Raw genomic sequence first — 47769 nt, forward strand, 5'->3', positions numbered from 1 at the left:
CACCGAGGAGCTCCGTGAGGATGTCAACCACGGTTTTATTGTGAAAAATCCGCTGGTTGCGACGGAGCGAGGCGAGCCAGAACCAGGGCTTGAGGGTCAGCCGATAACGATGGCCGTTTTCGCCCGCGCCCATCCAGCGCGCTTCGGAAATGATGCCATCGAAAGGCTTGTCCGAGCCGTCATGGGTGCGCAGCGTGACGGTGGCGTGAGTGCCCAAAAGCGCATCAAAATCAATATCATCGGCGGAGGCGAGACAGTCGACGTGGTAGGTGAAAAGCCCGTTGACCCGCTCCTCGCCTTCAAAGCGCATCAGAACCAAAACGTCCTCGCCAAGTGCGGTGGTCAGGCGACCCATGCGGGAGGTTTGAGAAAAGAATGACATGTGGGAATACCGGAATAATATGAATGAATTAGGGTGATCCTAGTTTTTAGAAGACTGAACTCAAGGGGAAAATGGAGAGAGTGGTGCCATGAGCGAGAGAACGTACTTGGTGTGAGCGGGCATATCCGCAAACCGGACATTCGTGCGCCGAGCAACGAATGTCCGTTATCCGCCCTATCTCCCTAAAGCCGCCATCACCTGCACCCGTACCTCCTTCGGATCGCCACGTTCCATTGTTGCCATGACGAAGACCGCCTTACCTGCTGACGCTTTAGCCCATTGCTGGCCGATCAGCTCTTTCTCGCGGCTGTCGCGACTTTCCTCGGGGGACAACTGCTTGCCCTTGTATTCGACCACCAAGAGACGGCCATCCTCCATGACGGCCACGAAATCCGGGTAGAACTTGTCGGTTGAGGTCGGCAGGGAGAATGAATTCGGGTGCCTGCTGACATTCCGGGTCCAGTATTTCAGGCCCGGCAAGGCATCCAGCGCCAGGGCGCATTTGACCTCTTCGCCGCCGTCCTTGCTATCGAAGGTCGGCACCTCGTCCGGCCCCGTGAAGTGGTGCTTGAACTTGTACATGCCGCGATACTTCTGCACGTCGAAATACATCTCATCGAAGAACCGGATGCCGTCATCGAAAGACACCTCGACTCGCGCCTCGGGGCCGAACAGGTTCATCTGGTAAACCTTGTCGCGCTCCATCTGGCGGAAGCCCCGGATCTTCTCGTTCAGCTTGCGTGCCAGGACGAACTTGCAGCGCATCAGCTGCGACAGAGGGATGCCCCGGTCGCGGGTGAGATGGGTGACCACATCACTCAGCCAGGCCAGAAGCTCCGCCTGTCCGATCCATGGGTCGCGCACCTTACCGTCCAGCCAGCGCACCAGCGAGTTCGGCGTCCAGTCGTCTACGTCGATGTCCAGGGAAAGCTGCTCGGAACTGTCCGCCGCCGAGATTGACAGGTGGTTGCCGTCTAGATCGATCTCGAAGGTGTTGGTCGTCTCGACAATATCGAACTCTGCCTTGGTCAGTCGCGCCGGGTAATTGGCCAGCGACCAATCGTGATATTCCATCAGGATATCGGTATCGCCAAAGACCAGCTCACCCTGCACATGCGCCATCAGGCGCGGCACGGTGAATTCTTCACCAAGATGGGCGGGAGCCAGATCGTCGGCGTGCTGCGCCTTGAACGCATCCAGTTTCTCACGCAGCACGCCATGCAGGCGCTCAGGGGCCGTCTTGAACAGTCGCTCTTCATCCTTGGGCTTGGGCACGCCGGTGAACTCGATCCGGGTCTTGCCGTCATCTCCCGCCGACACCGTGATCTTGCCTGGCGCGACACCTCCGATCTCCTTGCGCTCCGCCTCGGAGGCGTCCAGCTCCACCGTCATTGTCGGGCGCGGCCGGGTTTGCCGCCCGAACAGCCCGTCATCAAGCCCCGGCTGCTCTGCCTCGATATTGTCTTCCGCCTCGCCCTCTTCGAACCCCATATCGACCAGCTTGTCGCGCAGACTGACAGCGGCCTCAGAGAAATGCTTCGACACCAGCTTGGCGTAGGACTTGTTTAGCGTCGGTTCCTTCCGCTTCTTGGCATAGGGCATCCGTAGCACGCGGCCCAGAAGCTGCTCGGCGTCCGTGCTGCTGCGAATATTGGCCAGCGAGCAGAACACATAGGCAAAGGAACAATCCCAGCCTTCTTTCAGGGCCTCGATGGTGATGACATATTCAATCGGGCAGTCGGGCTTGAACAGGTCGATCCCGTCCAGATCACGTTGCGCGCCAGTCGCCACGGCGATCTTGGCCGGGTCAATATTCTCATTGTCGATCAGGTGCTGTTTCAGCACATCGACCGTGACCTCTTCGCCCTTCTTCTGGGCCTGAAACAACACGATGGGCCGGATATAGCCCTCCCGGTCCAGATCGGCGTACTCCTGCAACTCGGCGCGTTTCAGGATGGCGGAGTTCACCGCGCCCTGCCACGTCTCCGCCTCGTCCAGCACCACCGGCATCTTGATCATCTCTTCATCCTTCAACTCCTGCGCTGTCACGGAATGAAGAATGTTGTTGAAGCCCTTGGGCGTGGCAGTGAATTCGATGCACGCGCTCGGGTTGATCCGCTCATAGACCTCCTGGCTCAGGCTCGAGCCCGCCTTATGCGCCTCGTCCATGATCACAAGCGGGCGATGAAGATGCATCAGATTAGCAAAGCTGAACCGGATGCCTCCGGCCTCGGTCCGCTCCAGTCCCGGCGTGTTGGGCGGCACGGTGCTGAAATGCCCCTCCAGCATCTCGTGATGAGCGTAAACCTTGCGCCCATCGGTATTGCTGACGCGCAGCGTCTGGATCGTGCCGACCACGACACAGAGGTTCGAGCGCAGGTCATGCGGCGTGATCTGTGTGAAATCACCAATGTCGAACACCCGCACGCGACCTTCGAACGCCTCGTCCAGCACTTGCCGGTAAGGGTGGCGCGGGTTCTTCAGCGCCTCGGCGGTCTGGATGCGGATGGTGTTCGTTGGCACCAGCCACAGCACCAGCGGGAAATCCTTTTCGACCCAGGCATCCTTGGCCACGGTGATGGAATGCGCAGCCAAGATCGTCTTGCCGCCGCCCGTGGGCAGGCGCAGACAGACATAGGGCACCTCTGGCAGCGCCTTGATCGGCTTGTAGCCCGCCGCGTACCCCTTGAGCCGTTTCGCCAGCTCCGGTTCTGCCGTCAACGCCTCATAGGCCGGTTTGGGGCCGGTGATGCGGGCCTCTTCAAAGAACCGGCGCAGCGTTTTCAGGGACTCCTTTTGATACTGCTTGAGCTTCATCTGCGGGCCTTCACGTCATAAGGGGTTTGTTTGAATTCGATCTGCTCGGCCTTCAAGGTCGCCTCGGACAGCGCCGTGCGCTCGCCATAGACGGTCAGCGGGCCGGTAAAATCGCCCTGTGCCGCGCGGATCACGGCCAGCGTCTTGCGGGTCAGGACGTTGCCGCCCGAAACCGATTTGTCGCCAAGAATGCCGTTGTACAAAAGCGCATAGCCTCGGCCCTCCTGCGCGCCAAGGAAGGGCGTGAGAGGATGCGGTTCCGACCACGGACTGCCGGTTTCCGCGAACCAGATATGGGCGGCCAGTACGGGAAAGCGGATATCGGGCTGGATCTGCCCATCTTCGGTAAAGACCGGCGGGCCGAGACGGTAAAAGCGGAACCCGCCGCCGCCTTCCCAATTCTGAGCTTCGGAAATCCCGCCCTGTTCGCCGTCGATCACCTTTTGCAGACGCGGCGCGCAATGTGTAGCAGCATGGTCGCCCATTTCGACGCCGATATAGCGCCGCCCCATCTTTTGTGCCACGGCGGCAGTGGTGCCGGAGCCAAGGAAGCTGTCGAGCACGAGGTCGCCGGGGTTGGTGGCGATCTGGCAAACCCTTTGAATTAAGAGCTCAGGCTTTGGAGTTGCAAAGACCTCAGAGCCAAAAATCGCGACTGTCTCTTTCTTTGCATCTTGCGTGTGCCCAACCTCTTCATAGGGCCAGAAAGTTTGGGGAACCCGCCCTTGCTTTACTTCTGACAAGAAACGCTTCAACGAAGGAACTCCATTGCCATCTTTACCCCACCAAATGCGGTTGTCTGCATCGAGTGCTTCGAGTTTGTCTTTGCTAATTGCCCAGTATCGCCCGGCTGGCGGCCCCTCAATCAACCGACCACCGGGGGTCGTCACTGGGTAAATGCCAAGGCTATATGGATTTCGCGCAGACAGATTGTCGGGACGCCAGCGACCTCTCGGGTCATCGTCCATGTTCTTGTAGACCTTGTCTTGTTCGGCCGTTCTGGGCATTGGGTTGGGAACGAAGCTTTCACGTTTCTTCGCATAGACGTGGATATGGTCATGGTCTTCGGAAAAGTACTTCGCCGACGACTTGGGGGCGTAGTTCTTTCTCCAAATCACGTTTGTGATGAAGTTTTTTCTCCCGAACACCTCATCCATGATGACCTTTAGGTAATGCCCCTCCCGGTCATCAATGCTCACCCAGATTGAGCCATCCTCGGCCAGCAACTCGCGCAGCAATTCCAGCCTTGGCCACATCATCGCCAGCCATTGCGAATGCTCCAAATTGTCGTCGTAATGCTCAAACGCCGATCCGGTGTTATAGGGCGGGTCGATATAGATGCATTTCACCTGACCCGCGTAATAGGGCAGCAAGGCCTTCAACGCCTCTAGGTTATCGCCCTGAATGAGCATATTGCCCGCATCCCGGTCGCCATAGCCCAGCTCAGGGGCCTCCTCCAACAGGCGGTAAGGCACCTTCTCAGCGGCGCGCACATCGTCGTCTCGGGTCAACCAGCGTAGGGTGGGCATGAGGTCTGCTCTTTCAGTCTTGGGCGCGGCTGCGCCGGGTCGTTATCGGCTGTGGATCAGATAGGCAAATTGCGCCAGCGACAGCAGGGCTACAAGCCCGCTGACGGACGCGACGGGGGCTGTCAGTGGATTGGGGGCATGACCGCTCAAGCTGGCCAGTGCGGCGAGGACGAAGGCGTAGCCCATAATGGCACCTGCCGCGCTGGCCTGCGCCATGGGCCAATACAACGCGTTGCGGAATGCCGACCGCGCCTTGGCCCGTGCATTTTCCAACTCTGGCTTGGGCGCAATGTTCACAAGGCGCTGATCACTGGCCGACATCGTTGCAAGCACCTGTGTGCGCTGCCGTTCAAGAGCCTCGCGCATGACCTGTCTTATTTCTTCCGGTGTGGACATAAGCCTCTCTTCAAATTGCCAATCTGATAATTTCTTCACATTCCGCCGGGTTCAGCTTGCCCGTCTCGGACATCTTGCGAACCAGGTATCGGACAATCTTCGCCTCTTTTTCCGGCGGCACGTCCAACCCGTGTTCGGTCAGGAATTCACGCGTCACCACAACGGCACTTTCGATGATCTCGTCCGTCATCTTGGTCGTCATGCCCGCCCGCCCAAGCAGCAGCCATTCCGCCGACAGGTCGTAGTCCTGGCACAGTTTGACCGCGAGGCTGATCGGCAGTTCGGTCGCCTCGCGTTCATAGTTTTTGTACGCCGATTGCGAGACGCCGAGTTCCTCCGCAAAGGGGATCTGTGTTTTGCCAAGGCTTTTTCGGAAATGGGCGAGTCGCTTCGCAATTGTCATTAGACTTGCATCCAGTATCGAATTGTGTACCTTAAATTCGAGGCGATACATTTCCAATTGGATTCGTCTCGATTTCTGCAAATAGTCTACGATTTTTCGAGGATTCGCCATGCAAAATAATCTGGAGACCCCAAAGGAGCTGGCGCAACGCCTCGGCTGGCCTGAACGCCGTGTCCGGTCGCTGATCTCAACGAGGCAACTTCGTCATGTGAAGATTGGTGGACTGTACTTCGTGCCAGACGGGGCGATGGATGAGTTTCTGAACGCCCGCATGGTCGAGCCGCAGCAACGAAAGCCTGTCCTCGACAAGTCCGCTGCCAAAACCGAGTGAGGTCAGTTATGGTCAAACTCAACAGGCTCGCCGTAGAGGCGAAAGGCGCGGCGCGGATGTTGTCGATGACCGTTAGGGAGTTCCTGTTTCTCGTCGAACAAGGCGCACTCCCACCGCCGATCCAGCTAGGAAAGCACACCCTCTGGGTGGTGGCCGAGATCGAGGCGGTCCTGACGGGCAGCAAAATTGAGCCGGAGGCGTTTGTGGTATGAAGCGCCCCAATCTTCCTTATCTCGAATTCAAGACCGTCAAAGGCAGAACCTACATCTATTTTCGTAAAGGCAGGTTTCGGGAGCGGTTGCCTGACGACCCTGATACCGAGGAATTCGCCCTGAAATACTGGGCTATTCGTAACGGGAAGAGCAAGCGGATCGTCAAAACTACGTGGGAAGCGCTGATCGTCAGTTACTATTCCAGTGCCGAGTTTAAGGAATTGGGCGATGACACAAAGAAGAACTATCGCCGTCATTGCGAAGATATCCGTGAGAAAAATGGTTCAAAGGATGTGCGGCACTTCAAGCGAGCCGATGCGCTGCGTGTGCGAGATGAGCTTAAAGACACTTGGTCAAAGGCTAACGAGCGGATCGCTGTGCTGTCGATCCTCATGCAGCGGGCAATGGATCTTGAATGGGTTGACCGCAATCCAGTGGCAAACATCCGCAAGCTGAAGGGGGGCTCTTATCAGGCGTGGCCTGTGGCCAAACTGGAAGCCTATGAGCGCCACTGTGAAGATCATGGTCTGTCGGTCGCTCGGACAATCTATGAGCTTGCGATCGGCACGGGCCAGCGGCTCGGGGATTGCGTGGCGATGAAGTGGGATAATTTCGACGGTGAATATATGTCGGTCGTTCAGCAAAAGACGGGCGCTAAGATCGACGTTTACTGCCCGGCGCGGTTGCAGGCCTATCTTGCTGGGCTTCCCCGGCGCGGAAAGCACATCCTTGCCAAGACCGCGACCGAGCCGCTTGGCAAGCGGCAGGTGCAGAAGGCCGTAGAGAACGTGCGCGAAGCGATTGGCGTCAAGGAAGGGGAGGACAGGCTGGTGCCCCACGGATGGCGCTACACGGCGGCCAAGGAGATGGCTGATGCTGGTGTCGATATCCGCGACATCCAAGCCGTCACAGGGCACAAGACCCTAGAGATGGCTCAGAAATATGCCTCGGGCGCGGATCAGAAAAAGGCGTCGAAGCGGGCTCAGCAGAAGCGGGAACGAAACAGCGACAAACCGGGAAAGTGCGAAACAAATTGCGAAACTTTGCCTGGGTCGCAGGATCAGACAGAGGAGGAACCCAAGAATGATCAATAATTTCAATATGGTGCGGGTGGAGGGACTTGAACCCCCACGCCTTGCGGCGCCAGAACCTAAATCTGGTGCGTCTACCAATTTCGCCACACCCGCATGAGCGTGCTGATAGCAAAAGCGCAACACTAGGAAAAGAGCCAATCGCCCGCGAGGCGGCGAGCCAAGAAAATCCTGTGCGTTAACACAAAATTACCATATTCTCGGGACCATATGAGGCAGAGACATTCAGAGGCCCTGACATGACCTATAAAGGCAGCGGGCACGATCATGAGCAGGACGGCGGGCGAAATCCGTCGAGACCGCTCCACGTGCGTGACATTTTACCCAATCACGACAAGGGCTTGCCCCTTGGCACCAAGGTGATGACCGCCGATGGCATCCTGCCGGTCGAGTTTCTCGAACCCGGAGATCGTGTGATCACACGGGCCGGCATGCGGACTCTTTTGGGCATAGACACACCCGCACCGAAGAGGTTCAAGCTGACCTTCGAGCGTGAAGAAATCATCTATGCCGACGGGCTGATGGTGATGAGCGAGACGGGAGTACCCTTCGCCGCCTGATTTTTACGCAGTCTGAGCGATGTAATAAAAAGCCGCCCTTTCGAGGCGGCTTTTGTTTTGAGTATTTGTGGCAGCAAAGGAAACCGAAAGTCAGAGCCCCAGCGCCCGGAAGACCTTTGGCAATTCTTCGGGCAGGTCCTCAGCGATCAGACCGGGGCCAAAGCTGCGGGCCGCTTCGACATGGAGCCAGGCGGCGGTTTCCGCAGCATGATGTGGGGCAAGCCCGCGCGCCAGGAGACCGGTGATCAGCCCCGCAAGGACATCGCCGGAGCCAGCGGTCGCGAGCCACGGCGCGGCGCGATCATAGACGGCGGCATTGATCGAGCATCGTTCGTCAGGGCTGGCGATCACGGTATCGGGGCCTTTGAACAGCACGGTGCAGCCCGCACGTTTGGCAGCCTCGCGCGTGGCGTCGACTTTGCTGTAGGCGGGACCTTTGGTGGGTGGTTCCGCGAGTTTGGCGGCGATGTCGGGGAAGAGGCGTTTGAACTCGCCTGCGTGGGGCGTGAGGACACAGGTTTCGTGCAGGTCGGCAAATCCGGTTTCGCTTTGCGCAAGCGCCGTGAGCGCATCGGCATCAAGCACGGTGGCGCGTTTTGCGGCGAGCGCATAGGGCAGGAACTCCAGCGCCCGTTCGACGCCGAAACCGGGGCCAATGCAGAGCGCGTTGAGGCGTTTGTCGGTCAGTACACGCGACAGGATTTCCGGCGTGTCGATTTCGGTGAGCATGATAGCGGTGATCTGGGCGGCGACTTCTGTGACGGCCTCGTGCGGGGTGCCGAGAGTGACGAGCCCCGCGCCGACACGTAGAACGGCGCGGGCGGCGAGACGGGCGGCACCGGTTTTGCCGGAGAGACCGGAGAGGATCAGGGCGTGGCCGTGGGTGTATTTGTGATTTTGGTTCGACCGAATTGAAAATGTGTCTTTTCTGAGATGATAAGGCTCTGGTCGTCCGACCAGTCGCACACGCAAAATCTCATCGGTTTTTGACTTTGAGAATTGTGCCTGTGCCTCCTCTGATGTCAGAGGTTTTTGGGCATTTATAGCGGCAATTATATCCTCGACAGACTTAAACTTCGGCACCGGCAAGCCAATATCGCAAACGGTAATTTTTCCGCAAACAAACGGTCCCCGTCCTAAGAAATGGCCAATTTTTTGTTTGTGAAAGGTTACGGTCAAGTCTGCTTTCGCGCAAACCCCGCCCAGAGAGGTACCGCTATCAGCACAAAGGCCCGAGGGTATATCAACAGAAACTGCACGGAAGTGAGGATTATGCTTATGGAGATAGCTAAGCGTATACGAGATACTTTTTGAAATAGACCGTGTCAGTCCGGTACCAAAAAGCGCGTCGATATAAAGATTGCAGCTAGGCAACCAAAATCCCTCTGGGGCAGGTGACACCTCCCCCAACTCCCCCCACCGCTCATAATTCACCTTCGCATCCGGCGGGAGTTTCTCAGGATCGCCATAGAGGAACACCTCCACCTCCCAGCCGCGTTGCTTCAACAGGCGCGCGATGACGAATCCGTCGCCGCCGTTGTTGCCAGGCCCGCAGAGGACAACGGCTTTATACAAAGAGAGCGCCAGTTCCGGCCATTCCTCGAAAACCGCCGCGACGACGCCCGCGCCCGCGCGCTCCATCAGCTCCAGCCCGGTGACCTCCCCGCTGTCGATGGCCGCCTTCTCAACGGCGCGCATTTGTGCACTGGTCAGCAATTCTGCCATGTTTTGCCTCAAAAGTTTTCAAAATGCCCTTTTTAAACTCGCTTGGCACAAATATTGTGCATGCATATGCGAATCCTGTGGGCGTTTTACGCCCCCTCAGGTTAGTCGATTGTGACCGCATAAGAGAAATGGTCTGACAGTCAGCGAACGAAGTTTAGGGAGTCGAAGGTCCATGAAAAAGATCGAAGCTGTGATCAAGCCCTTCAAGCTCGACGAAGTGAAAGAGGCGCTGCAAGAGATCGGCGTGCAAGGTCTTTCCGTGGTCGAGGTCAAAGGGTTCGGGCGCCAGAAAGGCCACACGGAGCTGTACCGCGGCGCGGAATATGTCGTGGACTTCCTGCCGAAAGTGAAAATCGAGGTCGTCCTCTCCGACGATCAGGTCGACGGCGCCATCGAGGCGATCGTGACCGCGGCCAAGACCGACAAGATCGGCGACGGCAAGATTTTCGTCTCGCCTGTCGAACAGGCGATCCGTATCCGCACTGGCGAGTCTGGCGAAGACGCGCTGTAAGGGAGGCGCCGGGCGTGTTGCAGGGGACCCTGGCCACACGCCTCTCGCCACAAACGCAATAACTCAACCAAAGGGATAAGGTCGAATTATGAGCATCCAAGACGTTCTCAAGACCATGAAAGACGAAGACGTCCAGTACGTCGACGTCCGTTTTACCGACCCGCGCGGTAAGCTGCAGCACGTGACGCTGCGCCACACCGAAGTGGACGAAGACTTCTTCGAAGAAGGCTTCATGTTCGATGGCTCCTCCATCGCCGGCTGGAAGTCGATCGACCAGTCCGACATGAAACTGATCCCGGACCCTGCGTCTGTTTACATCGACCCGTTCTACGCCGAGAAAACCCTCTGCGTGCACTGCACCGTGGTCGAGCCGGACACCGGCGAATCCTACGACCGCGACCCCCGCGGCTGTGCGCAGCGCGCCGAGGCCTACCTGAAATCCTCCGGCATCGGCGACACGTTCTACTGCGGTCCTGAAGCCGAATTCTTCCTGTTCGACGACGTGCGTTACGCCGTGACCCCGAACAAGGTGGCCTATGAAATCGACGCCGACGGCGCCGCCTGGAACACCGACGCCGAATTCGAAATGGGCAACCTCGGTCACCGTCCGGGCTACAAGGGTGGCTATTTCCCGGTGAACCCGTCCGACGACGGCCAGGACATCCGTGGCGAAATGCTGACCACCATGGCCAACATGGGCATGAAGGTCGACAAACACCACCACGAGGTGGCAACGTCGCAGCACGAACTCGGCATGATCTTCGGCACGCTCACCGAACAGGCCGACAACCTTCAGAAATACAAATACGTGATCCACAACGTGGCTCTGGCCTATGGCCGTTCCGCGACCTTCATGCCGAAACCGATCAAAGGCGACAACGGCTCGGGCATGCACGTGAACATGTCGATCTGGAAAGACGGCAAGCCGCTCTTCGCTGGCGACAAATATGCCGATCTCTCCGACGAAGCCCTGTGGTTCATCGGCGGCATCCTGAAGCACGCGAAAGCGCTCAACGCCTTCACCAACCCGTCCACCAACTCCTACAAGCGTCTGATCCCGGGCTTCGAAGCTCCGGTTCTGCGTGCGTATTCCGCCCGTAACCGCTCTGGCTGCGTGCGTATTCCGTGGGCGGAATCCCCGAAAGCGAAACGTGTGGAAGCCCGCTTCCCCGACCCGTCCTCGAACCCGTATCTTTGCTTCGCCGCCCTGCTGATGGCTGGCCTCGACGGCATCAAGAACAAGATTGATCCGGGCCCCTCGTCGGACAAAGACCTCTACGATTTGCCGCCGGAAGAACTGGCCGAGATCCCGACCGTCTGCGGTTCGCTGCGTGAAGCGCTCGAAGAGCTGGAAAAAGACATGGACTTCCTGCTCGCCGGCGACGTGTTCACCAAGAGCCAGGTCGAAGGTTACATCGACCTCAAGTGGGAAGAGGTCTACGCCTTCGAACACACCCCGCACCCGGTCGAGTACGAAATGTACTACTCCTGCTAAGCGGGCATCGGTCTTCAGACTTGGAAAGGGCTCCCTCTCGGGGCCCTTTTCTTTTGCTCTTCTCTCGGGCTATCTCTCCCCATGATCCACCTGCGCCCGCATCATCTCCTCTGTCTGCTCACCTATGTCGGCAAAGGGTACTCCCCCGCCTTCGTCGCAGGCTACGACCGGATCGTCGCGCGGTTGAACGCAGGCGAAGAGATCGAAATCGTGGAGGGCCCGGACGATATTTGCGCCCCCATTGCCTGTAATATGAGCGAACATTGCCACGGCAGTTCGGTGATCTCACGGGATGCATTGGCGGCGCGGGAAGTGGGCCGGGTTCTGGAGCAGGGCATCTCTCCGGGCGCCAAACTGGTGCTTGGCCCCGAGAGACTCGCGACGCTGAGGGCCGCCTTTGCCCAAGGCGATGTCCGAACCGCCTGCCGGGGCTGCGAATGGTCCGATCTGTGCACGCAAGTTGCCCGGTCCGGGTTTTCGAATGTCCGTCTCTTGAGCTGATCACCCGCCTCTGACCGGCGAGCACGCGCTTCCGTCCGGTGAATCGTTTACCTTTTGTTAACCTTTGTTAAGATCGGACGTCATTTTAACGGACCCATTGCCATGAAACCCCTTCTCCTGGCCCTTTGCCTGCTCGCTCCTGTCGCAGCTTTCGCTGACAGCACTCCAAGATCCACGACGCCCGACCACCAGTCAGAACTCCGGCCCGATCTCTTGCAAAACCTGTTGTCACCTGAGGCGCAGAACGGGGCAACGCTCTACCTCGCCGCCTGCTGCAAAGTGTGCCGCAAGGGCAAAGCCTGCGGCAACAGTTGCATCAGTCGCGACAAGGCCTGTCATCAGCCTCCGGGCTGCGCCTGCGACGGCTGAATTGCGAGACACTTACGTAGTCCTTGCGCGGGCCCTTGACCCGCCACTCTGCCGTCCAGAGCGGCCAGCCGGAGAAATCGTAGCGCACAGCATAGGCATCCGGGGCACAATCGTGATCGGCCCGTGGGATTGCTGCGTTCGGATCGAAGCGGTGAAAGAACCGGCCATCGTCGAAAAAGACCGCGATCCCCGCCGGATCGCTGCGCCAGAGATAGCGCCGTTCCGCCGAGAGGCTCGCCTGCCCCGGCACCGTCAAAGTCCCGCCTTCGGTACAGAGCAGCCCCTCGCCATCGCGGTCAAACCGGCAATAGCCCTCAAGCCGCGCCGTGCCCCCCGCCAGAGCATCCTCAATGTGTCGGGACAGCCGCCACATGCCCGCGAAATCGTCCAGTGTGATCATGCTGCCTTATAGCCCGCCGTGTCGCGCCTTGGCGAGGCATTCGAGCGCACGGGCACTGTCACGCACGAATTGCACCTCTTCATGGCTCCAGTGACGGCGGTGGCTGTCGACTGCGGAAATTCCGCCGAACACCTGCCCCCGGAACCGACAGGGCACTCCGATATAAGCCATGATCCCCATCACGGAGACAGCCCCCGTGTCCTTGATCAGCGGATGCACCAGAGTGTCGTCGCTGACAATCTCACGGGCAAGGTCGACCACCAGATGACCGATGGTGTTCTCCGGCATCAGCACGCGTTCAAGCTGCCGCCCCACCGGATGGTCGGTGTTAGCAAGCACCTCAAGCTGCGTGCCCGAAGCTGTCGGCAAGGCGCGAAAGGCCAGCACACCGGAGGGTGCGATCTGCGCATGAAGAGAAAATGCGATCTCCCTCACCTGAGGGTCGCCGGAATCGAACATGGGAAATATGGCCTCATCCCTAAAGCCGAAAAGCACTTCGCAACGGGTCTGAGCCATAGCCATCACATCGGGCCGGTTGCGAAAGGCTTTCATCTTGCGGCAATCTAGCATGATCGGGCCCTGTCCCAAAGTGTTTTGCACGGTACGGCGGCTTGCGCGCGAAGCCCCTTCGCCGTAAGAGACCCGCAACGCGTTCTGTATAGGAAAGGCCTGCCGATGATCCCCCGTTATGCCCGCAAAGAGATGGTCGACATCTGGGAACCCGCCACCAAGTTCAAGATCTGGTACGAGATCGAGGCCCACGCCTGTGACGCTCAGGCCAAGCTTGGCGTGATCCCGCAGGAAAACGCGGATGCGGTGTGGAAAGCCAAGGATGTCGAATTCGACGTCGACCGCATCGACGAGATCGAAGCTGTCACCAAGCATGACGTCATCGCCTTTCTGACCCACCTCGCCGAACATGTCGGTTCTGAGGAGGCCCGTTTCGTCCATCAGGGCATGACCTCGTCCGACGTGCTCGACACCTGTCTCAACGTCCAGCTCGTGCGCGCCGCCGACCTCCTTCTGGCCGGCGTCGACAAGGTTCTGGCCGCGCTCAAGACCCGCGCGCTGGAGCACAAATATACCGTGCGCGTCGGTCGCTCTCACGGCATCCACGCCGAGCCGACCACCATGGGCCTGACCTTCGCGCGTTTCTACGCCGAGATGGATCGCAACAAGAATCGTCTCGAAAAAGCCAAATGGGAGATTGCCACCGGCGCAATTTCCGGCGCGGTCGGCACATTCGCCAATATCGACCCGGCGGTCGAAGAGCATGTCTGCGAGAAAATGGGCCTGCGCCCGGAGCCGATTTCGACCCAGGTCATCCCGCGTGACCGTCACGCCATGTTCTTTGCCACTTTGGGCGTGATTGCGTCGTCGATCGAAAACATCGCCATCGAGATCCGCCACATGCAGCGCACCGAAGTGCTCGAAGGCGCGGAATTCTTCTCCATGGGCCAAAAAGGCTCCTCGGCGATGCCGCACAAGAAAAACCCGGTTCTGACCGAAAATCTCACCGGTCTGGCGCGTCTGGTGCGCATGACCGTGGTGCCCGCGATGGAGAACGTCGCACTTTGGCACGAGCGCGATATTTCGCACTCCTCCGTCGAACGCGGCATCGGCCCGGATGCGACCGTGACCTTGGACTTCGCGCTCAACCGTCTCGCCGGTGTGGTCGAGAAGATGCTGATCTTCCCGGACAACATGCTGACCAATATGAACAAATTCCCGGGTCTGGTGATGTCGCAGCGCGTGTTGCTGGCGCTCACCCAAGCCGGTGTGTCGCGCGAAGACGCCTATACGATGGTGCAGCGCAACGCCTTGAAAGTCTGGGAAGATCGCGTCGATTTCCGCGAACAGCTTCTGGCCGACAAGGACGTGGTCGCAGCCCTTGGCGTCGACGGGATCAATTCGAAATTCGACATGGACTACCACACCAAACACGTCGACACGATCTTCAAGCGGGTTTTTGGCGAGTAAACTCGCCGGGCTGGGTGTTCGGCGACTAAGCCCGACACAGCGCCAAGTGCAAAAACCTGAGAAAATCACCGATTCTGTGATACGATCTCCCGAAGGCCACCACGCTTTCGGGAGATTTTCATGTTGAAATACACGCTTCTCGCCCTCGCCCTGCTCATGCCCCTTTCCAACCCGCTCGCCGCGCAGGATTTCACCTGCCCGCATGAACAAAAGCTCGCTTCCTGCGCTGAGGGTTACACTTGGGACAAGGAAACCGGCACCTGCGTCGAGCAGATCGTCGGCTAACTCACAATTTTCGGCAAATTTCCGTCCACCGGTCACCTCCCGTTAAGCCTCATCAACGATACTGGGCAGAACCAAGGACTGAATCGCGAGTGAGGCGCGTGTGGACGGATTGCCGCAAATGAATGACATGGGAAACCTGCCCGATCTCGGCGATTTCGGCGGCATGATGGATTTCGACATGCCCTCGCCCGCGTCCCACATGCCCGCACGGCTGTCGAAAAAGGCCAAGGCCGCGATCATCGTCAAATTGTTGGCCGCGCAGGAGGTCAAACTGCCGCTCGCCAATTTCCCCGAAGAGCTGCAGGTCGAGCTGGCGCATCAACTGACCGAGCTGCGCTATATCGACAAGCACACGCTCACCTCCGTCGTCGAGGAATTCCTCGAAGAGATCGAGGCCATCGGCCTCTCCTTCCCCGGTGGCCTCGAAGGCGCCCTGAAGGTGCTCGATGGCACGATCTCCCCCACCACCGCCTCGAAACTGCGCTCGAACGCCGGGTTCTCCCTGACCGGCGATCCTTGGCAACGCATTTCCGACGTGGAAATCCCCCGGCTTTTGCCGATCCTGCAAGAGGAAAGCGTCGAGGTGGGTGCGGTGCTCTTGTCGAAACTCAAGGTCTCGAAAGCCGCCCAGCTCATGTCCATGCTGCCCGGCGAGCGCGCCCGCCGTGTCGCCTATGCGATCTCGCTGACCTCCGGCGTCTCCCCCGAGGTGGTGCAGCGCATCGGCATTTCGCTTGCCGCCCAACTCGACGCCCAACCCTCCGCAGCCTTCCCCGAGGAGCCGCCGGAACGGGTCGGCGCGATCCTCAACTTCTCGTCCTCCACCACCCGGGACGGTGTGCTCGAAGGGCTCGATGAAACCGACAAGAATTTCGCAGACGAGGTGCGCAAGAACATCTTCACCTATGCCAATATCGCCACCCGCATCGACCCGCGCGATGTCGCCAAGGTGGTGCGCGCCGTGGAACAGGATATTCTGATCAAGGCGCTGGCAGGCGCCATCGGCGAGGCGGCGGCCTCCACCGAATTCATCCTCACGAACATGTCGAAACGCATGGCCGAAAGTCTGCGCGAAGAGATGGACAATCTCGGCAAGGTCAAGGACAGCGATGCCGAAGAGGCGATGAACGCCGTGGTTGCGGGTATCCGCGATCTCGAAGCGACCGGGGAGATTTTCCTTCTGACCGGGGACGACTGACCCCACGCCCCCCCGACGGCACAGTTCGGCGGCGATTTGATCGTATGGACAAACCCGCCGCGCGCCCCTAGCGTCGCCCGATGATCTGGTTTTCCCGCCTGCCCGCGCAATCGCGTGGCATTCTCTACATGCTGATTTCCGTCACCGTCTTCTCCTCGATGGACATGACCGCCAAGCTTCTGGGCCAGCGGGTGGATCTTTCGCAGGTGCTCTGGGCACGCTACGGTGGTCAGCTTCTGGTGCTGGTGCTGATCTTTGCGCCCCGACTGACACGGGCGCTCAGGACCGAACACCCCTGGCTGCAACTGGCCCGCGGGCTGATGCAACTGGGCGCCGCCGCCTGTTTCTTCAGCGCGCTGCGCACGCAGGGTCTGGCGGAGACCACCGCCATCGCCGATCTGGCCCCCGTGTTCATCACCCTCGGCGCGGCGCTTTTTCTGGGCGAAACCGTCGGACCGCACCGCATGACAGGGATCGTCGCAGCGCTGATCGGTGCGCTGATCATCATCCGCCCGGGTGCTGCGGTATTCGCCCCCGCCTCGCTCTGGCCTCTGGGCACCGCTGCCTGTCTCGCGGGCTACGCTCTGGCCACCCGCTACATCGGATTGAAGGAAAGCCCGCTCACCGGGCTCCTCTATTCCGGGCTGATCTGCACCGGGGTCATGAGCCTGATTGTACCGTTCCGCTGGATCGCCCCGGACAGCACGGCCCTGATGCTCATGCTGCTGATCGGTTGTCTCGGCACGGTCGGGCAATTGATGATGATCCGCGCCTATGCGGTCGCGGAAGCCTCGGCCATCGCGCCGTTTTCCTATGCCGGGCTTCTGGCCGCTGCTGGCTGGGGGCTTCTCGTCTTCGGCACGGTGCCGGACCGCTGGACCGTCCTCGGTGCTCTTGTGATCGTGACCGCCGGGCTCTATGTCTGGCACCGGGAACGCAGGAACGGCACGGCAGACCCCGTGCCCGAGGAAATGGGGCAGCCATGAAGGTTAAACGCGGAGAGATCGAGGGCACATTGGGGCAGTACCTTGGCAATCTCGCCACGCGCGGGCTTTTGTCCATGGCACTTGCCCTGCCCTATCGCAGCCGCGTGCGTGCCATGGGCTGGTTCATGGCACATGTCTTTGCGCCACTCGCGGGCTACAACACACGGGTGCGCGCCAACCTGCGCCATGTGTTGCCGCAGATGCCGGAGGCGGAGGTCAAACGCCTGATGCGCGCGGTGCCGGACAATGCCGGGCGCACCCTGATCGAGATCTATTCCGGTCCCGAATTCATCGCCCGGATGAAGGACATCCGCTTTGAGGGGCCCGGCGCCGAGATCCTGCGCGAGGCGCGTGACAATCGCCGCCCCGTGATCCTGCACACCGGGCATTTCGGCAATTACGACGTACCACGCGCCGCCCTAATCGCCCATGGCTATGACGTCGGGTCGCTCTACAACCCGATGAAGAACAAGTTTTTCAACGAACATTACGTCAAGGCGATCGGCACCATCGGCCAGCCGCTGTTCCCGCGCGGACGCCGGGGCTATGCGCAATTGCTCAAACATCTGAAATCCGGCGGGATGATCGGGTTTCTCTCGGATGTCTATGTCAACCAAGGCGCGCTCCTGACGTTTTTCGGCCAACCGGCACCCACCGCCCTGTCGGCCGCGGAACTCGCCTTGAAATACGACGCGCTTCTGGTGCCGATCTATGGCGTGCGGCTCGAGGACGGGTTGAATTTCCGGGTACAGGTCGAGGCCCCCGTCCCTCATTCCACCCCCGAGGAGATGGCGCAGGCACTCAACGACAGTCTCGAAGCGATCACGCGCCAGCACATGGAACAATGGTTCTGGATTCACCGCCGCTGGAAGCCTGAGAAACAGGCGCGCAGACAGGCGAAACTCGAAGCCGAAAAACGCCGCGCCGCGGAAGATCGGGGAGAAGAGTAAGGCAAGCTGCCGAAGCGGGAGCCTCAGTCGAGACGGCTCGCCGCCAGGATCGGACCAGGTCCCGTCGGGGTTGCCGCCTGCAGGATCACCGCAACGCTTTCCGGCCCGCGCGCATCGACCGTCACGGCCAGCGGCGCAAGCCCGTTCCATTCCGCCAACGGTCGCCATTCGGTGACGATATTGCTGTAATCCACCACTTGCCCGGCGTTTTCGCCGCGTTCGATGGTGACCCGCTCATGCGGATCGAAGCGCACGACCTGAAGTCGCATCGCGGGTGGCAGAGGCCCCTCGGGCACCGCCGTGATCGACAGGCGCTCGCCCTCGCGGGTCACGGTGAGATCGACCGGCGCCGGCGGCGCGCTCATCTGATGCATGACCATATCGGCGAGGTGCATCGGCTTGGCTCCGACGAGAAAATCCGCCCCCTGCACGATGATCTGCGGCGTGTAGATCGTGCGTTTGCCGATGGCATGGGCGTAGGATTTCTGGCGAATGGTGAATTGCGGCTGGGCGAAATGATCGCGCCAGCCGATATAATCCCAGTAATCGACATGCAGTGACAGCGGCAGAATGCCCTCACGCGTCGCCAGCTCGCGCATCATTTCGTCGGCGGGCGGACAGGAGGAACATCCCTGCGAAGTGAAGAGCTCGACCACCACGAGATTGTCGTCCGGGTCGGCCAGCGCGGGCATGGCGGTGAGCGATGCCAGCATGCCAAAGGCCAAAAGGCTCCCACGGGATCGGGGGAGGAAATCGGTCATGGCTGCCAGAATCTGTCGCATAGAGGCTCCGTCGGTTGCCTTACAGGTCTAAGCCGGGATGGGCGCCGAGGCCAATCAAGGATTTGCGAGAAGCTGTTACAGAGCCGCGAAACTGTCCCAAAATACAGGAAAAGGGCGGCATTTCTGCCGCCCTTCATAGATTTTGCGCTCTGCTATCCGATCAGAAATGCGCGGATTTTGCCGTGCTCGGCACCTGAAGCGGCGGTGCGAATTTGGTCAGGTCGATGCCCTCGACCGCCTTCTTGTACTCGTCGAGCGTCGGCGTGCGGCCCAGAATGGCGGACAGAACCACGACCGGGGTCGACGCGAGAAGGCTTTCGCCTTTCTTCTCGGCGCTGTCTTCCACGACGCGGCCCTGGAACAGGCGGGTCGAGGTCGCGAGCACGGTGTCGCCCTTCTCGGCTTTCTCCTGGTTGCCCATGCAGAGGTTACAGCCCGGACGTTCGAGGTAGAGCGTGTTCTCGTACTCGGTGCGCGCCTGCGCTTTCGGGAAGAGATCGTCGAACTCGAAGCCGGAGTATTTCTGCAGCACTTCCCAGTCACCTTCGGCTTTCAGCTCGTCGATGATGTTGTAGGTCGGTGCGGCGACCACGAGCGGCGCTTTGAATTCGACCTTGCCGGTCTCTTTCTCCAAGTTCTTGAGCATCTGAGCGACGATTTTCATGTCGCCCTTGTGCACCATGCAGGACCCCACAAAGCCCAGATCCACCTTCTTCTCGGCGCCATAATAGGAAACCGGACGAATGGTGTCGTGGGTGTAGCGCTTGGAGACGTCGGCGTTGTTCACGTCCGGGTCGGCAATCATCGGCTCGTCGATCAGGTCGAGATCCACGACAACCTCGGCGAAGTATTTCGCACCCTCGTCCGGGGTCAGTGCCGGTTTCTCGCCGGATTTGATCTCGGCAATGCGCTTGTCGGCTTTGTCGATCAGGCCCTGAAGCGTTTTCGCCTCGTTGTCCATGCCCTTATCGATCATCACCTGAATGCGGGATTTCGCCAGTTCCAGCGAGCCGATCAGCGTGTCGTCATTGGAGATACAGATCGAGGCCTTCGCCTTCATCTCCGCAGTCCAGTCGGTGAAGGTAAAGGCTTGGTCCGCCAGAAGCGTACCGATGTGCACTTCGATCACGCGGCCCTGGAAGACGTTGTCGCCGCATTGCTTGAGCATCTGCGCTTGGGTGGCGTGCACCACGTCGCGGAAGTCCATGTAATCTTTCATCTGACCTTTAAAGGTCACTTTGACAGACTCGGGGATCGGCATAGTCGCCTCACCGGTCGCCAGCGCCAGAGCCACGGTGCCGGAGTCGGCGCCGAAGGCCACACCTTTGGACATCCGGGTGTGGCTGTCGCCGCCCACAATGATGTCCCAGTCGCTCACGGTGATGTCGTTCAAGACCTTGTGGATCACGTCGGTCATGGCGTGATAATGGCTCTCCGGATCCCGCGCGGTGATCAGGCCGAATTTGTTCATGAAAGCCATGAGTTTGGGAATGTTGGCCTGAGCCTTTTTGTCCCAAACGGAAGCGGTGTGACAGCCGGACTGATAGGCGCCATCGACGGAGGGCGAAATCACGGTTGCGGCCATGGCTTCGAGCTCTTGGCTGGTCATCAGACCCGTGGTGTCCTGAGAGCCAACGATGTTCACTTTGACGCGCACGTCGGAGCCAGCCAGAAGCGGCTCTTTCGCACTGACGCCCACAGCGTTCTTGTTGAAGATTTTCTCAACGGCGGTCAGGCCCTGACCCGGGTTGGTGATCTCTTTCGACGGCGCGAAGACCAGCGGCGCTTCGACGCCCAGCGTCTCGGCAGCGATGGTCTGAAGTTTCTTGCCGAAGACGACGGCGTAGGAACCACCGGCCTTCATGAACTCGACCTTTTGCGGCGTGAAGGCGGAGGAGACGTCGGCCAGCTCGGTGCCGTCGGCATCGTAGAGTTTCTTCTCTTTGGTGTTGATGGTCAGCACCTTGCCGGTCTCGACAGAGTATTTCTGCTCAAGGATCGGATCGCCATTCTCATCGAGAACCGGCTTGCCGTTCTCGTCGAGTTTCTTGACCCAGTTCTTGAGATCGAGGCCAATGCCGCCAGTCACGCCCACGGTGGTGAGGAAGATCGGCGAAATGCCGTTGGTCCCGGCCACGACCGGGGCGATGTTGACGAATGGCACATAGGGGGAGGCCTGTTTGCCGGTCCAGAGTGCGACGTTGTTCACACCGGACATCCGGGACGAGCCCACACCCATGGTGCCTTTTTCCGCGATCAGCATGACGCGGGCCTCGGGGTGTTTCTTTTGCAGTTCCTGGATTTCCGCCTGCGCTTCCGGCGTGATCATGCATTTGCCGTGCAGCTCACGGTCGGAACGCGAGTGCGCCTGATTGCCCGGGGACAGAAGGTCGGTGGAAATGTCACCCTCGGCGGCGATGTAGGTGACGACTTTGATCTCTTCTTCGACATCCGGCAGTTTGGTGAAGAATTCGGCCTTGGCGTAGCTTTCCAGAATGTCTTTTGCGACCGCGTTGCCGGCCTCATAAGCGGCTTTCAGACGGTTCGTGTCGGCCTCGTAGAGGAAGACCTGGGTCTTGAGCACATCGGCGGCCTTGGCGGCCAGAGCGGCATCATCCCCCAGCGCGATGTCGAGCAGCACTTCGATGGACGGCCCGCCCTTCATGTGGGACAGCAGTTCAAACGCGAAATCCGGGGTGATTTCGGCGACAGTGACCTCGCCCAGAATGATTTTCTTGAGGAAAGCCGCCTTCACGCCCGCCGCCGAGGTGGTGCCCGGCAGGGTGTTGTAGATGAAGAAGTTCAGCGCGTCCTTGCGGTATTCGCTGCCCGTGTCTTCGATCAGGGAAATCAGCTCGGCAACCAGCGCGCCATCGTCGATGGGCTTCGGGTGCAGCCCCTCGCCTTTGCGCGTTTCGATCTCGGTTAGGTAGTCGGTGTACAAGCTCATGACGGTCCCTGACAATTGGTGACAGAAGGTGGTGACGGAAAGAGGGAAAGCCGGGACCGCCAGCATGGCGCGAAACCCGACTCTCCGATTTGTATGCAAAAGTATACCATGCGAATTCCGGTTGCAAGACGTTCAGCAACGGCAAGGCACATTCTGCGCGATATTTTCCAACTTTCTCTGCACGAAGACACAGCTCCCGCGCAAGCACTCAGTGCACTGTGCGGGAAAGCTCAGCATCATGGACAAACCCTGCAAAAGGACTAAGTTTCCCCCAGCACCACGCAGGCGGAATCACACGGGTTCCGCCACGCAGTTTCACATATCCGGAGGTCCCCATGACAGTTGTTGTCGGTCAAGATACCGCAAAAACCCGCCGCGAACTTGAGGTGAACGGACAGAAAATCGCCTATTACTCGATCCCCGCCGCACAGGAGGCCGGTTTTGGCGATTTCTCCAAGCTCCCCGCTTCGCTGAAAGTCGTGCTGGAGAACATCCTGCGGTTCGAGGATGGCGGCTTTTCCGTCTCCACGGATGACATCAAGGCCTTTTCTGAGTGGGCCGAGAAAGGTGGGCAGAACCCGCGCGAGATCGCCTATCGCCCGGCCCGCGTGTTGATGCAGGATTTCACCGGCGTGCCCGCAGTCGTGGACCTTGCCGCCATGCGCGACGGCATTCTGGGCCTCGGTGGCGACGCCAAGAAAATCAACCCGCTCGTCCCCGTCGATCTGGTGATCGACCACTCGGTGATGATCGACGAATTCGGCAACCCGCGCGCCTTCCAGATGAACGTCGACCGTGAATATGAACGCAACATGGAACGCTACCAGTTCCTCAAATGGGGCCAGACCGCGTTCGAGAACTTCCGCGTCGTGCCGCCGGGAACCGGGATTTGTCACCAGGTGAACGTCGAGTACCTCGCGCAGACCGTCTGGACCGACAAGGATCAGAACGGCGTGGACGTCGCCTATCCCGACACGCTCGTGGGCACCGACAGCCACACCACCATGGTCAACGGGCTTGCCGTTCTGGGCTGGGGCGTTGGCGGGATCGAGGCCGAAGCCGCCATGCTCGGCCAGCCGATCTCCATGCTGATCCCCGAAGTTGTGGGCTTTAAACTCACCGGCGAGATGGTCGAGGGCACCACCGGAACGGACTTGGTGCTCAAGGTCGTGGAAATGCTGCGCAAACACGGCGTTGTCGGCAAATTCGTTGAATTCTACGGCGACGGTCTCGACAAGCTGCCGCTCGCGCAACGCGCCACCATTGCCAACATGGCGCCAGAATACGGCGCGACCTGTGGCTTCTTCCCGATTGACGCGGAAACCCTGCGCTACCTGCGCCAGACCGGTCGCGACGAAGACCGCATCGCTTTGGTCGAAGCCTATGCCAAGGAAAACGGATTCTGGCGCGGGGCGGATTACGACCCGATCTACACCTCAACGCTGCACCTCGACATGGGCACCATCGTTCCGGCGATCTCCGGCCCGAAACGTCCGCAGGATTATGTTGCGCTGACGGACGCGGCTTCGTCTTTCGCGAAAGTGGTCGCGGATTATCGCGGCATCGACGTCTCAGACGCCGCCAAGGATATGCTGGACGAAGGCCCCGCGGCAACGAAATCTGTCGACATCCGCAAATCGCACCCCGTGAAGGGCAAGGAGTTCGACCTGCATGACGGCTCGGTCGTGATCGCCTCGATCACGTCCTGCACCAACACCTCGAACCCCTATGTGATGATCGGCGCCGGTCTCGTTGCCCGCAAAGCACGCGCGCTTGGTCTGAACCGCAAACCTTGGGTGAAAACCTCCCTCGCGCCCGGCTCTCAGGTCGTGACCGAATATCTTGAGGCCGCTGGCCTGCAAGAAGACCTCGACGCCATCGGGTTCAACCTTGTCGGTTACGGTTGTACCACCTGCATCGGCAACTCCGGCCCCATCGCGCCCGAGTTTTCGGAAGCCATCGCCGAGGGCGATCTCATCGCCACCTCCGTGCTCTCGGGCAACCGCAACTTCGAAGGCCGGATTTCCCCGGACGTGCGCGCCAACTACCTCGCCTCCCCGCCCCTCGTTGTGGCCTATGCCATCGCGGGCGACATGAACATCGACCTGTCCTCCGAGCCGATCGGTCAGGACAAGGACGGCAATGACGTCTTCCTGAAAGACATCTGGCCGACCAACGAGGAAATCTCGGAGCTCGTGGACAAAACCGTGACCCGTGAAGCCTTCCTCAGGAAATACGCCGATGTGTTCAAAGGCGACGAGAAATGGCAGGGCGTCGAAGTCTCCGGCGGCGAAACCTACGACTGGCCGCCAGAGTCGACCTACATCCAGAACCCGCCGTATTTCCAAGGCATGTCCCCGGAAAAAGGCACAATCGCGAACATCGAGGGCGCGAAAGTGCTTTTGATCTTGGGCGACATGGTCACCACCGACCACATCTCGCCGGCCGGCTCGTTCAAGGAAAGCACCCCGGCGGGTAAATTCCTCACCGAGCACGGTGTTCCGGTGCGGGAATTCAACTCCTACGGCTCGCGCCGCGGCAACCACGAGATCATGATGCGCGGCACCTTCGCCAACATCCGGATCAAGAACGAGATGCTCGACGGGGTTGAAGGCGGCTACACCAAAGGCCCGGACGGCGAACAGACCTCGGTCTTCGAGGCGTCCATGGCCTATCAGGCCCAAGGCACGCCGCTCGTGGTCTTCGGTGGCGAACAATATGGCGCGGGCTCAAGCCGCGACTGGGCCGCGAAAGGCACAGCCCTTTTGGGCGTCAAAGCCGTAATCGCCGAGAGCTTTGAGCGCATCCACCGCTCGAACCTGGTGGGTATGGGGGTTGTGCCCTTTGAGTTCACCGGTGGCGACACCCGCAAAACGCTGGGCCTCAAGGGCGATGAGACCATCACCATTCTGGGCCTCGACACGGTCAAACCGCTTGAGACCCTCGATTGCGCGATCACCTATGGCGACGGCTCGACCAAAACGATCAAGGTCAAGTGCCGCATCGATACCCAGCCGGAGATCGAATATATCGAGAACGGCGGCGTGCTGCATTATGTGCTGCGGAATTTGGCGAAGTCGTAAGCAAAGCGCGCCTCAGAGATGTGAAAGCCCCGCGGAAACGCGGGGCTTTTGTTTTGAGTATTTGTGCAACAAAGGAAACGGGTTAGGTTTTCCGAAAAGGAGAACGCGATGCGGATTGGAACGATCTTGGCGGGCGGGCTGATGCTTTGCGCGCAGGGGGCTTTTGCAGACTATGACACCTGTGTCGGTCTCAATGCCAATGCGCGTCCAGTCGAGGTGATCGACGCCTGCACGGTCGCGCTGGCGACAAAACTGTCGGATTATGAACGCGCAGAGGCTTTGGCCGCGCGCGGAGTGGCGTGGCGGCAACTTGGCGAAAATGGAAAATCTCTCAGGGACTTGCGACAGGCCAAACATCTTGAGCCCTCGCACAATACGCAGCGGATGCTGGCGTGGACCTGGCATGAGCTGGGCTATGACAAGACCTCGGAATGGCTTTACACGCGGGTGCTGAAAGAGGCGCCGACGATGCAGGGGTATCTGTCGCGCTGTGTGGTGCGGCTTGATCTCGGCAAGGATGAGCTGGCGGTTCAGGATTGCGGCGAGGCGATGGATCTCGACAGTGAAAGCGAGGACGTGACCTATTTCTACGCCCGCGCGCTGAATGTCACGGAGCGCCCGCAAGACGCGCTTGAGGTGGCGGAGCGGGGGCTGGAGTTTCATGCCAAGACCAGCGCCCGGCTTTATGTGCAAAAGGCGATTGCGCTGGTCGGTCTTGAGCGGGCGGATGAGGCGATTGCAACCGCCAGGGCCGCACAGAAGCGGTTTCCGCAGGACGAAAGCCTCGCCAAGTTCCTGGCGCTTGCCGAAGACTGGTAATCCGTCGGGATTGATCAGTCCGCCAGCCGGATCGGGCGTTCGTCCAAGGCGGCGGCCTGTTCCGGGCTCAGCGCCTCGGGCAGCACCACTTGGGTGTGGATGGTGAACACCACCGCGCGGGTCTCCGGCAGGCGCACGAGGCTTTGCCGCTCAACCCGGATGTATTTCGACGTGTTCGTGCCATGGCGCAGCTCGCCCTCCGAGCGCGGATCGCAGAGATGCGCATCGGAGCGTGAGGCGGTGCCGCGCATCAGTCCCCTGCCCACCTGCACCCCGTTCATCATCCGCTGCACACGGGTGGCGAGATCGGGCGTGTAGACCTCAATCGGTTTGTGAATGCGGAGCATGGGCTTCATGAATTTCTGCGGCAGACGCCACCCGGAGGGAAAACACAGCGCCGCGCCGGTCAACACGCTCTCATCGGTCGCACCGCTCGGATCGGGCTGCATCAGGCAAATGTCGCATTGCAGCAGACGCCCCATAGTGTGCATCGGTGCCTCTCGGTCCAGGGCCACGGCGGCACCATCGGGGCGGACCACCTCTGCCTCCGACACCTCGAACCCAAGCCTCGGCAAAAGGCCAAGAAGCATGTCGAAAAGTTCCAAGGCCGCGGGTCTCGCGCTCTCATCAAGGCCGACAACCTCCTGCGGCACCGTGGCGATCAGGTGATCGCGGAGCGCCATTTGTTCACCGTAAGCCGTATCGACTTCGAGCCAGTCGCTCAACTCGAACGGGATCACCCCCGGCAACCGCGCCGTGCGCGGGTCTGCCCAAGGGGCAAAGCTCAGTTTTGTCTGTAGAATCGGCTCCATGACCGAATGCTGCGCCGGAATTCCACGCATCGGAAGGGGCCAGAGAGGCGTATCCCTGAGGCCAGCTCCTCAGCTCTTGAAAACCGCCTCCAAATCCGGCGCGGTGAGCACGAACTGATCGTCGGAGCCTACGTAATTGTCACCATGCAGGCGCGCGATGGGCCGGTAGACCTCCGGGTTCACATAATGCCCCTCGGCATCGAGACAGTCACGCCGCACATGCATCTGCACCACCCCGCCGATCACCAGAACCCGGTTCGGCCAGTCGAGCAGACGTTCGGTGCGGCATTCGAACACACAGGCGGCGCCCTTGATTTTCGGCGCGGAAATCATTGTACAAGGCTCAGTCTCGACGGCTGCCAAAGCCAGTTCATCGACGCCCGAAGGGACCGGCAGCCCGGCGATCAGCATGGCCTCGGACAGCGCCATATCCACCATGTGAATGGCGAATTCGCCGGTGCGGCGGATGTTGGCAGCGGTGTCCTTTTCCTGTTCGGGTTTGGACGCGATGCCAAGCACCAGAAGCGGCGGCTCAGACGACATCACGTTGAAAAAACTCATGGGGGCCGCGTTATACGAACCGTCCGCGTTCACCGTCGTGACCAAGGCGATCGGTCGCGGCCCGACGAAATTCGTGAGCAACCGGTAGCGGTCGCGGGCGGGAAGCGTGGTAAAATCGAACTGCATCTCATGTCTCTCTGACCGGGGTACGGCCAGAGAAACAGAGAGCCACGCGAATGTCCATCAGGCCGGGGCAAGCCCCATCTCTTCTGCGGACCTGGCATCGAATTCCATGGACCGCGCGATGCAAGGCTGAGCCGCACAGCGCGCCACCCAGTCGCGGATTGCGGGCACATCGGGCGTGGCCTCGGGGAACCATAGAAACGGCGAAGCGATCAGCAGGTCGGCGACACTGTAGCGGTCGCCCAAAAGGAACGCCCGCCCATCGAGGCCGGCCGCCAGATAGGCAACGGCCTCCGGCATGCCCCGGAATGATGCGCTCAGAACCGGATGGGAGAGCCCGGCGAGCCGATGCATATAGACCGGCTCCAGAACATTGCCGTACCAGAACAGCCAGCTCAGATAAGCCCCCCGCCCCGGCGCACCGACCTCGGGGGCAAGATCGGAGGGAAACCGGTCGGTGAGATAGAGCAGGATCGCATTGCTTTCCCGGATCATCTCGCCCTCCTCCGTGACCAGAAGCGGCACCTTGCCCTCGGGATGCGGATTGTTCGGATCGCGCGCGCCAGAGCCATCCTGACGCGGGATGTCGGTGAGCCGGATGTCGACCCGGTCGAGCGCGTCGAGCGCCATGAGCAGGGTGACGATCCGCGAACTGCGGCTGTTCGGAGCGTGGTACAGGGTCAACATGGGAGATCCTTTCAAGACTATGCAACTGCGGCGGATCATGGCAGGCTCCTGCTGTCAGAAACCGTCAGCAGGGCTCTGGCATCTTTGGCTGTGAAAGGAGGGCCACATGGCCAAGTCGGATCGTCTGTTTCGCCTGATGCATCTCATGCGCAGCCTGCGCCCGCCGGTGACGGCTGGCGATCTGGCGCGGGAACTGGGCGTGTCGCAACGCACGCTCTATCGCGACATCGGCGCGCTTCGGGCCTCGGGTGCGCGGATCGAGGGCGAGGCGGGTTTCGGCTATACGCTGACAGAAGATTATGCCCTGCCGCCGCAGAGCCTGAGCCAGATCGAGATCGAAGCGCTGGTGCTTGGCCTCTCGGAGGTGCGGCTGCGCGGCGACCCCGCTCTGTCAGAGGCGGCGCGCAATGCTTTGGCGAAAATTACGGCGAGTTTGCCCGAGGAAAAGCGTGCACAAATCGAACATTGTGTGGGGTTGGTCCACCGGTATTTGCCACAAAAACAGTACGAAGCCGACCTTTCCCTGATCCGACAAGCCTGCTGGCAGGAACGTGCGCTCCGGCTGGGCTATCGGGATCGGCAGGGCCGGGAAACCCTGCGGGAGATCTGGCCGCTGGCCATTGTCTATCTCGACAAGGAGCTGATGCTGCTGGCCCATTGTCGGTTACGCGACGCGTTTCGGCAATTTCTTGTCGGTTCGATCCTGTCGCTCGACTGGGGGCAGACATCCTTTCGCCCGCGGCGGGTGCCGATGCTGCGCGACTATCTTGCAGAGCTTCGCTCCCGCCATGTGATCTCGCCCTATTGCGAAGAAGGCCGCCAGATGATGGCCGAGAAAGAGATTACAGCACCGCCTTGACGGCCTCCGGCGGGCGACCGAGCGCCACGCCCTTGTCGCTTTCCACCACCGGACGCTCCATCAGCCGGGGATGCGCCGCAATCGCGTCCAGAATCGCCTCCGGATCGGAGGATGCGGTAATCCCGAGTTCCTTGGCCTCCGCCTCTTTCGCCCGCAGAAAGGCGCTGACCGGCAGGCCGGAATGTGCCACCAGTTCCGCAAGTTTCTCCCGCGACACCGGTGTCTCCAGATAAAGCACCACTTCGGGGCTGATCCCCGCCGCCTCGATCAGTTTCAGCGTTTCGCGCGATTTCGAACAGCGGGGATTATGATAGATGCGTGTCATTTCGACCTCTTTTCCGGGGCGGTCCTCCCGTCCCAAGCCCTTTGGAACAAAGAGGAAACAGAATGTTTCCGGTCTGCCCCCGATTCAAATGATGTTCGATTAACCTTTAGCGCCTATTTCTACTGGCATGAAACAGATCTTTGCCGACATTCCTCTTCCCGCGACGGAACTCCTGCTGCTCCTGTGCTTCTTCATCGTGATGATGATCGTCTGATGCGTCGCGCGAAATGCGCCGCGAACCATGTGGCACGCCCCGTGCCAGTCACATCCCCGCCTCATAATCTTCCTGAACAGTCTGACGGTTGAAACCCTCCCACCCCGGGCGTAATGTCGCAGGGATTTTTCGATTTGGGAGGACAAGATGTCCGAGAAAAAACAAGGCTTTGACACCATTCAGGTGCATGCGGGCACGGCCCCCGATCCGGCCACCGGCGCGCGTCAGGTGCCGATTTATCAAACCACCGCCTATGTGTTCAAGGACGCCAAGCACGCGGCGCGCCTCTTCAATCTCGAAGAGGTCGGCTATATCTATTCCCGCCTGACCAACCCGACGATCTCCGCCTTGCAAAATCGCATGGCGGCGCTCGAGGGCGGTGCCGGCGCCGTGTGCTGTTCCTCCGGTCACGCCGCGCAGATCATGGCGCTTTTCCCGCTGATGGCGCCGGGCAAGAACATCGTCGCCTCGACCCGGCTCTACGGTGGCACGCTCACCCAGTTCACCCAGACCTTCAAACGCTTCGGCTGGTCGGCGACCTTCGTCGATTTCGACGACTTCGACGCGGTGCGCGCGGCCATTGACGAGAACACCCAGGCGATCTTCTGCGAAAGCCTTGCCAACCCGTCGGGAGCGATCATGGATCTCGACGCGCTGGCCGAGATTGCCGACACGGCAGGGATTCCGCTGATCGTCGACAACACCTCGGCGACACCCTACCTGTGCCGCCCGATCGAGCATGGCGCGACCCTTGTCGTGCATTCAATGACGAAATTCCTCACTGGCAACGGCACCGTGACCGGCGGCTGTGTCATCGACAGCGGCAAGTTCGACTGGGCAGCCTCCGGCAAGTTCCCGTCACTCTCCGAACCGGAACCCGCCTATCACGGTCTTGATTTCCAAGACACTTTCGGTCCGCTCGCCTTCACGTTCCATGGCATCGCCGTGGGCCTCCGCGATCTTGGTATGACGCTCAACCCGCAGGCGGCGCATTACACGCTGATGGGAATCGAAACCCTGTCGCTGCGCATGCAGAAACACGTCCAGAACGCGCGGGAGATTGCAAACTGGCTCGAAGGCGACGACCGTGTCGAGGCGGTGACCTATTCCGGCCTGCCCTCCTCGCCCTATTATGATCGGATGACCCGGATCTGTCCGCGCGGCGCCGGGGCGCTGTTCACCGTGGCCTTGAAGGGCGGCTATGACGCCTGTGTTCAGACCGTGTCGAAACTCGAGCTGTTCTCCCATGTGGCCAATCTCGGCGACACCCGCTCGCTGATCATTCACCCGGCCTCGACAACCCACAGCCAGTTGACACCTGAAGACCAGGTCAAAGCCGGCGCCGGTCCGAACATCCTGCGCCTGTCGATCGGGATCGAGGATGCCAACGATCTCATTGCCGATCTGGATCAGGCGCTGAGCTGATCCCTGCATCCCGGGAAAACTGCAAAACCCGCCGGAGTTCGGCGGGTTTTTCTTTGTGCACTCATGCGGACTGCACGCGGGACAATCGCCACCCGACCCAGATGATCGACAAAGCGATGAAGAGCAGCACCCAGAACGGCCAGAAGATGAACACGATCATGATCATGGCGCCGGTAGTTTGCGAACATCCCGTCGTGTTCATGCCGCAGCCCATGGCGATCAGCCAATATGTCCCATAGGCGATCAGCGGGATCAGAACCGCACCGAACACCATGAGGAAGGCGCCAAACCTCTGTTTCACTCCGCCGCCTTCGCGATCTCCGGCTTGATATATTTCTCCGCGATCTCCGCCGTGATCGGCCCGGCGAACCGGTAGGCGATCTTGCCCTCGCCGTCGATGATATAGGTCTCCGGCACACCGTAGACGCCCCATTCCAGCGCCGTGCGGCCCGGTTCGTCCTGTGCGATGGCGGCATAGGGATTGCCCAACTCTCCAAGGAATTTCAGGGCGTTGCCTGCCTCGTCCTTGTAATTGATGCCATAGATCGTGATGCCCTCCTCGGCCAGCACCTCGAGTTGCGGGTGTTCGACCCGGCAGGGCGCGCACCAAGAAGCCCAGTAGTTCACCAGCTTGACCTTGCCGTCGCGCAGCATCTCGTCGGAGAGCGGTGGCAGATCGCCCAGCGGTGTCACCGAGGCGATGGAGGGCGCATCGCGACCGATCTGAGAGCTTGGCAATTGCTGCGCGTCCTCACGCCCCATGCCGAACATGAACAGGCCTGCGAGACCGGCAAAGAACACCAGCGGCAGGGCAACGAGAGGATTGATCTTAGCCATGGTTGCGGCGCTCCTCGGCCTCTTTCAAAAGACGTTTCATTTTCGCGGAGCGCGCCAGAGAGCGCCAGATCAGCGCTGCCAAGAGCAGCAGGGTCACCCCATAGGCCATCAGGACATCGCCCGCGTATTTCCCAAGATCCGGCATCATTGCTGCGCCCTTTCCCGCATGTCCAGCGCATGCAAACGGCGCGCACGGATTTCGGTCCGGGTCCGCAGCAGCACGAGCGTGATGAACAACAACACGAACCCCGCAATTGCCACCAGCGCCGGATACCAATAGACATCTGCCACGTTTTCTTCGGCGTCCATCGAAAGCGAAGCGCCCTGGTGAAGCCCTTGATTCCAGAAGAGAACCGCATAGCGCGACAGGATCGCAAACACCGAACCGACAAGGCAGAGCACGGAGGTCAGATCGGCCGCTGTGTCCGGGTTATCAATCGCCTCCCAAAGCGCCATATAGCCGAGATAGAACAGCAGCAGGATCAGAAACGAGGTCAGCCGCGGGTCCCACTCCCAATAGGTGCCCCACATCGGCTTGCCCCAGATCGCCCCGGTGAACAATGCGATCAGCGTCATCGTCATGCCGATGGCGGCGGCAGATTTGGCGGCCAAGGCCGACACATGGTGCCGCCGCACGATCCAGATCAGCGAGGCCACCAACATCATCGCCCAGATGTTGATCGCCATCATCGCGGAGGGCACATGGAGGTAGAAAATCTTCACCGTCGCGCCTTGGCGATAGTCATCGGGGGTGAAGAAAAAGCCCCAGACCAGCCCGGAGGTCAGGACCAGAGCCGCCAGAACCGCGAAATAGGGCAGCGCCCGGTCGGTCCACCACATGAATTTCCGTGGATTTGCCCATTCCCAGAAGGCATTCCAGTTGATGGCCATAAGCTGTCTCTCTCCCCAATGATCCGCGCCAGCCTAAGCGGAAGCGCGACACATCTCAACTCACCTTAAAGCGACACGAATGGCCGCCGCTGCGGCAAAGGGCAGCAAGGCCACGGCCCCGAGCGTGATCCCCGCCTGCATCGCAAGCGGCGTTCCGACCAGAAAGCCCCCGGCCCCGCGCCGAACCACTTCGGCGCCGAAAATCAGCGTCGGAATATAGAGCGGCAGGACCAGAAGGCTCAAAAGCAGCCCGCCGCGTTTCAACCCCACGGTCAGCGCCGCCCCGAAGGCTCCGATGAAGGACAGCGCGGGTGTCCCGATCAAAAGCGTGACGATCAGCCAGCGATAGGCGGCGCTGTCGAGATGCAGCAACAGCCCGAGCGCGGGCGCGGCGATCACCAAGGGCAGACCCGTGGTGATCCAATGGGCAAAGGCCTTCATCGCGACGACACCCTCGAGCGGGATCGGTGCCGTGGCTAGGAGATCCAGCGAACCGTCCTCGAAATCGAGCGCGAAAATGCGGTCGAGCGACAGCAGACAGGCGAGAAGCGCACCGACCCAGAGAATCCCCGGCGCAATGGCCGAAAGCATCTCCGCATTCGGCCCGACACCGAAGGGCACCAGAGTGACAAGGATCAAGAAAAACCCGAGGCCAAGGCCGAAGCCGCCGCCCGAACGAAACGCCAGGGTGATGTCACGCCAGAACAGCCGGATCATAGGAAACTCTCGTCAAAATCGTTGCGGATAACATCATGACGCGCCTTGTAAGGCGACACGTCAAACACGGTTTCCTCGAAGCCGAGATGAATATGCGTCGCGATCACCGCCGCGCCGCCACCGTCCACATGGACCTTCACAGCCTTGGCGAAAAGCTCGACGGAAGCAACATCGAGCGACACGGTCGGCTCGTCCAGCACCCAGACCGGACGTCCGGTGACCATGAGCCGCGCGAGCCCGAGACGGCGTTTCTGCCCGGCGGACAGGTTCCCGGCCGGCCGGTCACGCAAGGTCTCGAGATTGAAATCCCGCAACGCCGGCGCAATGTCCTGCCCACCATAGACACCGGCCCAGAAGGCAAGGTTTTCCGAGACGGTCAACGTCGCCTTCAGCCCGTCCGCATGGGCCGCATAGGCCACCGCATCGGGCGCGGCCTCGACCGTTCCGGCATAGGGCGGCTGAAGGCGCGCGAGGGTGCGCAGCAGTGTGGTCTTGCCCGCCCCGTTCGGCCCGCGCAGCACAAGAATTTCTCCCGGCGAGACGGCGAAATTCAGCCCTTCGAGGACCGGCATGCCGCCCCGGGAGACGGTCATATCTTTGACGGAAATCAAACTCATGGGCGCCTTTTTACAGCGATTCTAATATTTCGACCTGACGTGTGTCAAAGCCCGGCTCAAACCGGCAGCAACGCGACCGCGACGCGGCGCCCCTCTGAGGCCAGCACATTATAGGTCCGCGCCGCCGTGGGGGTCGCCATATGCTCGAGCCCAAGCCCCGCCTCATCCATCGGCCCGCGGAAGGCGGGCGGCAGATGGGTCATCTCCGCACCGGTGCCGACAATGACGAAATCGACCCGCGCGCGGATCTCCAGCAGCGCCTCGGTGTCGGCATAACCGCCCCACGGAATGACCTGCTCGCCACAGATCAGCACCGCCCCCTCATAGGCCTTGCCGCCAACGCGGAACATGTTCGGCCCGTAACCATCGACCGGCACGGCATCCTGAAACGGCATCTCGTTGAACTGCATGGCGCTCTCCTCTGGCGAAAAGGCCCGCGACACGCGCGAGCCTCTCCTTTGTGCTTAAAATACTCAATCCCGCGCGCGCGTCAAACCGCACTGCCGTCGGTCTGAATGCCCGGCGCGGGCTCTTTTTTGTCCCAGTCGCGTTTGACGCCGAGCCACAACAGGATGTTGGAGGCAACAAACACCGACGACCAGGTCCCGACCACGACGCCAAGCGTCATCGCGAAGACAAAGCCCCGGATCACGTCGCCACCCAGCACCAGAAGCGCAATCAGCGCGATCAGCGTGGTGCCGGAGGTCATCACGGTCCGCGACAGGGTCTCGTTAATCGACATGTTGAGCACGCCGCCGAGGTCCATCTTCTTGTATTTGCGCAGGTTCTCGCGGACCCGGTCGAACACCACCACGGTGTCGTTGAGCGAGTAGCCGACGATGGTCAGAAGCGCTGCGATTATGGTGAGATCGAACTGAATGCCGAAAAGGGCAAACACCCCGATGGTGATCGCCACGTCATGTACGAGCGCCACCACGGCGCCGACGGCGAACTGCCATTCGAAGCGCAGCCAGATATAGAACAGCACGGCGGCGATGGCGGCAGCCACGGCCTCGACTGCAGTCCAGATCAGCTCGCCCGAGACCTTCGGCCCGACGGATTCGACGGAGGGGAAGGTGATCGAGGGATCGACCGTTTTCAACGCATCCTCGACCATCTGCACGGTTTCCGGCGTGATCGCCTCGACCTCGTCCTGGGCCTGAATGCGGATTTGCGACACATGCTGGTTCTCGGCGAAATTCGGATCATAGACCTCGGTGATCGACACATCGCCAAGGCCGAGCGTCGAGAGCGCGGCACGATATTCGCCGACATCGACGGCGGATTCGGACTGGGTCCGGATCGTGGTGCCGCCCTTGAAGTCGATGCCGAAATTGAGCCCCAGAGAGATGAAGGACACCAGTGCCACTGCGACCATGACGGCGGAGAAGCCGAAGGTGATCCTGGCGCGTTTGAAGAAATCAATCGCGGTGTCGGCAGGCACGAGATGCACCCCCTTGAGCGTCCAGCCCTTGCGGTTCTTGCGCCCGTACCACATCACGACCATCGCACGCGTCACATAGATCGCGGTGAAGACCGAGGTGATCAGACCCAGAGCCAGCGTCACGGCAAAGCCCTTGACCGGACCGGAGCCCATGACGAACAGGATCGCGGCGGTGATGAAGGTGGTGATGTTGGCGTCGACAATGGCCGACAGCGCCTTTTCATAGCCAAGCTCGATCGCCCGCGCGGTGGACTTCGAATTCTTCAGCTCTTCGCGGATGCGTTCGAAAATCAGCACGTTGGCGTCCACGGCCATCCCGACCGTCAGCACGATCCCGGCGATGCCCGGCAGGGTCAAGGTGGCCCCGATGGAAGACAGAAGCCCGAACAACAGCCCGACGTTGATGATCAACGCGATATTGGCGAAGATCCCGAAGAGGCCATAGGCCAGCGCCATAAAGATCAGCACGGCGGCAAAGGCGACCATGGTCGCGATCTTACCGGCCTCGATGCTGTCGGCACCGAGCTCCGGCCCGATGGTGCGTTCTTCGAGGAAGTTGATCTTGGCCGGAAGCGCACCGGCACGCAGCAGAACCGACAACTCGGTCGATTCCTCGACAGTGAAGGAGCCGGTGATCTGGCCGGAGCCGCCCCGGATCGCGTCCTGAATGCGCGGCGCGGAGATCACTTCGTTATCGAGCACGATGGCGAACAGCGCGCCGACATTGGCGGCGGTATAATCGCCGAACTTGCGCGCGCCGGTCGGGTTGAACCGGAAGGTCACCGAAGGTCGCCCGTTCTGGTCGAAGGCCGGTTGGCTGTCGGTCAACTCGTCGCCGGAGACCACGGCGGTCTGTTCGAGAATGTAATAGATGCCCGGCTCATTGACCGAAGGCGCGATGAAATTGCGCGCGCCGGGGGCCTCATCCGGGTTGGTGGTGCGGCCCACGACCGGGTTGAAGGTCAGCTTCGCGGTGGTGCCGATCAGCGATTTCAACTCGGCGGCGGACCCGATGCCCGGCACCTGAATGAGAATGCGGTCCTCGCCCTGACGCTGGATCGTCGGCTCGCGGGTGCCGACCTCGTCGACCCGGCGGCGAATGATCTCCAGCGATTGCTGCATGGTACGGTCGTCCGTGGCGGCTTTTTCCGCCTCGGACAGCTCGACCGTGATCACATCGTTGACGGCAGAGACCGCGATGTCCTTTTCGCCCGCAGCGGTCAGCGACACCACCGGCGTGCCGAGCTTGCGCACGGTCGCCAGAGCGGTTTCCATGCCGGAAGCCTCGGAAATGCGGATGCGGAGCTGGCCTGCGGGCGCGTCCAGACGACGGATCGTGCCCACCGTGTCGCGCTCGTCGCGCAGCGCGTCACGCACCTCCGGCCAGAGCGCATCCATGCGCGAAGCATAGACCTCTTCCACCTGCACTTCGCCCAGAAGATGCGCGCCGCCGCGCAGGTCGAGACCGAGGTTCACAAGCGAGGACGGCAGGTAGGACGGCCAGGCATCGCGCGCCGCGGCCCGCTCCGGGGTTTCGCCGGACTTCTCAATCGCCGCGATGGCGTCGTTATGCCCCTCGACCCGCGGATAGAACGCGTTGGGCAAGGCGGCGAGAAGACCGAGGGCCACGAGCCCCCAGATGACGATCCGTTTCCAGAGAGGCATTTGCAACATGGGAATGTCCTGAGACGTCTTTCAAAAGGGAAAGGCCCGCGCGGGTGGCGGGCCTTGTATATTCACGCGTGCGCGATCAGCTTTCCGCGACAGGTTCGGTTTTCGACACCACGGCGCTCAACGTGGCTTTCTGCACCTTCACCTTCACGCCCTCGGCGATCTCGACCTCGACGAACCCGTCTTCACGCACCTTGGCGACCTTGCCCATGATGCCACCGGCGGTCACAACCTCGTCGCCACGGCGCACGGCTTCGATCATTGCCTTGTGCTCTTTCATTTTCTTCTGCTGCGGGCGGATCATCAGGAAATACATGATCGCGAAGATCAGGATCAGCGGCGCGAAAGACATCACCGGGTTGGGGGAAGCACCTGCGGCCTGCGCATAGGCGGGGGTCACGAACATCTGTTGGTCCTTTGTGTCACTTGTGTGTTTCTCGGAGGGTGACCCTTGCCACCCCATGAAAGTCGCCGCGCACCCTATAGGCGGGATTTAGCCTTGTCCAGCCGGGCCCGACCTTAGGTCACGCGCTCGTTAGAGGGTTACTTGAACCGCCCGCCGCGCTGAATCACTTCGATCTTGTAGCCGTCCGGGTCGGTGATGAAAAAGAACTTTGCCACGCGGGTTCCGGCAGGGGCGAAATCGACGATCTTGCCGGGGGCAAGCCCTGCCGCGTCCATCCGCGCATGTTCGGCGTCCAGATCCTCGACCGACACCGCGAAATGCCCGTAGCCATTGCCGAGATCGTAAGGCTCCGTGGTGCCCTTGTTGATCGTCAGCTCAAGTTCGAACTCCGAAAGCGGGTTCGACATATAGATCAGCGCGAAATCCGGGAAATCGAGCTTGTCGGCCACCGTGAGCCCAAAGGCCGCCTCGTAAAACGCAACAGACCGCCCCTCGTCGAGCACGCGGATACAGGTGTGGATGGCTTTGGCTGGCATAGGCTCCCTCATCTTCCGTTTCCCGTTAGATGTGTGCAAACAGCCCTGAGAGCAAGGGGGCAAGACGGAATACAAGCGTGGATTGTCCCAAATCCCCCTTCCCTCCTCTCTTCCCCTGTTGCATAACCGCGCCCAAACCAACCAACCCCGAGGACCAGTCCGATGCATGACATCAAGGCCATTCGCGAAAACCCCGAAGCGTTCGACGCTGCCATGAGCCGCCGCGGCTTGTCCGGGGTGTCGTCCGAGCTGCTGGCCCTCGACGCAGACCGCCGCGCCAAGATTGCCGCCGCCGAGGAGGCCAAAGCCGAGCAGAACAAGGCCTCGAAAGAGGTCGGCGCCGCCAAGGCGAAAGGCGACGAGGCCGAGTTCGAGCGCCTGCGCGCGCTGGTCGCCGAGAAAAAGGCCGAGATCGCCCGTCTGAACGACGAGGCCAAGGAAGAGGACGTGCGTCTCGCCGAGATGCTGATGGCGCTGCCGAACGTGCTCTACGAGGACGTGCCGGTCGGCGCGGACGAGAACGACAACGTGGAAATCCACCGCTGGGGCACGCCCGCCGCCTTCGATTTCACCCCAAAGGAGCATTACGAGCTGGCCGGTGTCGTCAAAGGCATGGATTTCGAGTCCGGCGCCAAACTCTCCGGTGCGCGCTTCGTCGTGCTCAAAGGCGCGGTCGCGCGCATTCACCGGGCGCTGGCGCAATTCATGCTCGACACCCATGTCGACAAGCATGAGCTGACCGAAGCGATCACGCCGGTGCTCGTGCGCGAAGAGATGATGTACGGCACGGGACAATTGCCGAAATTCGGTGAGGACAGCTATAAAACCACCAATGGCTGGTGGCTGATCCCGACCGCCGAAGTGACGCTCACCAACCTCGTCAATGGCGAGACCGTGAACGAGGCCGATCTGCCGATGCGCTACGCCGCGCACACCCAATGTTTCCGCTCGGAGGCGGGTTCCGCGGGCCGCGACACCGCCGGCATGCTGCGCCAGCACCAGTTCGAAAAGGTCGAAATGGTCTCCATCGTCCATCCGAACGACAGCGAGGCCGAACACGCGCGCATGACCACGCAGGCCCAGAACATCTTGGAAGCGCTGAACCTGCCCTACCGCACCGTCAAGCTCTGCGACGGCGACATGGGCTTTGGCATGAAGCGCACCCATGACATCGAAGTCTGGCTGCCCGGTCAGGACAAATATCGCGAAATCTCCTCGGTCTCGACCGCAGGCGATTATCAAGCCCGCCGCATGAACGCCCGGTTCAAACCGAAGGACGGCGGCAAACCGGAGTTTGTCCATACGCTGAACGGCTCCGGCCTCGCAGTGGGGCGCTGCCTGATCGCAGTCCTGGAAAACGGCCAGAATGCCGACGGCTCCGTCACCCTGCCCGACGTGCTCTCGCGCTACCTGAACGGCAAGTTGACGCTCACCGCCGAAGGGCAACTCGTCTGAGTTTCCTTTGCTGCGAAAAATACTCAAAACAAACGGCGCCCTTTCCGGCGCCGTTTTTCGTTCTATATCAGCGCCATGACCAAGACACGCCTCATCGCCCTTCTTCACCTTCTCGCCGCGCTGGCCTTTGCCATCGCCGGGCCTTTGCTCGCCCCCGATTTTCGTGGTTATGACCCGAATGCCTTCCCGATCCCGCAGGGCGACGCACCCGTCGGCCCCGCGGGCTATGCGTTTTCGATCTGGGGCGTGATCTATCTCTGGCTCATCGTCTCCGCAGCCGTCGGTCTCAAACGTCACGATGCCCCCGACTGGGCGCCCATGCGCCCGCCGCTCATCCTGGCGCTGGTGATCGGCACGCCCTGGCTGACCATCGCCACGATGAACCCGGTAATCGCGACCGGGATGATCTTCCTGATGCTGGGCTGCGCCATGCTCGCAATGGTCCGCGCCCCCGTGCTCGATCCCTGGCTCGCCCGCGCGCCCACGGCCCTGTTCGCGGGCTGGCTCACCGCCGCCTCTTTCGCCTCTCTGGGCTATATCGGCGCAGGCTATGGCGTGGTGTTCAATGATGTCGGCTGGGCGTACCTGTGCCTCATCGGCGCGCTGATCGTCGCGATATACGGCACCCGCCTGCGCCCCGACGCCCCGCTTTACCCGTTCGGCACCGCCTGGGCGCTCATTGCCATCGTCGTCAAGAACTGGGGCTCAGAATGGGGCGTTGCAGCACTCGCTGGATTGGGAGCGGTCCTGCTTCTTTTCCTGAGTTTCAAAACACTCAAGCGACAGAACACACCCGCCTGAGCAGTTTCTCATGGTCTCGGACCATGCGAAACCCGTCGTGGATTGCCTTTTTCGCCTCGTGGAAATCCAGCACCGTCATCGACGAAAGCTCCGCAGAGAGCAGAACCTGCGGCGGTTCGCCCGCCATACGCGCGCGGCGGATGTGATCGGTCATGATGTCGACCGAGGTAGAGAGCACATCGAGATAACCCGGTGCAGGCGGCGTGTCCGGCGCCGACGGCGTCGGCAAGAGCCCCTTGAGCGCCTCCGGCAGGCGGGCCTGAAACGCCGAGAGACCGGCGCTCGGAACACGTGCGTCGGGCGCCCGCCAAAGCGTCCCGTCGAGCCGCGCGTTCGGGTTCACCGCGATCACCAAATCCGCCCCCATGGCCCGCGCCAGAGACACCGGCACCGGGTTCACCATGCCCCCATCCAGAAGCCACTTGCCCTGATGATAGAGCGGCGAGATGACGCCCGGCATCGCCGCAGACGCCCGCACCGCCCGGTCGAGCGGCCCGTCCTGCAACCAGACCTCGCGCCCGGTCTCGAGATCGGTCGCCACGGCGGCAAACGGATGATCGAGCTCTTCGATGCGCTTCGGCAGGCCGAGCCTGTCGATCAGCGTCATGATTTCCCGCGCCTCGACCAGACCGCCACCGGAAAACCGAAGATCCACCAGCGACAGGAACGAACGCCGTGTGATGGAGCGCGCCCAGTCTTCGAGCGCATCGAGACGCCCCCCCGCGTAGATTGCTCCTACGAGCGCCCCCATGGAGCAGCCGGCTATAACATCCGGGCGGATACCGATCTCGGCCAGCCCGCGCAACACGCCGATGTGGCAAAACCCGCGCGCGCCTCCGGATCCCAGGGCCAGTCCGATCTTCGGGCGTCTGGACATGTCCACCTCACCTCCTCAGCCAAGCGCCGCCTGCGCGACTCGGGTGACATTCTGGGACAGCGGGCGGGCCGTCGTCAAAAGATCCTCAAGGCTCATCCAGTCCACCGCCGCAGCGTCATCCGCCGCCACCGGTTCCCCGGAGATGTAGCGACAATCGACCGCCACGAGCAGAAAATGATGATCCGGCACAATCAGTTCGACATGGTCGATCACCGCGCCCGGCGCAGCCACCACGCCGGTTTCTTCGAAAAGCTCCCGCGCCGCCGCCTCGGCCAGCGTTTCGCCAAATTCCACATGCCCGCCCGGAAACCCCCATGTGCCGCGCGCGGGGGCTTTGCCGCGCTCGACCATCAGGAACTTACCGTCCTTCTGACAGACCGCGAGAACCGCGAGTTTCGGATGGTCACTCATGACGTGCCTTCCCGCGTTCCAGAAGCGGCTTGAGATAGCGCCCGGTGTGCGACGCCGCGATCTCGGCCACCTCTTCGGGCGTGCCGGTGGCCACGATCTGGCCGCCGCCATCGCCGCCCTCGGGGCCGATGTCGATGATGTGATCGGCGGTCTTGATCACGTCGAGATTGTGCTCGATCACCACGACCGTATTGCCCTGATCCACCAGTTCATGCAGCACTTCCAGGAGCTTGCGCACATCCTCGAAATGCAGCCCCGTGGTAGGCTCGTCGAGGATATACAGCGTCCGTCCCGTCGAGCGCTTCGACAGTTCCTTCGACAGTTTCACCCGCTGCGCCTCGCCGCCCGAGAGCGTCGTCGCCTGTTGCCCGACCTTGATATAGCCAAGGCCAACCCGCATCAGCGCGTCCATTTTCTCGCGGATCGAGGGCACCGCCTTGAAGAACTCCTGCGCATCCTCGACGGTCATGTCCAGAACGTCGGCAATCGACTTGCCTTTGAATGCGATCTCAAGCGTTTCGCGGTTGTAGCGTTTGCCGTGACAGGTCTCGCATTCCACGTAAACGTCTGGCAGGAAATGCATTTCGATCTTGATCACCCCGTCGCCCTGACAGGCCTCGCAGCGCCCGCCCTTGACGTTAAAGCTGAACCGACCGGGTTTATAACCACGCGCTTTCGCCTCCGGCAGGCCCGCGAACCAGTCGCGGATCGGGGTGAAGGCGCCGGTATAGGTGGCCGGGTTCGAGCGCGGCGTGCGGCCGATCGGGCGCTGGTCGATGTCGATCACCTTGTCGAGATGCTCAAAGCCTTTGATCGTCTCGCAGGGCGCAGGCGTCTCCCGCGCGCCGTTCAGTTTCATCGCCGCGTTCTTATAAAGCGTCTCGATGGTCAGCGTCGATTTCCCGCCGCCCGACACGCCCGTGACCGCGACGAATTTGCCAAGCGGAAACTCCGCCGTCACCTCCTTGAGGTTGTTGCCCGTGGCCTTCACCACCTTGAGCATCTTGCCATTGCCCTTGCGCCGCTTGGACGGCACGGCGATCTCGCGGGTGCCGACGAGATACTGCCCGGTGATCGAGGCCGGGTCTTTTTCGATCTCCTCCGGCGTGCCTTTGGCCACGACGATCCCGCCATGAACGCCTGCGCCCGGCCCCATATCGAAGACGTAATCGGCCTCGCGGATCATGTCCTCGTCATGCTCGACCACGACCACGGTGTTGCCCTGATCGCGCAGGTTTTTCAGCGTGCCGATGAGACGGTCATTGTCGCGCTGGTGCAACCCGATGGAAGGTTCGTCCAAGACATACAGCACGCCCTGAAGCCCGGAACCGATCTGCGACGCGAGGCGAATGCGCTGGCTCTCCCCGCCCGACAGCGTGCCCGCGTTGCGCGACATGGTCAGGTACTCAAGGCCCACGTTGTTCAGAAACCCAAGACGCTCGCGGATTTCCTTGACGATGGCCCGCGCAATCTCCTGCTTCTGCGGGCTGAGCGTGTCCATCACGCCGAGGGTCCACGCATAGGCCTCCTTGATCGACTTCTCGACCACCTGACCGACGTGCAGCCCGGCGATCTTCACCGCCAAAGCCTCTTCGCGCAGACGATAACCATGGCAATGGCCGCAGGGCCGGTTGTTCTGATAGCGCTCGAATTCCTCGCGCACCCAATTGCTGTCGGTCTCGCGATACCGCCGCTCCATATTGGGGATCACCCCCTCAAAGCTACGCTCGATCTCGTAAACCCGCCCGCCATCGTCATAGCGGAATTTGATCTCCTCCTCGCCGGAGCCGTAAAGGAAGACCTTCTGGATTTTCGGGTCGATGTTCTTCCACGGGGTCGAGGCTTTGAACCCATAATGTTTCGCAAGCGCTTCAATGGTTTGCAGGAAATACGGCGTCTTGCCCTTGCGCCAGGGTGCGATTGCCCCGTCGGCGATTTTCAACGCCGCATCGGGCACCACGAGGCGTTCGTCAAAGAACAGCTCAACGCCCAAGCCGTCGCAATGCGGACAGGCGCCGAAGGGCGCGTTGAAGGAAAACAAACGCGGTTCGATTTCGGGAATGGTAAAGCCCGACACCGGACAGGCGAAGTTCTCTGAAAACGTGATGCGCTCCGGCTCGCCCTCTTTCGGCGCGGTCTCCAAAATGGCGATGCCGTCTGCCAGATCGAGCGCGGTGCGAAGTGAATCCGCCAGCCGCGTCTCCAAGCCTTCGCGCACCACGATCCGATCCACCACGACGTCAATATTGTGGCGGAATTTCTTGTCGAGCGTCGGCGGTTCATCCAGTTCGTAGAATTCCCCGTCAACCTTGACCCTCTGAAAGCCCTGCTTTCTAAGCTCCAGAAATTCCTTGCGATATTCGCCTTTGCGATCCCGCACGATGGGGGCAAGGAGGTAACCGCGCGTGCCCTCCTCCATCCGCATGGTGATGTCGACCATATCCTGCACCTGCTGCGCCTCGATGGGCAGACCGGTCGTGGGCGAATAGGGCGTGCCGGCGCGGGCAAACAAAAGCCGCAGATAGTCGTAAATCTCCGTCACCGTGCCGACGGTGGAACGCGGGTTTTTCGAGGTGGTCTTTTGCTCGATGGAAATCGCCGGGCTGAGACCCGAAATGTGATCCACATCCGGCTTGCCCATCATATCGAGAAACTGCCGCGCATAGGCCGAGAGGCTTTCGACATAGCGCCGCTGGCCCTCCGCATAGATCGTGTCAAAGGCCAGCGACGACTTGCCCGAACCGGACAAGCCGGTGATCACCACAAGCTCGTCACGCGGGATGTCGACATCCACATTCTTGAGATTGTGCTCGCGCGCGCCGCGCACTTCGATGAATTTCAACTCGGCCATAGGGCACCCCACTCGGATTCTGCCCTCATATCTAGTGGAGGCCGCGCGGTGTTCCAACAGGAAATTGAGAACACAACAAGAACAAACGTACCCCATGCCCGCTTTTTCACCGATCACGGCTTTGCGACAGCAGCGCTTCGAGTTTCCGTGATTTCATCACAGACATCCCATTGACCTCTGCCTAGAACAGGCGCAATCAACAAGAAATGACTGCGAAGGAAAGCTGACATGTTTGGATTGTTTGGCGGCGGCTCGAAAATCTCCGTCGAAGAGGTCAAGGCCGGCATGGCCAAAGGCACCACCGTGCTCGTGGACGTGCGTGACACCATGGAGCTGCATATGTCCGGCACCGCGAAAGGCGCGCTGCATATTCCGTTGCAGGATCTGAAGGCGAAATGCGATCCGAATTCACCTTCCTGCCTGCCGGAGATGAAGGACACCAAGACCACGAAAGTGCTCTATTGCGCCTCCGGGGCGCGGTCTTCGGGCGGGGTGCGCCTGTTGAAATCCCTGGGGCATGAGGATGTGCAGAACCTCGGGGGGCTGCACAACTGGGTGTCCGGCGGCGGCGAGCTGCACAACGTCTGAAACACACCACATGGCAAGAAAGAAGCGGCCCTTCCCAGGCCGCTTTTTTATTCCACCGTCGCCGACATCGTGCCCTCAAGCTTTGCACCATCGCCGCGCGTCGCGGTGTTGGCGGACGTCTTGTCCGGCCCCATGTAGAGCGCCCGACGCGCGGTAAACCGCCCGGCGATGAAACGCATGAACTCTGTCACCCGCGGCACATGACGCAGATCCGGATGGGTCAGAACCCAGATCGGCGTGTGATCGCTCAGCGGCAGGCCCGGTACACGCTCCAGATGCGGATCGCAGGAGCCGAGAAGATGCGAGGTCCGCACCATGCCCATCCCCTGCCGCGCCAGAGACATGGCCGAGACCATGTCATCGGTCTTGAGCGCAGCGCGTGCTGGCGGTAAATCGGAAAACAGCCCCGCCGGTGCGGAATTCAGCCAGGTCGAGAAGGCGATATAGGGCAACGGGGTGTCCGTGTCCTGACGCTCGATCGTCGCGCGGTACTGCTCGATGAAGGCGGGCGAGGCGAACCAGCCGGCGCGCTGCGGCGTGACCATGCGTCCCCAGAGGCTTTCTTCCGGCGATTGCGTCACCCGGATCGCCACATCGGCCTCGCGGCGGTGCAGGTTCAGAACTTCGGTCGCGCCCAGAAGGTGAATGTCGATCCCCGGGTGTAGCGCCTTGAATTCCTTGATGTCTTCGGCGAAATGATCTTCCGCCATCAGCGGCGGGATGGTGATTTTCAGCTCGCCTTCCTCGGTCTCGTCCCGTGCCGCCAAAGCCATATCGAGCGCCACCATGCGCGCCTCGACCTCTTCGGCATGGGCGATGGCGACCTGCCCCGCTTCCGTCGGCTGAAGCCCGGAGGCCAGTCGCGTGAAGAAGCGCACACCGGCGGCATCCTCCGCCTTGGCGAGTTGTCGCGACACGGTGGCATGGTTCACACCAAGGATGCGGGCGGCGCCCGAAAGCCCGCCCTCACGCGCCACCGCGAGAATATATCGAAGAGAATCCCAATCCGTCATGCAGGTCAGATTACATGACCTTCATTTCTGCACAAGAGGGGCGCAGATAATATCACCCATCACATATATTGATGCATGAGTGGATTAGCCTGTGCGGAAAAGCGGCCTTGTCGCGCACAATCTTAGGCGTCGCCCGGAGCCTCCTGTCGCACGCGATAGCGCGGAAATGTGCCGTTGATCGGCATCGGTACGGCAGTTCCAAAGCTCAGACAGGCCAGGAGAAACAAGACCATGGCGGCCCAACGCAATCGGCAGCGATGCACCGGCACGATCTCTGACAAAAGAGCCACAGCGGCGTCCCGATCCGAAGGCAAGACACAGATCGGCATGCCTCCGAACGCCACGGCATGTTGCGAGGCGACAAGATGTACCTGGCGATGTAGGACAAAAAGCGGAATACCGGCGCCTTCGAAGGCGCTCTCGATCAAGGCAACATCGGCCGCACCGTAAGCACGGCCGATTTCGATAAAATCATTCTGTTGCAATGAGCTTATGCTCCAGAGGACAAATCCCTCAAATATGCAGCGCCCGACCGTAAGCCGCCAACACCGCCTCATGCATCATTTCCGACATCGTCGGGTGCGGGAAGACCGTGTTCATCAGCTCTTCTTCCGTCGTCTCCAACGTCCGCCCGATCACGTAGCCCTGGATCATTTCCGTCACCTCGGCGCCCACCATATGCGCGCCCAAAAGCTCGCCCGTCTTGGCGTCGAACACGGTTTTCACCAGACCCTCGGCCTCGCCCATGGCGACGGCTTTGCCGTTGCCGATAAAGGGAAATTTGCCGACTTTGATCTCGTAACCCGCCTCTTTCGCCTTGTCTTCCGTCAGCCCCACAGAGGCCACTTGCGGGTGGCAATAGGTGCAGCCCGCGATCGAGTTCGGCTTGATCGGATGCGGGTGGAGGCCCGCGATCAGCTCGGCGACCATGACGCCTTCGTGCGACGCTTTGTGGGCCAGCCAAGGCGCGCCCGCGATGTCGCCGATGGCGAACAATCCGTCGACGCCCGTGCGGCAGAATTCGTCAGTCACGACATGCGTGCGGTCGATTTTCACGCCCGCCTCCTCGAGGCCCAGACCCTCGACATTGCCGACGATGCCGACCGCGGAAATCACCGTGTCGAACTCTTCGGTGGTGACTTTGCCGTCGGCTTCAAAATGCGCTGTGACCTTGCCTTTTGCACGGTCGAGTTTCTTCACGGTCGTCTTTTGCAGGATCTTCATCCCCTGCTTTTCGAACTGCTTTTTGGCGAAGGCGGAGATGTCTTTGTCTTCGACCGGCAGCACGCGATCCATCACTTCGACGACCGTCGTGTCGGCGCCCAAAGTGTTGTAAAAGCTCGCGAATTCAATGCCGATTGCGCCCGATCCGATGACCAGCAACTTCTTCGGCATCCGCGTCGGCACCAGAGCGTGGCGGTAGGTCCAGACCAGATCGCCGTCGGCCTCCAGCCCCGGCAGCTCACGCGCCCGCGCGCCGGTGGCGACGATGATGTTTTTGGCGGTCAAAGTCTCGGTGCCCTTGTCGGTTTTGACCTCGACCTTGCCTTTGCCCGCGAGCTTGGCCTCGCCCATGATCGCGGTGACTTTGTTCTTTTTGAACAGGGTCTTGATGCCGCCGTTCATCTGCGCCGCGACACCGCGCGAGCGCTTGACGATGGCGTCGAGATCAAAGCCGATGTCCCCCGCCGACAGACCGAATTCCTTGGCGCGGTGCATCTGGTGATAGACTTCCGCCGAGCGCAACAGCGCCTTGGTCGGAATGCAGCCCCAGTTCAGACAAATCCCGCCAAGGTTTTCGCGCTCGACACAGGCGACCTTGAGGCCAAGCTGCGCCGCACGAATGGCCGCAACATAGCCACCGGGGCCAGCGCCGATGACCACGAGGTCGAA

49 protein-coding genes and 1 tRNA gene are annotated in these 47769 nt (G+C 60.8%); 19 read left to right on the plus strand and 31 right to left on the minus strand.

Going from position 1 to position 47769, the window contains the following annotated elements; translation table 11 throughout:
• From NH195_RS15605 to NH195_RS15625, 5 genes are all read right to left on the minus strand, one after another.
• The coding region (locus tag NH195_RS15605) for a contractile injection system protein, VgrG/Pvc8 family (protein WP_274377290.1) at positions 1–355 on the minus strand (355 nt) is incomplete at its 3' end.
• A gap of 201 nt (positions 356–556) precedes the next feature.
• Positions 557–3199 (minus strand): DEAD/DEAH box helicase, encoded by a 2643-nt coding sequence (locus NH195_RS15610; protein ID WP_066708966.1) that lies wholly within the window; start codon positions 3197–3199, stop codon positions 557–559.
• Positions 3196–4728: a site-specific DNA-methyltransferase gene (locus tag NH195_RS15615; RefSeq protein ID WP_066708968.1), complete on the minus strand. Its 1533-nt coding sequence runs from the start codon at positions 4726–4728 to the stop codon at positions 3196–3198. The genes NH195_RS15610 and NH195_RS15615 overlap by 4 nt, the downstream gene beginning before the upstream one ends.
• A 42-nt stretch (positions 4729–4770) precedes the next feature.
• Positions 4771–5124, minus strand: a complete 354-nt coding sequence (locus NH195_RS15620; protein WP_066708970.1) for a hypothetical protein — start codon at positions 5122–5124, stop codon at positions 4771–4773.
• 10 nt (positions 5125–5134) lie between these two features.
• Positions 5135–5578: a helix-turn-helix domain-containing protein gene (locus NH195_RS15625; RefSeq protein ID WP_162265883.1), complete on the minus strand. Its 444-nt coding sequence runs from the start codon at positions 5576–5578 to the stop codon at positions 5135–5137.
• 58 nt (positions 5579–5636) lie between these two features.
• Between NH195_RS15625 and NH195_RS15630 the strand changes: the two genes are divergently transcribed.
• The 3 genes from NH195_RS15630 to NH195_RS15640 are packed head-to-tail and all read left to right on the plus strand — an operon-like array spanning position 5637 to position 7164.
• Positions 5637–5858, plus strand: coding sequence for a helix-turn-helix domain-containing protein (locus NH195_RS15630; protein WP_175580874.1), 222 nt, complete (start codon positions 5637–5639; stop codon positions 5856–5858).
• An 8-nt stretch (positions 5859–5866) separates the two neighbouring features.
• On the plus strand, positions 5867–6070 hold the full coding sequence (locus NH195_RS15635) for a hypothetical protein (protein WP_066708975.1): 204 nt from the start codon (positions 5867–5869) through the stop codon (positions 6068–6070).
• Positions 6067–7164, plus strand: coding sequence for a site-specific integrase (locus tag NH195_RS15640; RefSeq protein ID WP_081423972.1), 1098 nt, complete (start codon positions 6067–6069; stop codon positions 7162–7164). Before NH195_RS15635 ends, NH195_RS15640 begins: the two co-directional genes overlap by 4 nt.
• An 8-nt stretch (positions 7165–7172) precedes the next feature.
• On the opposite strand, the gene NH195_RS15645 is transcribed toward NH195_RS15640, so the two are convergent.
• Positions 7173–7257, minus strand: a tRNA-Leu gene (locus NH195_RS15645).
• 143 nt (positions 7258–7400) lie between these two features.
• On the opposite strand from NH195_RS15645, the gene NH195_RS15650 reads away from it, so the two are divergent.
• Positions 7401–7721, plus strand: coding sequence for a Hint domain-containing protein (locus NH195_RS15650; RefSeq protein WP_066708977.1), 321 nt, complete (start codon positions 7401–7403; stop codon positions 7719–7721).
• Positions 7722–7811: 90 nt separating this feature from the next.
• Here the strand turns inward: NH195_RS15650 and NH195_RS15655 are convergent, their stop codons facing one another.
• The gene (locus tag NH195_RS15655; protein WP_066708985.1) at positions 7812–9446 is read right to left on the minus strand and encodes a bifunctional ADP-dependent NAD(P)H-hydrate dehydratase/NAD(P)H-hydrate epimerase; all 1635 of its coding nucleotides are present in this window, start codon (positions 9444–9446) and stop codon (positions 7812–7814) included.
• Between the two features lie 172 nt (positions 9447–9618).
• On the opposite strand from NH195_RS15655, the gene NH195_RS15660 reads away from it, so the two are divergent.
• From NH195_RS15660 to NH195_RS15670, 3 genes are all read left to right on the plus strand, one after another.
• Positions 9619–9957, plus strand: a complete 339-nt coding sequence (locus NH195_RS15660) for a P-II family nitrogen regulator (protein WP_066708988.1) — start codon at positions 9619–9621, stop codon at positions 9955–9957.
• Positions 9958–10045: 88 nt separating this feature from the next.
• A complete protein-coding gene (gene glnA, locus NH195_RS15665) occupies positions 10046–11452 on the plus strand; it encodes a type I glutamate--ammonia ligase (RefSeq protein ID WP_066708991.1) in 1407 nt (468 codons plus the stop codon).
• 81 nt (positions 11453–11533) lie between these two features.
• Positions 11534–11953, plus strand: coding sequence for a DUF1284 domain-containing protein (locus NH195_RS15670; protein WP_066708994.1), 420 nt, complete (start codon positions 11534–11536; stop codon positions 11951–11953).
• A gap of 316 nt (positions 11954–12269) precedes the next feature.
• Here the strand turns inward: NH195_RS15670 and NH195_RS15675 are convergent, their stop codons facing one another.
• A complete protein-coding gene (locus NH195_RS15675) occupies positions 12270–12722 on the minus strand; it encodes a DUF6314 family protein (protein ID WP_066708996.1) in 453 nt (150 codons plus the stop codon).
• Between the two features lie 6 nt (positions 12723–12728).
• Positions 12729–13292, minus strand: a complete 564-nt coding sequence (locus tag NH195_RS15680; protein ID WP_066708998.1) for a GAF domain-containing protein — start codon at positions 13290–13292, stop codon at positions 12729–12731.
• Positions 13293–13397: 105 nt separating this feature from the next.
• Here NH195_RS15680 and purB point away from each other — a divergent pair, with 105 nt between their 5' ends.
• The 5 genes from purB to NH195_RS15700 all read left to right on the plus strand — a co-directional run bounded on the left by purB (position 13398) and on the right by NH195_RS15700 (position 18121).
• Positions 13398–14702, plus strand: coding sequence for an adenylosuccinate lyase (gene purB / locus NH195_RS15685; RefSeq protein WP_066709001.1), 1305 nt, complete (start codon positions 13398–13400; stop codon positions 14700–14702).
• 120 nt (positions 14703–14822) lie between these two features.
• Positions 14823–14987: a hypothetical protein gene (locus tag NH195_RS21300; RefSeq protein ID WP_155846202.1), complete on the plus strand. Its 165-nt coding sequence runs from the start codon at positions 14823–14825 to the stop codon at positions 14985–14987.
• A gap of 118 nt (positions 14988–15105) precedes the next feature.
• Entirely contained in the window at positions 15106–16185 is a 1080-nt protein-coding gene (locus NH195_RS15690) for a flagellar motor switch protein FliG (protein ID WP_338012218.1), read from the plus strand.
• 80 nt (positions 16186–16265) lie between these two features.
• The gene (locus NH195_RS15695) at positions 16266–17171 is read left to right on the plus strand and encodes a DMT family transporter (protein ID WP_066709006.1); all 906 of its coding nucleotides are present in this window, start codon (positions 16266–16268) and stop codon (positions 17169–17171) included.
• Positions 17168–18121, plus strand: a complete 954-nt coding sequence (locus NH195_RS15700; protein WP_066709008.1) for a lysophospholipid acyltransferase family protein — start codon at positions 17168–17170, stop codon at positions 18119–18121. The genes NH195_RS15695 and NH195_RS15700 overlap by 4 nt, the downstream gene beginning before the upstream one ends.
• 23 nt (positions 18122–18144) lie before the next feature.
• On the opposite strand, the gene NH195_RS15705 is transcribed toward NH195_RS15700, so the two are convergent.
• Together NH195_RS15705 and NH195_RS15710 are read right to left on the minus strand one after the other, a co-directional pair.
• Positions 18145–18882: a DUF1223 domain-containing protein gene (locus tag NH195_RS15705; protein ID WP_238379780.1), complete on the minus strand. Its 738-nt coding sequence runs from the start codon at positions 18880–18882 to the stop codon at positions 18145–18147.
• 181 nt (positions 18883–19063) lie between these two features.
• Entirely contained in the window at positions 19064–21853 is a 2790-nt protein-coding gene (locus NH195_RS15710; RefSeq protein ID WP_066709011.1) for a bifunctional aconitate hydratase 2/2-methylisocitrate dehydratase, read from the minus strand.
• Positions 21854–22188: 335 nt separating this feature from the next.
• Here NH195_RS15710 and acnA point away from each other — a divergent pair, with 335 nt between their 5' ends.
• Together acnA and NH195_RS15720 are read left to right on the plus strand one after the other, a co-directional pair.
• Positions 22189–24936 carry an aconitate hydratase AcnA gene (gene acnA, locus NH195_RS15715; RefSeq protein WP_066709014.1) on the plus strand — a complete coding sequence of 916 codons (2748 nt, stop codon included), beginning with the start codon at positions 22189–22191 and terminating at the stop codon, positions 24934–24936.
• 108 nt (positions 24937–25044) lie between these two features.
• Positions 25045–25755 (plus strand): tetratricopeptide repeat protein, encoded by a 711-nt coding sequence (locus NH195_RS15720; RefSeq protein ID WP_066709017.1) that lies wholly within the window; start codon positions 25045–25047, stop codon positions 25753–25755.
• 14 nt (positions 25756–25769) lie between these two features.
• On the opposite strand, the gene NH195_RS15725 is transcribed toward NH195_RS15720, so the two are convergent.
• From NH195_RS15725 to NH195_RS15735, 3 genes are read right to left on the minus strand one after another with little or no spacing between them, the layout of a single operon-like run.
• On the minus strand, positions 25770–26597 hold the full coding sequence (locus tag NH195_RS15725; protein WP_238379781.1) for a heme-dependent oxidative N-demethylase family protein: 828 nt from the start codon (positions 26595–26597) through the stop codon (positions 25770–25772).
• A gap of 39 nt (positions 26598–26636) precedes the next feature.
• On the minus strand, positions 26637–27254 hold the full coding sequence (locus NH195_RS15730; RefSeq protein ID WP_066709019.1) for a flavin reductase family protein: 618 nt from the start codon (positions 27252–27254) through the stop codon (positions 26637–26639).
• Positions 27255–27311: 57 nt separating this feature from the next.
• Complete coding sequence (locus tag NH195_RS15735) at positions 27312–27938, minus strand: glutathione S-transferase family protein (RefSeq protein WP_066709021.1); 627 nt, start codon at positions 27936–27938, stop codon at positions 27312–27314.
• Positions 27939–28044: 106 nt separating this feature from the next.
• Here NH195_RS15735 and NH195_RS15740 point away from each other — a divergent pair, with 106 nt between their 5' ends.
• Entirely contained in the window at positions 28045–28797 is a 753-nt protein-coding gene (locus NH195_RS15740) for a helix-turn-helix transcriptional regulator (protein ID WP_066709023.1), read from the plus strand.
• On the opposite strand, the gene arsC is transcribed toward NH195_RS15740, so the two are convergent.
• Positions 28781–29122: an arsenate reductase (glutaredoxin) gene (gene arsC, locus NH195_RS15745; RefSeq protein ID WP_066709030.1), complete on the minus strand. Its 342-nt coding sequence runs from the start codon at positions 29120–29122 to the stop codon at positions 28781–28783. The two genes, NH195_RS15740 and arsC, sit on opposite strands and share 17 nt — an antisense overlap.
• Before the next feature lie 361 nt (positions 29123–29483).
• Between arsC and NH195_RS15750 the strand changes: the two genes are divergently transcribed.
• Positions 29484–30761: an O-acetylhomoserine aminocarboxypropyltransferase/cysteine synthase family protein gene (locus NH195_RS15750; RefSeq protein ID WP_066709033.1), complete on the plus strand. Its 1278-nt coding sequence runs from the start codon at positions 29484–29486 to the stop codon at positions 30759–30761.
• Positions 30762–30822: 61 nt separating this feature from the next.
• On the opposite strand, the gene NH195_RS15755 is transcribed toward NH195_RS15750, so the two are convergent.
• From NH195_RS15755 to NH195_RS15800, 10 genes are all read right to left on the minus strand, one after another.
• Positions 30823–31062: a hypothetical protein gene (locus NH195_RS15755; protein WP_066709034.1), complete on the minus strand. Its 240-nt coding sequence runs from the start codon at positions 31060–31062 to the stop codon at positions 30823–30825.
• Positions 31059–31598 (minus strand): DsbE family thiol:disulfide interchange protein, encoded by a 540-nt coding sequence (locus tag NH195_RS15760; RefSeq protein ID WP_066709036.1) that lies wholly within the window; start codon positions 31596–31598, stop codon positions 31059–31061. The genes NH195_RS15755 and NH195_RS15760 overlap by 4 nt, the downstream gene beginning before the upstream one ends.
• Positions 31591–31746, minus strand: a complete 156-nt coding sequence (gene ccmD, locus NH195_RS15765; RefSeq protein WP_066709038.1) for a heme exporter protein CcmD — start codon at positions 31744–31746, stop codon at positions 31591–31593. The genes NH195_RS15760 and ccmD overlap by 8 nt, the downstream gene beginning before the upstream one ends.
• Entirely contained in the window at positions 31743–32489 is a 747-nt protein-coding gene (locus tag NH195_RS15770; protein WP_066709040.1) for a heme ABC transporter permease, read from the minus strand. Before NH195_RS15770 ends, ccmD begins: the two co-directional genes overlap by 4 nt.
• A 60-nt stretch (positions 32490–32549) precedes the next feature.
• A complete protein-coding gene (gene ccmB, locus NH195_RS15775) occupies positions 32550–33206 on the minus strand; it encodes a heme exporter protein CcmB (protein WP_066709042.1) in 657 nt (218 codons plus the stop codon).
• The gene (ccmA, locus tag NH195_RS15780; protein WP_066709045.1) at positions 33203–33823 is read right to left on the minus strand and encodes a heme ABC exporter ATP-binding protein CcmA; all 621 of its coding nucleotides are present in this window, start codon (positions 33821–33823) and stop codon (positions 33203–33205) included. The genes ccmB and ccmA overlap by 4 nt, the downstream gene beginning before the upstream one ends.
• 56 nt (positions 33824–33879) lie before the next feature.
• Complete coding sequence (locus NH195_RS15785) at positions 33880–34233, minus strand: Mth938-like domain-containing protein (protein WP_066709048.1); 354 nt, start codon at positions 34231–34233, stop codon at positions 33880–33882.
• An 80-nt stretch (positions 34234–34313) separates the two neighbouring features.
• Positions 34314–36941 carry a protein translocase subunit SecD gene (gene secD / locus NH195_RS15790; protein ID WP_066709051.1) on the minus strand — a complete coding sequence of 876 codons (2628 nt, stop codon included), beginning with the start codon at positions 36939–36941 and terminating at the stop codon, positions 34314–34316.
• A gap of 76 nt (positions 36942–37017) precedes the next feature.
• On the minus strand, positions 37018–37344 hold the full coding sequence (yajC, locus tag NH195_RS15795) for a preprotein translocase subunit YajC (RefSeq protein ID WP_066709053.1): 327 nt from the start codon (positions 37342–37344) through the stop codon (positions 37018–37020).
• Between the two features lie 137 nt (positions 37345–37481).
• Positions 37482–37880 (minus strand): VOC family protein, encoded by a 399-nt coding sequence (locus NH195_RS15800; protein WP_066709056.1) that lies wholly within the window; start codon positions 37878–37880, stop codon positions 37482–37484.
• Between the two features lie 162 nt (positions 37881–38042).
• Here NH195_RS15800 and serS point away from each other — a divergent pair, with 162 nt between their 5' ends.
• Positions 38043–39335: a serine--tRNA ligase gene (gene serS / locus NH195_RS15805; RefSeq protein ID WP_066709059.1), complete on the plus strand. Its 1293-nt coding sequence runs from the start codon at positions 38043–38045 to the stop codon at positions 39333–39335.
• A 75-nt stretch (positions 39336–39410) separates the two neighbouring features.
• Positions 39411–40136: a hypothetical protein gene (locus NH195_RS15810; RefSeq protein ID WP_066709062.1), complete on the plus strand. Its 726-nt coding sequence runs from the start codon at positions 39411–39413 to the stop codon at positions 40134–40136.
• Here NH195_RS15810 and NH195_RS15815 read toward each other — a convergent pair.
• Genes NH195_RS15815 through uvrA form a run of 3 tightly spaced genes read right to left on the minus strand, consistent with a single transcriptional unit; the run spans position 40111 to position 44275 of the window.
• Positions 40111–41013 (minus strand): patatin-like phospholipase family protein, encoded by a 903-nt coding sequence (locus tag NH195_RS15815; RefSeq protein ID WP_066709065.1) that lies wholly within the window; start codon positions 41011–41013, stop codon positions 40111–40113. The genes NH195_RS15810 and NH195_RS15815 overlap by 26 nt on opposite strands.
• Before the next feature lie 15 nt (positions 41014–41028).
• Positions 41029–41424 (minus strand): NUDIX hydrolase, encoded by a 396-nt coding sequence (locus NH195_RS15820; RefSeq protein ID WP_066709068.1) that lies wholly within the window; start codon positions 41422–41424, stop codon positions 41029–41031.
• Positions 41417–44275, minus strand: coding sequence for an excinuclease ABC subunit UvrA (gene uvrA / locus NH195_RS15825; RefSeq protein WP_066709070.1), 2859 nt, complete (start codon positions 44273–44275; stop codon positions 41417–41419). Before uvrA ends, NH195_RS15820 begins: the two co-directional genes overlap by 8 nt.
• Positions 44276–44503: 228 nt before the next feature.
• On the opposite strand from uvrA, the gene NH195_RS15830 reads away from it, so the two are divergent.
• A complete protein-coding gene (locus tag NH195_RS15830; protein ID WP_066709072.1) occupies positions 44504–44863 on the plus strand; it encodes a rhodanese-like domain-containing protein in 360 nt (119 codons plus the stop codon).
• A 47-nt stretch (positions 44864–44910) separates the two neighbouring features.
• Here the strand turns inward: NH195_RS15830 and NH195_RS15835 are convergent, their stop codons facing one another.
• The 3 genes from NH195_RS15835 to lpdA all read right to left on the minus strand — a co-directional run.
• Positions 44911–45876: a LysR family transcriptional regulator gene (locus NH195_RS15835; RefSeq protein WP_066709074.1), complete on the minus strand. Its 966-nt coding sequence runs from the start codon at positions 45874–45876 to the stop codon at positions 44911–44913.
• A gap of 122 nt (positions 45877–45998) precedes the next feature.
• Complete coding sequence (locus tag NH195_RS15840) at positions 45999–46361, minus strand: hypothetical protein (RefSeq protein ID WP_066709076.1); 363 nt, start codon at positions 46359–46361, stop codon at positions 45999–46001.
• A gap of 28 nt (positions 46362–46389) precedes the next feature.
• Positions 46390–47769: dihydrolipoyl dehydrogenase (lpdA, locus tag NH195_RS15845; RefSeq protein WP_081423833.1), on the minus strand; the 1380-nt coding region annotated here is incomplete at its 5' end.

The sequence above is a fragment of the Celeribacter ethanolicus genome (assembly GCF_001550095.1).
Taxonomy (GTDB): Bacteria; Pseudomonadota; Alphaproteobacteria; order Rhodobacterales; family Rhodobacteraceae; genus Celeribacter; species Celeribacter ethanolicus.

Bases quoted from the DNA above. Each gene is read 5' to 3' on its own strand.
- NH195_RS15610 (WP_066708966.1), bottom strand. From the start codon at position 3,199: ATGAAGCTCAAGCAGTATCAAAAGGAGTCCCTGAAAACGCTGCGCCGG.
- NH195_RS15615 (WP_066708968.1), bottom strand. From the start codon at position 4,728: ATGCCCACCCTACGCTGGTTGACCCGAGACGACGATGTGCGCGCCGCT.
- NH195_RS15620 (WP_066708970.1), bottom strand. From the start codon at position 5,124: ATGTCCACACCGGAAGAAATAAGACAGGTCATGCGCGAGGCTCTTGAA.
- NH195_RS15625 (WP_162265883.1), bottom strand. From the start codon at position 5,578: ATGTATCGCCTCGAATTTAAGGTACACAATTCGATACTGGATGCAAGT.
- NH195_RS15630 (WP_175580874.1), top strand. From the start codon at position 5,637: ATGCAAAATAATCTGGAGACCCCAAAGGAGCTGGCGCAACGCCTCGGC.
- NH195_RS15635 (WP_066708975.1), top strand. From the start codon at position 5,867: ATGGTCAAACTCAACAGGCTCGCCGTAGAGGCGAAAGGCGCGGCGCGG.
- NH195_RS15640 (WP_081423972.1), top strand. From the start codon at position 6,067: ATGAAGCGCCCCAATCTTCCTTATCTCGAATTCAAGACCGTCAAAGGC.
- NH195_RS15650 (WP_066708977.1), top strand. From the start codon at position 7,401: ATGACCTATAAAGGCAGCGGGCACGATCATGAGCAGGACGGCGGGCGA.
- NH195_RS15655 (WP_066708985.1), bottom strand. From the start codon at position 9,446: ATGGCAGAATTGCTGACCAGTGCACAAATGCGCGCCGTTGAGAAGGCG.
- NH195_RS15660 (WP_066708988.1), top strand. From the start codon at position 9,619: ATGAAAAAGATCGAAGCTGTGATCAAGCCCTTCAAGCTCGACGAAGTG.
- glnA (WP_066708991.1), top strand. From the start codon at position 10,046: ATGAGCATCCAAGACGTTCTCAAGACCATGAAAGACGAAGACGTCCAG.
- NH195_RS15670 (WP_066708994.1), top strand. From the start codon at position 11,534: ATGATCCACCTGCGCCCGCATCATCTCCTCTGTCTGCTCACCTATGTC.
- NH195_RS15675 (WP_066708996.1), bottom strand. From the start codon at position 12,722: ATGATCACACTGGACGATTTCGCGGGCATGTGGCGGCTGTCCCGACAC.
- NH195_RS15680 (WP_066708998.1), bottom strand. From the start codon at position 13,292: ATGCTAGATTGCCGCAAGATGAAAGCCTTTCGCAACCGGCCCGATGTG.
- purB (WP_066709001.1), top strand. From the start codon at position 13,398: ATGATCCCCCGTTATGCCCGCAAAGAGATGGTCGACATCTGGGAACCC.
- NH195_RS21300 (WP_155846202.1), top strand. From the start codon at position 14,823: ATGTTGAAATACACGCTTCTCGCCCTCGCCCTGCTCATGCCCCTTTCC.
- NH195_RS15690 (WP_338012218.1), top strand. From the start codon at position 15,106: ATGAATGACATGGGAAACCTGCCCGATCTCGGCGATTTCGGCGGCATG.
- NH195_RS15695 (WP_066709006.1), top strand. From the start codon at position 16,266: ATGATCTGGTTTTCCCGCCTGCCCGCGCAATCGCGTGGCATTCTCTAC.
- NH195_RS15700 (WP_066709008.1), top strand. From the start codon at position 17,168: ATGAAGGTTAAACGCGGAGAGATCGAGGGCACATTGGGGCAGTACCTT.
- NH195_RS15705 (WP_238379780.1), bottom strand. From the start codon at position 18,882: ATGACCGATTTCCTCCCCCGATCCCGTGGGAGCCTTTTGGCCTTTGGC.
- NH195_RS15710 (WP_066709011.1), bottom strand. From the start codon at position 21,853: ATGAGCTTGTACACCGACTACCTAACCGAGATCGAAACGCGCAAAGGC.
- acnA (WP_066709014.1), top strand. From the start codon at position 22,189: ATGACAGTTGTTGTCGGTCAAGATACCGCAAAAACCCGCCGCGAACTT.
- NH195_RS15720 (WP_066709017.1), top strand. From the start codon at position 25,045: ATGCGGATTGGAACGATCTTGGCGGGCGGGCTGATGCTTTGCGCGCAG.
- NH195_RS15725 (WP_238379781.1), bottom strand. From the start codon at position 26,597: ATGCGTGGAATTCCGGCGCAGCATTCGGTCATGGAGCCGATTCTACAG.
- NH195_RS15730 (WP_066709019.1), bottom strand. From the start codon at position 27,254: ATGCAGTTCGATTTTACCACGCTTCCCGCCCGCGACCGCTACCGGTTG.
- NH195_RS15735 (WP_066709021.1), bottom strand. From the start codon at position 27,938: ATGTTGACCCTGTACCACGCTCCGAACAGCCGCAGTTCGCGGATCGTC.
- NH195_RS15740 (WP_066709023.1), top strand. From the start codon at position 28,045: ATGGCCAAGTCGGATCGTCTGTTTCGCCTGATGCATCTCATGCGCAGC.
- arsC (WP_066709030.1), bottom strand. From the start codon at position 29,122: ATGACACGCATCTATCATAATCCCCGCTGTTCGAAATCGCGCGAAACG.
- NH195_RS15750 (WP_066709033.1), top strand. From the start codon at position 29,484: ATGTCCGAGAAAAAACAAGGCTTTGACACCATTCAGGTGCATGCGGGC.
- NH195_RS15760 (WP_066709036.1), bottom strand. From the start codon at position 31,598: ATGGCTAAGATCAATCCTCTCGTTGCCCTGCCGCTGGTGTTCTTTGCC.
- ccmD (WP_066709038.1), bottom strand. From the start codon at position 31,746: ATGATGCCGGATCTTGGGAAATACGCGGGCGATGTCCTGATGGCCTAT.
- NH195_RS15770 (WP_066709040.1), bottom strand. From the start codon at position 32,489: ATGGCCATCAACTGGAATGCCTTCTGGGAATGGGCAAATCCACGGAAA.
- ccmB (WP_066709042.1), bottom strand. From the start codon at position 33,206: ATGATCCGGCTGTTCTGGCGTGACATCACCCTGGCGTTTCGTTCGGGC.
- ccmA (WP_066709045.1), bottom strand. From the start codon at position 33,823: ATGAGTTTGATTTCCGTCAAAGATATGACCGTCTCCCGGGGCGGCATG.
- NH195_RS15785 (WP_066709048.1), bottom strand. From the start codon at position 34,233: ATGCAGTTCAACGAGATGCCGTTTCAGGATGCCGTGCCGGTCGATGGT.
- secD (WP_066709051.1), bottom strand. From the start codon at position 36,941: ATGTTGCAAATGCCTCTCTGGAAACGGATCGTCATCTGGGGGCTCGTG.
- yajC (WP_066709053.1), bottom strand. From the start codon at position 37,344: ATGTTCGTGACCCCCGCCTATGCGCAGGCCGCAGGTGCTTCCCCCAAC.
- NH195_RS15800 (WP_066709056.1), bottom strand. From the start codon at position 37,880: ATGCCAGCCAAAGCCATCCACACCTGTATCCGCGTGCTCGACGAGGGG.
- serS (WP_066709059.1), top strand. From the start codon at position 38,043: ATGCATGACATCAAGGCCATTCGCGAAAACCCCGAAGCGTTCGACGCT.
- NH195_RS15810 (WP_066709062.1), top strand. From the start codon at position 39,411: ATGACCAAGACACGCCTCATCGCCCTTCTTCACCTTCTCGCCGCGCTG.
- NH195_RS15815 (WP_066709065.1), bottom strand. From the start codon at position 41,013: ATGTCCAGACGCCCGAAGATCGGACTGGCCCTGGGATCCGGAGGCGCG.
- NH195_RS15820 (WP_066709068.1), bottom strand. From the start codon at position 41,424: ATGAGTGACCATCCGAAACTCGCGGTTCTCGCGGTCTGTCAGAAGGAC.
- uvrA (WP_066709070.1), bottom strand. From the start codon at position 44,275: ATGGCCGAGTTGAAATTCATCGAAGTGCGCGGCGCGCGCGAGCACAAT.
- NH195_RS15830 (WP_066709072.1), top strand. From the start codon at position 44,504: ATGTTTGGATTGTTTGGCGGCGGCTCGAAAATCTCCGTCGAAGAGGTC.
- NH195_RS15835 (WP_066709074.1), bottom strand. From the start codon at position 45,876: ATGACGGATTGGGATTCTCTTCGATATATTCTCGCGGTGGCGCGTGAG.